51 protein-coding genes (1 of these 51 running past the window's edge) are annotated in these 55,043 nt (G+C 67.0%); 30 read left to right on the top strand and 21 right to left on the bottom strand.

The window, feature by feature from the left end:
* The first annotated feature begins 1 nt into the window (after window position 1).
* On the top strand, window positions 2-556 hold the full coding sequence (locus AWC18_RS16805) for an Rv1078 family RDD domain-containing protein (protein WP_085139452.1): 555 nt from the start codon (window positions 2-4) through the stop codon (window positions 554-556).
* Entirely contained in the window at window positions 553-1,713 is a 1,161-nt protein-coding gene (locus AWC18_RS16800; RefSeq protein ID WP_085139451.1) for a cystathionine gamma-synthase, read from the top strand. The genes AWC18_RS16805 and AWC18_RS16800 overlap by 4 nt, the downstream gene beginning before the upstream one ends.
* 24 nt (window positions 1,714-1,737) lie before the next feature.
* Here AWC18_RS16800 and greA read toward each other — a convergent pair whose 3' ends face one another.
* Both greA and AWC18_RS16790 read right to left on the bottom strand, forming a co-directional pair.
* Window positions 1,738-2,232, bottom strand: a complete 495-nt coding sequence (gene greA / locus AWC18_RS16795) for a transcription elongation factor GreA (RefSeq protein ID WP_064999500.1) — start codon at window positions 2,230-2,232, stop codon at window positions 1,738-1,740.
* 133 nt (window positions 2,233-2,365) lie between these two features.
* A complete protein-coding gene (locus AWC18_RS16790; protein WP_064999501.1) occupies window positions 2,366-2,788 on the bottom strand; it encodes a DUF4307 domain-containing protein in 423 nt (140 codons plus the stop codon).
* Between the two features lie 156 nt (window positions 2,789-2,944).
* Here AWC18_RS16790 and mca point away from each other — a divergent pair, with 156 nt between their 5' ends.
* The 4 genes from mca (at window position 2,945) to AWC18_RS16770 (ending at window position 6,704) form a co-directional block, all read left to right on the top strand.
* The gene (gene mca, locus AWC18_RS16785; protein ID WP_064999502.1) at window positions 2,945-3,817 is read left to right on the top strand and encodes a mycothiol conjugate amidase Mca; all 873 of its coding nucleotides are present in this window, start codon (window positions 2,945-2,947) and stop codon (window positions 3,815-3,817) included.
* A gap of 26 nt (window positions 3,818-3,843) precedes the next feature.
* A complete protein-coding gene (locus tag AWC18_RS16780; protein WP_420093353.1) occupies window positions 3,844-4,119 on the top strand; it encodes a hypothetical protein in 276 nt (91 codons plus the stop codon).
* Between the two features lie 130 nt (window positions 4,120-4,249).
* Window positions 4,250-6,310, top strand: a complete 2,061-nt coding sequence (locus tag AWC18_RS16775; RefSeq protein ID WP_064999504.1) for a thioredoxin domain-containing protein — start codon at window positions 4,250-4,252, stop codon at window positions 6,308-6,310.
* Between the two features lie 10 nt (window positions 6,311-6,320).
* A complete protein-coding gene (locus tag AWC18_RS16770) occupies window positions 6,321-6,704 on the top strand; it encodes a nuclear transport factor 2 family protein (protein ID WP_064999505.1) in 384 nt (127 codons plus the stop codon).
* Between the two features lie 15 nt (window positions 6,705-6,719).
* Here AWC18_RS16770 and trhA read toward each other — a convergent pair whose 3' ends face one another.
* Complete coding sequence (gene trhA / locus AWC18_RS16765) at window positions 6,720-7,433, bottom strand: PAQR family membrane homeostasis protein TrhA (protein WP_064999506.1); 714 nt, start codon at window positions 7,431-7,433, stop codon at window positions 6,720-6,722.
* Between the two features lie 75 nt (window positions 7,434-7,508).
* Between trhA and AWC18_RS16760 the strand changes: the two genes are divergently transcribed.
* Together AWC18_RS16760 and AWC18_RS22245 are read left to right on the top strand one after the other, a co-directional pair.
* Window positions 7,509-8,309 (top strand): (2Z,6E)-farnesyl diphosphate synthase, encoded by an 801-nt coding sequence (locus AWC18_RS16760; protein WP_109560120.1) that lies wholly within the window; start codon window positions 7,509-7,511, stop codon window positions 8,307-8,309.
* 115 nt (window positions 8,310-8,424) lie between these two features.
* Window positions 8,425-9,009, top strand: coding sequence for a DUF732 domain-containing protein (locus tag AWC18_RS22245; RefSeq protein WP_064999507.1), 585 nt, complete (start codon window positions 8,425-8,427; stop codon window positions 9,007-9,009).
* Between the two features lie 48 nt (window positions 9,010-9,057).
* Here AWC18_RS22245 and coaA read toward each other — a convergent pair whose 3' ends face one another.
* Window positions 9,058-9,996, bottom strand: coding sequence for a type I pantothenate kinase (gene coaA / locus AWC18_RS16750; protein WP_064999528.1), 939 nt, complete (start codon window positions 9,994-9,996; stop codon window positions 9,058-9,060).
* A gap of 45 nt (window positions 9,997-10,041) precedes the next feature.
* Here coaA and AWC18_RS16745 point away from each other — a divergent pair, with 45 nt between their 5' ends.
* The 5 genes from AWC18_RS16745 to AWC18_RS16725 all read left to right on the top strand — a co-directional run bounded on the left by AWC18_RS16745 (window position 10,042) and on the right by AWC18_RS16725 (window position 15,978).
* Window positions 10,042-11,265, top strand: a complete 1,224-nt coding sequence (locus AWC18_RS16745; protein WP_085139450.1) for a DUF885 domain-containing protein — start codon at window positions 10,042-10,044, stop codon at window positions 11,263-11,265.
* Window positions 11,266-11,420: 155 nt separating this feature from the next.
* The gene (gene glyA, locus AWC18_RS16740) at window positions 11,421-12,695 is read left to right on the top strand and encodes a serine hydroxymethyltransferase (protein ID WP_076047962.1); all 1,275 of its coding nucleotides are present in this window, start codon (window positions 11,421-11,423) and stop codon (window positions 12,693-12,695) included.
* A gap of 85 nt (window positions 12,696-12,780) precedes the next feature.
* Window positions 12,781-13,608 (top strand): acyl-ACP desaturase, encoded by an 828-nt coding sequence (locus AWC18_RS16735; protein ID WP_064999509.1) that lies wholly within the window; start codon window positions 12,781-12,783, stop codon window positions 13,606-13,608.
* Between the two features lie 193 nt (window positions 13,609-13,801).
* Window positions 13,802-15,109 carry an RNA 5'-3' helicase PhoH2 gene (gene phoH2, locus AWC18_RS16730; RefSeq protein WP_085139449.1) on the top strand — a complete coding sequence of 436 codons (1,308 nt, stop codon included), beginning with the start codon at window positions 13,802-13,804 and terminating at the stop codon, window positions 15,107-15,109.
* A gap of 53 nt (window positions 15,110-15,162) precedes the next feature.
* Window positions 15,163-15,978 (top strand): polysaccharide deacetylase family protein, encoded by an 816-nt coding sequence (locus AWC18_RS16725; protein WP_085139448.1) that lies wholly within the window; start codon window positions 15,163-15,165, stop codon window positions 15,976-15,978.
* A gap of 8 nt (window positions 15,979-15,986) precedes the next feature.
* Here the strand turns inward: AWC18_RS16725 and AWC18_RS16720 are convergent, their stop codons facing one another.
* Window positions 15,987-16,667: a PAS and ANTAR domain-containing protein gene (locus AWC18_RS16720; RefSeq protein ID WP_064999512.1), complete on the bottom strand. Its 681-nt coding sequence runs from the start codon at window positions 16,665-16,667 to the stop codon at window positions 15,987-15,989.
* 132 nt (window positions 16,668-16,799) lie between these two features.
* Here AWC18_RS16720 and AWC18_RS16715 point away from each other — a divergent pair, with 132 nt between their 5' ends.
* Complete coding sequence (locus AWC18_RS16715; RefSeq protein ID WP_085139447.1) at window positions 16,800-17,753, top strand: oxygenase MpaB family protein; 954 nt, start codon at window positions 16,800-16,802, stop codon at window positions 17,751-17,753.
* A 7-nt stretch (window positions 17,754-17,760) separates the two neighbouring features.
* Window positions 17,761-18,348, top strand: coding sequence for a TetR/AcrR family transcriptional regulator (locus AWC18_RS16710; RefSeq protein ID WP_085139446.1), 588 nt, complete (start codon window positions 17,761-17,763; stop codon window positions 18,346-18,348).
* On the opposite strand, the gene AWC18_RS16705 is transcribed toward AWC18_RS16710, so the two are convergent.
* Genes AWC18_RS16705 through glpX form a run of 3 tightly spaced genes read right to left on the bottom strand, consistent with a single transcriptional unit; the run spans window position 18,305 to window position 22,118 of the window.
* Window positions 18,305-19,654, bottom strand: coding sequence for an MFS transporter (locus AWC18_RS16705; RefSeq protein ID WP_064999515.1), 1,350 nt, complete (start codon window positions 19,652-19,654; stop codon window positions 18,305-18,307). The genes AWC18_RS16710 and AWC18_RS16705 overlap by 44 nt on opposite strands.
* 15 nt (window positions 19,655-19,669) lie before the next feature.
* A complete protein-coding gene (locus tag AWC18_RS16700) occupies window positions 19,670-21,064 on the bottom strand; it encodes a class II fumarate hydratase (RefSeq protein ID WP_064999516.1) in 1,395 nt (464 codons plus the stop codon).
* A gap of 22 nt (window positions 21,065-21,086) precedes the next feature.
* Window positions 21,087-22,118 (bottom strand): class II fructose-bisphosphatase, encoded by a 1,032-nt coding sequence (glpX, locus tag AWC18_RS16695; RefSeq protein WP_208858386.1) that lies wholly within the window; start codon window positions 22,116-22,118, stop codon window positions 21,087-21,089.
* Window positions 22,119-22,183: 65 nt separating this feature from the next.
* Here glpX and AWC18_RS16690 point away from each other — a divergent pair, with 65 nt between their 5' ends.
* Window positions 22,184-22,813 carry a DUF4245 domain-containing protein gene (locus AWC18_RS16690; protein ID WP_064999517.1) on the top strand — a complete coding sequence of 210 codons (630 nt, stop codon included), beginning with the start codon at window positions 22,184-22,186 and terminating at the stop codon, window positions 22,811-22,813.
* 29 nt (window positions 22,814-22,842) lie between these two features.
* Here AWC18_RS16690 and AWC18_RS16685 read toward each other — a convergent pair whose 3' ends face one another.
* Together AWC18_RS16685 and AWC18_RS16680 are read right to left on the bottom strand one after the other, a co-directional pair.
* Entirely contained in the window at window positions 22,843-23,931 is a 1,089-nt protein-coding gene (locus tag AWC18_RS16685; RefSeq protein ID WP_085139445.1) for an AI-2E family transporter, read from the bottom strand.
* A complete protein-coding gene (locus AWC18_RS16680) occupies window positions 23,928-24,977 on the bottom strand; it encodes an NAD-dependent epimerase/dehydratase family protein (RefSeq protein ID WP_085139444.1) in 1,050 nt (349 codons plus the stop codon). Before AWC18_RS16680 ends, AWC18_RS16685 begins: the two co-directional genes overlap by 4 nt.
* A 177-nt stretch (window positions 24,978-25,154) precedes the next feature.
* On the opposite strand from AWC18_RS16680, the gene AWC18_RS16675 reads away from it, so the two are divergent.
* Both AWC18_RS16675 and AWC18_RS16670 read left to right on the top strand, forming a co-directional pair.
* Window positions 25,155-28,316 carry an AAA family ATPase gene (locus AWC18_RS16675; protein WP_085139443.1) on the top strand — a complete coding sequence of 1,054 codons (3,162 nt, stop codon included), beginning with the start codon at window positions 25,155-25,157 and terminating at the stop codon, window positions 28,314-28,316.
* Window positions 28,317-28,321: 5 nt separating this feature from the next.
* Window positions 28,322-30,940, top strand: coding sequence for a helix-turn-helix transcriptional regulator (locus tag AWC18_RS16670; RefSeq protein WP_085139442.1), 2,619 nt, complete (start codon window positions 28,322-28,324; stop codon window positions 30,938-30,940).
* Between the two features lie 6 nt (window positions 30,941-30,946).
* Here the strand turns inward: AWC18_RS16670 and AWC18_RS16665 are convergent, their stop codons facing one another.
* Window positions 30,947-31,210 carry a hypothetical protein gene (locus AWC18_RS16665; RefSeq protein WP_085139441.1) on the bottom strand — a complete coding sequence of 88 codons (264 nt, stop codon included), beginning with the start codon at window positions 31,208-31,210 and terminating at the stop codon, window positions 30,947-30,949.
* A gap of 54 nt (window positions 31,211-31,264) precedes the next feature.
* Window positions 31,265-32,266 carry an acyltransferase gene (locus AWC18_RS16660; RefSeq protein WP_085139440.1) on the bottom strand — a complete coding sequence of 334 codons (1,002 nt, stop codon included), beginning with the start codon at window positions 32,264-32,266 and terminating at the stop codon, window positions 31,265-31,267.
* A gap of 216 nt (window positions 32,267-32,482) precedes the next feature.
* Here AWC18_RS16660 and AWC18_RS16655 point away from each other — a divergent pair, with 216 nt between their 5' ends.
* The 5 genes from AWC18_RS16655 to AWC18_RS16635 all read left to right on the top strand — a co-directional run bounded on the left by AWC18_RS16655 (window position 32,483) and on the right by AWC18_RS16635 (window position 38,607).
* Window positions 32,483-32,674, top strand: coding sequence for a hypothetical protein (locus AWC18_RS16655; RefSeq protein ID WP_064999523.1), 192 nt, complete (start codon window positions 32,483-32,485; stop codon window positions 32,672-32,674).
* Window positions 32,671-33,438, top strand: coding sequence for an ABC transporter ATP-binding protein (locus AWC18_RS16650; protein WP_234806558.1), 768 nt, complete (start codon window positions 32,671-32,673; stop codon window positions 33,436-33,438). Before AWC18_RS16655 ends, AWC18_RS16650 begins: the two co-directional genes overlap by 4 nt.
* Window positions 33,438-36,020 (top strand): ABC transporter permease, encoded by a 2,583-nt coding sequence (locus AWC18_RS16645; RefSeq protein WP_064999524.1) that lies wholly within the window; start codon window positions 33,438-33,440, stop codon window positions 36,018-36,020. Before AWC18_RS16650 ends, AWC18_RS16645 begins: the two co-directional genes overlap by 1 nt.
* Window positions 36,021-36,210: 190 nt before the next feature.
* Window positions 36,211-37,035, top strand: a complete 825-nt coding sequence (locus tag AWC18_RS16640) for a hypothetical protein (RefSeq protein WP_131810697.1) — start codon at window positions 36,211-36,213, stop codon at window positions 37,033-37,035.
* A 42-nt stretch (window positions 37,036-37,077) separates the two neighbouring features.
* Complete coding sequence (locus AWC18_RS16635) at window positions 37,078-38,607, top strand: PE-PPE domain-containing protein (protein WP_085139439.1); 1,530 nt, start codon at window positions 37,078-37,080, stop codon at window positions 38,605-38,607.
* A gap of 18 nt (window positions 38,608-38,625) precedes the next feature.
* On the opposite strand, the gene AWC18_RS16630 is transcribed toward AWC18_RS16635, so the two are convergent.
* The 5 genes from AWC18_RS16630 to AWC18_RS16610 form a co-directional block, all read right to left on the bottom strand.
* Window positions 38,626-41,790 (bottom strand): adenylate/guanylate cyclase domain-containing protein, encoded by a 3,165-nt coding sequence (locus AWC18_RS16630; RefSeq protein WP_337333733.1) that lies wholly within the window; start codon window positions 41,788-41,790, stop codon window positions 38,626-38,628.
* A 111-nt stretch (window positions 41,791-41,901) separates the two neighbouring features.
* Complete coding sequence (locus AWC18_RS16625; RefSeq protein ID WP_085139438.1) at window positions 41,902-43,011, bottom strand: 3-beta-hydroxysteroid dehydrogenase; 1,110 nt, start codon at window positions 43,009-43,011, stop codon at window positions 41,902-41,904.
* Window positions 43,012-43,065: 54 nt separating this feature from the next.
* The gene (locus AWC18_RS16620; protein ID WP_085139437.1) at window positions 43,066-43,308 is read right to left on the bottom strand and encodes an exodeoxyribonuclease VII small subunit; all 243 of its coding nucleotides are present in this window, start codon (window positions 43,306-43,308) and stop codon (window positions 43,066-43,068) included.
* Window positions 43,298-44,539, bottom strand: a complete 1,242-nt coding sequence (gene xseA, locus AWC18_RS16615) for an exodeoxyribonuclease VII large subunit (RefSeq protein ID WP_085139436.1) — start codon at window positions 44,537-44,539, stop codon at window positions 43,298-43,300. Before xseA ends, AWC18_RS16620 begins: the two co-directional genes overlap by 11 nt.
* Window positions 44,536-45,138, bottom strand: coding sequence for a lipid droplet-associated protein (locus AWC18_RS16610; protein WP_085139435.1), 603 nt, complete (start codon window positions 45,136-45,138; stop codon window positions 44,536-44,538). Before AWC18_RS16610 ends, xseA begins: the two co-directional genes overlap by 4 nt.
* Before the next feature lie 96 nt (window positions 45,139-45,234).
* On the opposite strand from AWC18_RS16610, the gene AWC18_RS16605 reads away from it, so the two are divergent.
* Window positions 45,235-46,251, top strand: a complete 1,017-nt coding sequence (locus AWC18_RS16605; protein WP_085139464.1) for a 4-hydroxy-3-methylbut-2-enyl diphosphate reductase — start codon at window positions 45,235-45,237, stop codon at window positions 46,249-46,251.
* Window positions 46,252-46,295: 44 nt separating this feature from the next.
* On the opposite strand, the gene AWC18_RS16600 is transcribed toward AWC18_RS16605, so the two are convergent.
* Entirely contained in the window at window positions 46,296-48,026 is a 1,731-nt protein-coding gene (locus AWC18_RS16600) for a SulP family inorganic anion transporter (RefSeq protein ID WP_085139434.1), read from the bottom strand.
* 677 nt (window positions 48,027-48,703) lie between these two features.
* Complete coding sequence (locus AWC18_RS16595; RefSeq protein WP_133055004.1) at window positions 48,704-49,849, bottom strand: DUF6542 domain-containing protein; 1,146 nt, start codon at window positions 49,847-49,849, stop codon at window positions 48,704-48,706.
* Between the two features lie 71 nt (window positions 49,850-49,920).
* Here AWC18_RS16595 and ychF point away from each other — a divergent pair, with 71 nt between their 5' ends.
* The 4 genes from ychF to AWC18_RS21830 all read left to right on the top strand — a co-directional run bounded on the left by ychF (window position 49,921) and on the right by AWC18_RS21830 (window position 53,181).
* Window positions 49,921-50,994, top strand: a complete 1,074-nt coding sequence (gene ychF / locus AWC18_RS16590) for a redox-regulated ATPase YchF (RefSeq protein WP_064998899.1) — start codon at window positions 49,921-49,923, stop codon at window positions 50,992-50,994.
* A gap of 223 nt (window positions 50,995-51,217) precedes the next feature.
* Complete coding sequence (locus tag AWC18_RS16585; protein ID WP_109470429.1) at window positions 51,218-52,225, top strand: alpha/beta fold hydrolase; 1,008 nt, start codon at window positions 51,218-51,220, stop codon at window positions 52,223-52,225.
* Window positions 52,226-52,399: 174 nt separating this feature from the next.
* Window positions 52,400-52,741, top strand: a complete 342-nt coding sequence (locus AWC18_RS16580; protein WP_085139432.1) for a hypothetical protein — start codon at window positions 52,400-52,402, stop codon at window positions 52,739-52,741.
* 128 nt (window positions 52,742-52,869) lie between these two features.
* Window positions 52,870-53,181: a hypothetical protein gene (locus AWC18_RS21830; RefSeq protein WP_064998902.1), complete on the top strand. Its 312-nt coding sequence runs from the start codon at window positions 52,870-52,872 to the stop codon at window positions 53,179-53,181.
* On the opposite strand, the gene arr is transcribed toward AWC18_RS21830, so the two are convergent.
* Window positions 53,118-53,528 carry an NAD(+)--rifampin ADP-ribosyltransferase gene (gene arr, locus AWC18_RS16570; RefSeq protein WP_076047259.1) on the bottom strand — a complete coding sequence of 137 codons (411 nt, stop codon included), beginning with the start codon at window positions 53,526-53,528 and terminating at the stop codon, window positions 53,118-53,120. The two genes, AWC18_RS21830 and arr, sit on opposite strands and share 64 nt — an antisense overlap.
* 51 nt (window positions 53,529-53,579) lie before the next feature.
* On the opposite strand from arr, the gene AWC18_RS16565 reads away from it, so the two are divergent.
* Entirely contained in the window at window positions 53,580-54,032 is a 453-nt protein-coding gene (locus AWC18_RS16565) for an acetyltransferase (protein WP_337333731.1), read from the top strand.
* An 84-nt stretch (window positions 54,033-54,116) separates the two neighbouring features.
* Here the strand turns inward: AWC18_RS16565 and AWC18_RS16560 are convergent, their stop codons facing one another.
* Window positions 54,117-54,467, bottom strand: coding sequence for a Fe-S protein (locus AWC18_RS16560; RefSeq protein ID WP_085139430.1), 351 nt, complete (start codon window positions 54,465-54,467; stop codon window positions 54,117-54,119).
* A 102-nt stretch (window positions 54,468-54,569) separates the two neighbouring features.
* Here AWC18_RS16560 and AWC18_RS16555 point away from each other — a divergent pair, with 102 nt between their 5' ends.
* Window positions 54,570-55,043 carry the 5' portion of an OsmC family protein gene (locus tag AWC18_RS16555; RefSeq protein ID WP_085139429.1) on the top strand. It continues 39 nt past the right edge of the window, so 474 of the gene's 513 nt are visible here — the first part of the coding sequence; it begins with the start codon at window positions 54,570-54,572; its stop codon lies beyond the right edge, outside the window.

The following is a 55,043-nucleotide window of genomic DNA, read 5'->3' as shown; positions in this document are numbered from 1 at the left end:
ATTGCCGCCCCCGCCGCCTGGGAATTACCCGCCGCCCCCTCCGGGCTACGGCGCATACCAGGGCGCGGGCGGCAACCCGGTGGGCCAGTTGCCGCAAGACGCCTACACCCCCTGGCTGACTCGCGTCGGCGCGTACTTCATCGACTTCTTTCCAGTCCTGCTGCTCTACGGCATTCCGTCGATGATCGCCGGAACCACCGCCGACAAGGAGTGCATCACCAGCCCCGAAGGATTCGCCTGCACCGTCACACCGTCGGCCACCGGGTCGACACTGATGTTCCTCGGCTGGCTGGCCGCACTCGCCTACGGGATCTGGAACTTCGGCTATCGGCAGGGCACCACCGGCTCGAGCATCGGGAAGTCGGTGCTGAAGTTCAAGGTGGTCTCCGAAACCACCGGCCAGCCCATCGGATTCGGGATGTCGGTGGTGCGCCAGTTGGCACACATCATCGACAGCGCGATCTTGGGCATCGGCTACCTGTTCCCACTGTGGGACGCCAAACGCCAGACGATCGCTGACAAGATCATGACCACCGTCTGCCTGCCGATCCATTGAGTCAGAAGCAGCCGCACAGCGATACCGGCCTGTCCACCACGGCGATCCACGCCGGGTTCCGCCCGGATCCGGCGACCGGGGCCGTCAACGTACCGATCTACGCCAGCAGCACCTTCGCCCAAGACGGCGTCGGCTGGCTGCGTGGCGGATTTGAGTACGCGCGCACCGGCAATCCGACCCGGGCCGCCCTGGAGACCGCGCTGGCCGCGGTGGAGCGTGGCCGATTCGGCCGGGCATTCGGTTCGGGGATGGCCGCCACGGACTGCGCGTTGCGGTCGATACTGCGCCCCGGCGACCACCTGATCATTCCCGACGACGCCTACGGGGGCACGTTCCGGCTGATCGACAAGGTCTTCACGCAGTGGGGTGTGGCGCACACCCCGGTGGCGCTGTCGGACCTGGATGCGGTCCGCGGGGCGGTAACCAGCAAAACCAAGCTGATCTGGGTGGAGACCCCGACCAACCCGCTGCTGTCGATCGCCGACATCGCGGGGATCGCGGCCATCGGCAAAGAAACCGGCGCAAAGGTCCTGGTGGACAACACCTTCGCCTCGCCCGCGCTGCAACAGCCGCTGACACTGGGCGCCGACGTGGTGTTGCATTCGACCACCAAGTACATCGGTGGCCACTCCGACGTGGTGGGCGGTGCGCTGGTCACCGACGATGAGGAACTCGACGCGGCATTCGCGTTCCTGCAGAACGGTGCCGGGGCCGTGCCCGGCCCCTTCGACACCTACCTGACCTACCGAGGCCTGAAGACCTTGGTGCTGCGGATGCAGCGGCACAGCGAGAACGCCACCGCGGTCGCCGAATTCCTCAACGGCCATCCGGCCGTGAGCCGGGTGCTCTACCCGGGGCTGCCCGAGCACCCCGGCCACCATGTCGCCGCGGCGCAGATGCGCGGGTTCGGCGGCATGGTGTCGGTTCGGATGCGTGGTGGCCGAGCCGCCGCCGAGAAGCTGTGCGCCGGAACCGAGATCTTCATCCTGGCCGAGTCGCTGGGCGGAGTGGAGTCGCTGATCGAGCTACCCGGCGCGATGACGCATGCGTCGACGGCGGGTTCGCAACTCGAGGTTCCCGACGACTTGGTACGCCTGTCGGTGGGTATCGAGGACATCGACGACCTGATCGCCGATCTCAAGCAGGCGCTGGACTAGACGCGGTCGAGCCCTGCCACGGGCTCAGGAGTGGTAGGGCTCCGCGCTGACCAGGGTCACCTTGACGGTCTTGCCGCTGGGCACCGTGTAGCTGCGCTCCTCGCCCACCTTGGCGCCCAGCAGGGCGTGGCCGAGCGGTGAGTTCGGCGAATACACCTCGAGCTTGTCGACGTTGACGCCCTCCTGGCGGGTGGCGATCAGGAAGGTCTCGGTGTCGGACTTGTCGCCGTCGTAATAGACCGTGACCACCGAGCCCGGCAAGGCCACGCCGGACTGCGTCGGAGCCTCGCCGACCTTGGCGTTGTTGAGCAACTCCTGCAGTTGTCGGATGCGGGCCTCCTGCTGGCCCTGCTCCTCACGTGCGGCGTGGTAGCCGCCGTTCTCGCGCAGGTCGCCTTCTTCGCGACGGTCGTTGATCTCCGCGGCGATCACCGGACGGTTCGCGATCAACTGGTCGAGCTCGGCCTTGAGCCGGTCGTGTGACTCCTGCGTCAACCAGGTCACCTGGGTGTCCGTCATCTCACTGCGCTCCTTGTGTCGTCGGATCCGGCGCCGTTCGGCAGCGGGCGACGTCGTTGTGATGCGGCCTGTTAATGCAGCAATACACGGTCCCAACTGGAACCGTGTATCCGTACAGGATAGCACCGCGGCATCATGCCGATTTTAGATAAGAGGGGATGTCGTTGCCGCAACCATAGACGTCGCCCATGACAGGTGGCTGTGAGGATTTCACGGTTGTCGTGACCTGCACGGTGGCCGACTCCGACGGGGGAATCAGCACTTCACGCCGCCCAGTCTCGCTGCCGTCCAGGGATCGCACTCGAACGATGCAGGCCGCCGGGCGAGACGGGTCGGATCGAGTCACGCTGAACTTAACCGAGACCGTCTGATCGTCGAGCACTTCGAAGCCGTACAGCTCGCCCTTGACCTCCGCGGTGGCAAAACGCTGGTAACCCACCACCGCGAGGGCCGCGACGGTGGCGATCGCCAGTGCGGCCAGTGCGATCGCCAATAACCGGCGGGGCAGGGCGCTGCCCTGGGTATTCCCGTATCGGGCCGGCTTGGGGGTGGTCATCGTCAGGTGTGTCCCATGGGTCGACGGTGGAGTAGACAGCGATTACCGCACCCGCCGCAGGTGGTGTAACGATGGGGGCCGGAAACCATCTGGAACTATAGGCGTCCGGTCCGGGGTTTCGGCAGGAGGAACCGGGAGGGAACGGGGAATGTGCGCATGAGTGGACTGCGGTTGATGGCGGTGCATGCCCACCCCGACGACGAGTCCAGCAAGGGCGCGGCAACACTGGCTCGCTACACCGCCGAGGGGCACCGGGTGATGGTGGTGACGCTGACCGGCGGCGAGCGCGGCGACATCCTCAACCCCGCGATGGACCTCCCCGATGTGCACGGTCGCATCGCTGAGATCCGGCGCGACGAGATGGCCAAGGCCGCCGAGATCCTCGGGGTCGAACATCACTGGCTGGGTTTCATCGACTCCGGCCTGCCCAAGGGAGACCCGCTGCCGCCACTGCCCGACGACTGCTTTGCGCTGGTGCCGCTGGAGGTGTCGACTGAAGCCCTAGTGCGCGCGGTGCGCGAGTTCCGTCCGCATGTGATGACCACCTACGACGAGAACGGCGGTTACCCGCACCCCGATCACATCCGGTGCCACCAGGTGTCGGTGGCCGCGTTCGAGGCCGCCGGCGACTACCGCCGCTACCCGGATGCCGGCGAGCCCTGGACCGTCTCCAAGCTCTATTACAACCACGGGTTCCTGCGGCAACGGATGCAACTGCTCCAAGACGAGTTCGCCCGCAACGGCACGGTCGGGCCGTTCGCCAAATGGCTGGAGCACTGGCAACCCGACCATGACGTGTTCGCCGCCCGGGTGACCACCCGCGTCGAATGCGCCGACTACTTCAGCCAGCGTGACGACGCGCTGCGCGCGCACGCCACCCAGATCGACCCCAACGGCGACTTCTTCGCCGCGCCGATCGAGTGGCAGCAGCGACTCTGGCCGACCGAGGAGTTCGAGCTGGCTCGGTCCCGGGTGCCGGTTACGCTGCCGGAGACGGACCTGTTCGCCGGGATCGAGGACAACGGATGAACCACGCTGTGCTGACTGTGTTGTGGATGGCGGCCGACAACATCGTGGCCGACGGCGTGCCACGCGATACCGGGCCGGATTTCGGCAAGGCCAGCCCGTTCGGCCTGTTGGTCATTGTGCTGCTGATGCTCGGCACGTTCGCGCTGGTGCGGTCGATGAACCGGCAGCTGAAGAAACTGCCGGAATCGTTCGACCCGGACCACCCTGCCGCGGACCAAGCCGCCGACGAGGGCACCGTCGGCCCCGTTCCGTCCGGCGATCTCCCCGATGACGGGCCGGGATCAGCGCGGAAACAGCCATAGCGGCTCTGACATCTTCCTAACGCAGGATTCGCAGCCGCCCCTTCGGCTTTCGTCCTGGTTGTTGTGGCCCACCCGGGTCAGTGGTAGCTCTTAAGTGCCGGCCGGCGTCGATCAGGATTAGCGTGGATGGATGGCCAACCGTCTCGCAGCGTCCGCCAGCCCCTACCTGCGTCAACACGCCGACAACCCGGTGGATTGGTGGGAGTGGACGCCTGAGGCGCTGGCCCAGGCCGCGCAACGCGACGTGCCCATCCTGCTGTCGGTCGGCTACGCGGCCTGCCATTGGTGTCATGTGATGGCGCACGGCTCGTTCGAGGACGCTGAGGTGGCGGCGGCGATGAACGCAGGCTTCGTGTGCATCAAGGTCGACCGGGAGGAGCGCCCGGACATCGACGCGATCTACATGACCGCCACCCAGGCCCTGACCGGGCGTGGCGGCTGGCCGATGACCTGCTTCCTGACTCCGGATGGCCGGCCGTTCTACTGTGGCACGTACTACCCCAAAGATGCCTTCCTGAACCTGCTTTCGGCGATCACTGCCACCTGGAACGAACGCCGCGGCGAAGTCGAGGAGGCATCGGACAACATCGCCGCCGAGTTGCGCTCGATGGCGGCCGGGCCGCCGGGGGAGGGGCCGCCGGTCGACGCGATGCTGTGCGACGCCGCGGTGGCCGCGGTGCTGCGTGACGAGGACACTGCGCACGGCGGATTCGGCGGTGCGCCGAAGTTCCCGCCGTCGGCGCTGCTGGAAACGCTGCTCCGTCACCACGAACGGACGGGGGACCGGTCGGCGCTTCAGGCGGTGCAGCGTGCCGGCGCGGCAATGGCCCGCGGCGGAATCTATGACCAGCTCGCCGGCGGATTCGCCCGCTACAGCGTCGACAACGCCTGGGTGGTACCGCATTTCGAGAAGATGCTGTACGACAACGCATTGCTGTTGCGGGCCTACGCGCACTGGGCCCGGCGCACCGGTGATCCGCTGGCCACGCGGGTGACCGCTGAGACGGCCCGATTCCTGCTGACGGATCTGTCCGGCGACGGGATGTTCATCTCGTCGCTGGACGCCGACGCCGACGGGCAGGAGGGCTTGACCTACGTGTGGACCCCCGAACAGCTGACCGCGGTTCTCGGCGCCGAGGACGGCGCTTGGGCCGCAGAGGTTTTCGGGGTGACGGCGGAGGGCACATTCGAGACCGGCGGTTCAGCGAGGCTCGACGAAGGAGAGGGGAAGCTGGGGCCGCCGAATGGCTCAGGCAGTTCGGTGCTGCAGCTTCCGGTCGATCCCGATCCGCAGCGCCTTGAGCGGGTGCGCCGGCTGCTGCTGGATGCTCGTCGGTCCCGGCCGCAGCCCGGGCGCGACGCCAAAGTGGTGACAGCCTGGAACGGCATGGCGATCACCGCGTTGGCCGAAGCTGCTGTGGCACTGGGGGATCCGAGCCTGACCGCCGCGGCCCAAGAGTGTGCCGGCAAGCTGCTCGAGATGCACCTGATCGACGGTCGGCTACGGCGGGCCAGCCTGGTCGGCCGGGTGTCCGACAGCGCAGCGATCCTGGAGGACTACGGTGCGCTGGCCACCGGACTGCTCAGCCTGTATCAGCTCAACGGTGAGCAGCGCCTGCTCGATGCCGCCACCGATCTGCTCGACACCGCGCTGGCCCACTTCGCCGATCCGAACACCCCGGGGCGCTGGTTCGACACCGCCGACGACGCCGAAGCCCTGATGTTGCGCCCCAGCGACCCGACGGACGGTGCCACCCCGTCGGGCGCGGCGCTGATCACCGAGGCGCTGCTGACCGCGGCCCATCTGGCCCCCGCGGACCGCGGCGAGCGCTACCGCCAGGCGGCCACCGACGCACTGGCCGCGCACGCCGTGCTGCTGGAGCGGGCGCCGCGCGCGGTCGGGCACTGGCTCGGTATCGCCGAGGCCTACGTGCGCGGTCCGCTGCAGATCGCCGTGGCCTGCACCGGCCCGGATTCTGAGCTGTTGGCGCAGGCGCGCCGGCTGGCTCCCGGCGGGACGATCGTGGTCGGCGGGGCGGCGGATTCGTCTGAGCTGCTGCGCGGACGAGACCTGGTCAACGGCGCCGACGCGGCCTATGTCTGCCGGGGCCCGGTGTGCGACTTGCCGGTGGGCAGCGCGGCGGGGTTGGCCGCCGCCCTGGAAGTGCCCGCGAATCCGACCTCCGTGTAACGTGCGGCACATGACGAGTGCACCGGACAAGTCCCAGGCCATCACCGAGACCGTCCACCGCTACATCGAGCTGGTCGGCGGCGGCGACGCCGACGCGCTGGTTGAGCTGTACGCGGCCGACGCCACCGTGGAGGACCCGGTGGGCGGTGGGGTGCACATCGGCCACCAGGCCATTCGCAACTTCTACTCGGCCATCACCGGTCTGGAACGCAAGTCGGAGCTGGTGACGCTGCGGGTCGCCGGAAACGAGGCGGCGTTCCACTTCGCGCTGACCATCACCAACGGTGACCACCGGATGCGCATCGAGCCCATCGACGTGATGGTGTTCGACGGCGACGGCAAGATCTCCGGCATGAAGGCCTACTGGTCGGCGGAGAACATCACCCACCTGTAGGCCCCGGCCAGACAGCTAGTACAGCGCCGCGAACCAGATCGCGATGTACTGGCAGACCGCGGCCAAAGCGGTGCAGGCGTGGAAGAACTCGTGGTAGCCGAACGTCTCGGGCCAGGGGTCGGGCCACTTCAGCGCGTACATGATCGCGCCGATGCTGTAGAGCGCGCCGCCCACGGCCAGCAGCACCATCGCCGCCACGCCGGCGTTATGCATGATCGTGGCGATGAAAAACGCCGACACCCAGCCCAGCATCAGGTAGAGCGGTACGCCGACCCACTTCGGTGCCGTCGGCCAGCACAGTTTCAGCACCGCGCCGGCCAGCGCCCCGCCCCACACGATCGTCATCACCAGCCGCTCCTGGGCGCCGTGGTCCATCGCCAACAGCGCGAACGGCGTGTAGGTGCCCGCGATGAAGATGAAGATCATCGCGTGGTCGAGCCGCTTCATGCGGATCCTGGCGGCGACTGTCTTCCACGTGATCCGGTGATAGGTCGCGCTGACCGCGAACATGCCGACCACCGAGATGGAGTAGGCCACCGACGCCAATCCGGCCTCGAGCCCGGCCAGCGGCCAGGTCACAGCGACTAGGGCGATCCCGGCGATCAGGGCCACGATGGCCGACACGAAATGAATCCAGCCGCGCGCCCGCGGCTTGGTGTGCGGTGCGGTCGCGCCGGCCTGCGGACCGGGTGGATTCGGCTCGGCGATGATGTCGGTGTGGGTGCTCATGGACCTTCCTGAACTCCATGCGGATCCCGGACTGATTCCCGTCACTGCTTGAAGATCACAGTAGTCTGGGTTTTCGTGGCAATCATCCCGGCGCGCATGAAAGAGCCGCTGTACCGGATCTACGAACTGCGTCTCCGGCAGGGCCTGGCGGCGTCGCGGTCGAATCTGCCCCGCCACATCGCCGTTCTCTGCGACGGTAACCGGCGATGGGCGCGCGATGCCGGCTACGAGGACGTCAGCTACGGCTACCGGATGGGCGCGGCCAAGATCGCCGAGATGCTGCGCTGGTGCGCTGACGCGGGCATCGAGATGGCCACCGTCTACCTGCTGTCCACGGAGAACCTGCAGCGCGACCCCGCCGAACTGGCCGCGCTCATCGAGATCATCACCGACGTGGTGGAGGAGATCTGCGCGCCGGCGAACCGGTGGACCGTGCGCACCGTGGGGGACCTGACTCTGCTGGGCGAGGAGCCGGCTCGCCGTCTGCGGGAGGCCGTCGAAAGTACCGCGACCACGGACGGCGGGGCCTCACGCCTGCACGTCAACGTCGCGGTCGGCTACGGCGGCAGGCAGGAGATCGTCGACGCCGTGCGCAGCCTGCTCGGCAAGCACCTGGCCAACGGCGCCACGGCTGAGGAACTCGTCGACGCGGTGACCGTCGAGGGGATCTCGGAGAACCTTTACACGTCGGGCCAGCCCGACCCGGACCTGGTGATCCGCACCTCCGGGGAGCAGCGGCTGTCGGGCTTCCTGTTGTGGCAGAGCGCCTACTCGGAGATGTGGTTCACCGAGGCGCACTGGCCGGCGTTTCGCCGGGTCGACTTCCTGCGGGCGTTGCGCGACTACAGCGTGCGGCACCGCAGATTCGGTCGGTAGCGCGGTCTGCGCGGCGTGCTGCGCGCTGACGCATCACCGCGGGTTGCGCTGCCTGAGTTGACTTGCCGCCCACTAATCGTGTCGCCACGGGTGTCACCGTCTACAGTTTTCTCCCATGAAGTGGCGGCTGGCGGCGATGACGCTGATTCCCGGAACTCTGATCTACGCCGCTGCGCCGGCGCAGGCCGACGAGGCGAGTTACCTCAGCTACCTTGATTCGCACGGCTTCAAGTACGGGAACAGTCCCGGGCTGAGCACCTCGTCCGGGGCGGTGCAGTTCGGCAAGATCATCTGCGAGAACCTGCAGAAGGGTCGCCCGGCCAAGGACCGGTTCGGCGCCAAGGTCGCCGACGGTGTCACCAAGGTCATGATCGACGGGGCGCAGAAAGAACTGTGCCCGGACACCTTGACTCCCGCTGCCAACCCATCGACGCCGGCGGCACCGCCACCGGGTGATGGCGCGCCGGCGCCTGAGGCTCCGCCCCCGGGTTTCCCGCCTCCGCCGGAATTCCCTCCGCCCCCGGGTTTCCCGCCGCCTCCGCAATTCCCGCCGCCGCCGGAATTCCCGCCGCCGGCCTTCCCGGGGCTGCCGGGCTTCGGGCCGCCGCCCGAGCCCGCACCCGCGGCGGGGTTGCCCCCGCCGGGCGAGCCCGTGCCTCCGCCGGGACAGCCCCAGCCGGGCACCGCGACGCAGCCATAGCGCCCGGCGGATGGCGGCGACCCGCTGCTTGCGATCGCCGGCAACAACCTAGAGCTTGCGCAGCCGCAGCCTGTTGATGGAGTGATCGGCGTCCTTGCGCAGCACCAGGGTCGCTCGCGGCCGGGTGGGCAGGATGTTCTCGATCAGGTTGGGCCGGTTGATCGAGCGCCAGATGTCGCGCGCGGCAGCCACCGCCTGCTGATCATTGAGGGCTGCGTAGTGGTGGAAATGCGAGTCGGGGTTGGCGAACGAGGTGGAGCGCATCGCCAGGAACCGCGCGACGTACCAGTGCTCGATGTCTTCGACCCGGGCGTCGACGTAGAGCGAGAAGTCGAACAGGTCCGAGACCATCAGCGTCGGTCCGGTCTGCAGAACGTTGAGGCCTTCGAGGATCAAGATGTCGGGGTGGCGGACCACCTGCTTGGCGCTGGGAACGATGTCGTAGCTCAGGTGTGAGTACACCGGCGCGCACACGTAGTCGGCGCCGGATTTCACCGAGGTGACAAACCGCATCAGCGCGCGGCGGTTGTAGCTTTCCGGAAACCCTTTGCGGTGCATCAGGTTCCTGCGCGCCAACTCCTGGTTGGGGTAGAGGAACCCGTCGGTGGTGACCAGATCCACCCGGGGGTGGTGATCCCAGCGGGCCAGCAGTGCCTGCAGCACACGGGCTGTGGTCGACTTCCCGACCGCCACACTGCCGGCCACCCCGATGATGAACGGCACCGGCCGGTCGGGGCTCTGATCGTTCTCGCCGAGGAACTCCGCTGTCGCGGCGAACAGCTGCTGGCGGGCGGCGACCTGCAGGTGCAACAGACGCGCGAGGGGTAGATAGACCTCTTCGACCTCCAACAGGTCGACCTGCTCACCGAGGCCGCGCAGGGCGACAACTTCTTCTTCGGTGAGTGGCATTGGCGTCGACATACGCAATGTCCGCCACTGACGTCGGTCGAACTCCACGTATGGACTCGGCTCGCTAAGCCGCCGCATGACCATACAGTCTTGCAGGAACCGCTGCGGTTAGCCTGATCGGGTATGGAGCACGCCGCATTGATCCGCGAATACCTGTTGCTCGGTCTGCGCTTCGACCGCATCGAGCAGGGGTATGTCGACGCCTTCACCGGCGACCCCGAGCTGCAGCGACTGGTCGCCGACGAGCCCACACCCAACCCGTCGGACCTGGCCCGTCAGGCCGAGAAACTGGTCGCGGCGCTGCCCGGCGGCCTCGATCCGGCGCGCGCTGAGTACCTGCGGGTACATCTGCGGGCGCTGGCGTGCGCCGGGCGCAAGTTCGCCGGCGAGCAGGTCGGTTTTGTCGATGAGGTGCGCGACTACTTCGACGTCGAGATCGTCAAGGGCGACCCCGACCGGTATCGCCAGGCACACGCCCGCCTCGACGAGGCGCTGGGCGGGTCCGGTCCGTTGGCCGAGCGCATGGCCGAGCACCGGAGGGCCGAAGAGATTCCGCCGGAGCGCCTGGAGGCGGCCATCCACGCGTTCTCCTCGGCGCTGCGGGACCGGGTGCGGGCACATTTCCCGCTGCCGGAGACCGAAACCATCACCTACGAGGTGGTCACCGACAAACCGTGGTCGGGGTTCAACTACTACCGCGGCGGCTACCAGTCCACCGTGGCGGTCAACGCCGACCTCAAACAGTTGATGTCGAATCTGCCGCGCTTGGTGGCCCACGAGTCCTACCCGGGACATCACACCGAGCACTGCCGCAAGGAGGCCGGGCTGGTGGAAAAGCTCGGCCAGGCCGAGCAGACCATCTTCCTGGTCAATACGCCGCAATGCCTGATGGCTGAGGGACTGGCTGACTTGGCGCTGTATGCCGCCGTCGGTCCGGGCTGGGGCGCCTGGGCGGCCGAGATCTACGCCGACTTGGGCTTGCCGTTCGACGGTGCGCGGGCCGAAGCGGTGTCCGAGGCCGCCGCGGCGCTGGCAGACGTCCGCCAAGATGCGGCGCTGATGCTGCACGACGAGCACCGCGACGCCGACGAGGTGGTCGACTACCTGCGGCGCTGGCTGCTGGTCCCCGAGGACCGGGCCCGCCAGAGCCTGCGGTTCCTGTCCTCGCCGCTGTGGCGGGCCTACACCTCGACCTATGTGGAGGGCTACCGGCTGCTGCGCGGGTGGCTCGACGCCGCACCGCCCGGGGTGAGTCTCACCGAGCGGTTCCGTCGGCTGCTCGACGAGCCGCTGACGCCGTCGAGCCTGCGGGCGGAGCTGACGCCCGCGACCCGGCCGGTGGGGTGAGTGTGCGGTTTTACACACCGGACCTCGTGATTTGCGGATAAATCCGCACAGTCGGCGCCGAGACAGCGATCGCTGGCCTGCGGCAATCGGGTGAAGTTCCGCGTGCCAGACTGGAGGGCGTGACTGCTGCACCGAACACCCGCCCCGCATCCACCCTGTCGACTCCACTGGCCGAGCTCGACCCCGACATCGCCGAGCTGCTCGGCAAGGAGCTGGGGCGACAGCGCGACACGCTGGAGATGATCGCCTCGGAGAACTTCGTGCCGCGGGCGGTGTTGCAGGCGCAGGGCAGTGTGCTGACCAACAAGTACGCCGAGGGCCTGCCCGGCCGGCGCTACTACGGCGGGTGCGAGCACGTCGACGTGGTGGAGAACATCGCGCGTGACCGTGCCAAGGAGCTGTTCGGCGCCGACTTCGCCAACGTCCAGCCGCACTCGGGTGCACAGGCCAACGCCGCGGTGCTGCAGGCACTGCTGGAGCCCGGCGACCGCCTTCTTGGCCTGGACTTGGCCAACGGGGGACACCTGACCCACGGGATGCGGCTGAACTTCTCCGGCAAGCTCTACGAGAACGCCTTCTACGGCGTGGACGCAGTCACCCACCGCGTGGACATGGACGTCGTCCGGGCACAGGCGCTGGAGTTCAAGCCGAAGGTGATCATCGCCGGCTGGTCGGCCTACCCGCGCATCCTCGACTTCGCCGCGTTCCGCTCGATCGCCGACGAGGTCGGCGCGACGCTGTGGGTGGACATGGCGCACTTCGCCGGTCTGGTGGCCGCCGGGCTGCACCCGTCGCCGGTGCCGCACGCCCAGGTGGTGTCGACCACGGTGCACAAGACGCTCGGGGGGCCGCGGTCCGGTCTGATCGTCGGCAAGAAGGAGTTCGCCAAGCAGATCAACTCGGCGGTCTTCCCGGGTCAGCAGGGCGGTCCGCTGATGCACGTGATCGCCGCCAAAGCCGTCGCGCTCAAGATCGCCGGCACACCCGAGTTCGCTGAGCGTCAGCAGCGGGTGCTGTCCGGCGCGAAGATCATCGCCGAGCGGCTGTTGGCCGCCGACGTGGCCAAGGCCGGTGTCTCGGTGGTCAGCGGAGGCACGGACGTGCACCTGGTGCTCGTCGACCTGCGGGACTCGCCGCTGGACGGCCAGATGGCCGAGGACCTGCTGCACGAGGTCGGCATCACGGTCAACCGCAACGCCGTCCCGAACGACCCGCGGCCGCCGATGGTCACCTCGGGGCTTCGGGTGGGCACCCCGGCGCTGGCTGCCCGTGGTTTCGGCGACGCCGAGTTCACAGAGGTCGCCGATGTCATCGCCACGGCACTGGCGGCCGGGTCGGCCGCTGACGTGCCGGCGCTGCGGGCCCGGGTCGCCAAGCTGGCGCAGGACTTCCCGCTGTACGACGGTCTGGAGGACTGGAAGCTCGCCTGACCGCAGCGGGCCGCCCCGCCAGGGGCGCGAAACACGCCGCCCCCGAGTTGACAAGATAGTGTGAATTCGGGTTACAGTTACTTTCATGGCTGAACGTCCCGTTGCTAATGCACTGATCCTGGAACTGGAACCCGTGGTCGGCGCCAACTTGGCCCGGCACATCGACACGGTGGACCCGTGGTACGCGCACGACTTCGTGCCGTTCGAGCAGGGCCAGAACTTCGCGTTTCTCGGCGGCAAGGACTGGGACCCGTCACAGGTCACGCTGCCCAAGGTGATCACCGACGCCCTTGAGATCCTGCTCGTCGAGAAGGACAGCCTGGCCGGCTACCACCGCGAGTTCGTCGAGCACTTCATCCTCGAAGACAAGTGGGGCCGCTGGATCGGCCGCTGGACCGCTGAGGAGCACCTGCACGCCATCGCGCTGCGGGAGTACCTCATCGTGACCCGGGAAATCGACCCCGACGAGAACGAGCGTGTCCGCATGGAGCACGTGCAGAAGGGCTACCGCGCCGACCACTACAGCCAGGTCGAGACGCTGGTGTTCATGGCCTTCTACGAGCGCGCCTGCGCCGAGTTCTCCCGCAACCTGGCCGACCAGATCGATGAGCCGGTGCTCAAGGCGCTGATCGCTCGGATCGCCGGCGACGAGGAACGGCACGAGGAGTTCTTCTCGAACCTGGTCGCGCACTGCCTGGATTACGTGCACGACGAGACGGTGGCCGCGATCGCCGCCCGGGCCGCCGAGCTCAAGATCGTCGGCGCCGACATCGATGCCTACGCCGACCGGCAGGCCGGACTCGCCGAAGCGGGCATCTTCGGACCCGACCAGTTGCGCCGGGTGATCTCCGACCGAATCAGCGCCTGGGGCTTGGCCGCCAACCCCGATCTGAAGTCGTTCGTCATCGGCTGAGAACTCCGGCGCGCCTGCACAGCGCGCACGCGCCGACGGGGGTACCGTCGCAATCGATGGCCTGCCAAAACGCTTCGCCGTCTCATCGGCACAACCGGTCGTGTTTGCGACAGGACCGGCCCCGGTCCTGTGCCGTGCACCCCGTCGAACTGTTCGCGCGGGGTCGCGCGTGCCCTCACCGCTGGAGCGCTTAGTGCCTGAAATCCGGACGTACGTGCTCGACACCTCCGTACTGCTGTCGGACCCGTGGGCTTGCACCCGGTTCGCCGAACACGAGGTTGTCGTCCCACTGGTGGTAATCAGCGAGTTGGAGGCCAAGCGCCACCACCACGAGCTCGGCTGGTTCGCCCGCCAGGCGCTGCGCATCTTCGACGACATGCGACTAGAGCACGGACGGCTTGACCAGCCCATTCCCGTTGGGACACAGGGCGGCACGTTGCACGTCGAGCTCAATCACAGTGATCCCGCGGTGCTGCCGACCGGGTTCCGCACCGACAGCAACGACTCCCGGATTCTGACCTGCGCGGCCAACCTGGCGGCTGAGGGCCGACGGGTCACTTTGGTGAGCAAGGACATTCCGCTGCGAGTCAAGGCGGCCGCGCTGGGCCTGGCCGCCGACGAGTACCACGCCCAGGACGTGGTGGTCTCCGGCTGGACCGGAATGGATGAGGTCGACGCGTCTGTCGAGGACATCGACGCGCTGTTCGACGAAGGCGAGATCGACCTGGCTGTCGCTCGGGACCTGCCGTGCCACACCGGAATCCGGCTTCTGGCCGGCAGCTCGCATGCGTTGGGGCGGGTCAACGCCGCCAAGCGGGTGCAGCTGGTCCGCGGCGACCGGGAGGCGTTCGGTCTGCGCGGGCGCTCCGCCGAGCAGCGGGTGGCGCTGGATCTGCTGCTCGACGAATCGGTGGGCATCGTCTCGCTGGGCGGTAAGGCGGGCACCGGTAAGTCCGCGCTGGCGCTGTGCGCCGGTCTGGAGGCGGTCTTGGAGCGGCGCATCCAGCGCAAAGTGGTGGTGTTCCGCCCGCTCTACGCCGTCGGCGGTCAGGAACTGGGCTACCTGCCGGGCAGTGAGAGCGACAAGATGGGGCCCTGGGCCCAAGCCGTGTTCGACACCCTGGAAGGGCTGGCCAGCCCAGCGGTGCTCGAGGAGGTGCTGTCACGCGGCATGCTCGAGGTCCTGCCGCTGACGCACATCCGCGGCCGCTCGCTGCACGACTCGTTCGTGATCGTCGACGAAGCGCAATCGCTGGAGCGCAACGTGCTGCTCACGGTGCTTTCGCGGCTGGGCACCGGGTCGCGGGTGGTGCTCACCCACGACGTCGCGCAGCGCGACAACCTGCGGGTCGGCCGGCACGACGGTATCGCCGCGGTGATCGAGAAGCTCAAGGGCCACCCGCTGTTCGCGCACATCACCCTGCTGCGCAGCGAACGCTCGCCGATCGCCGCGCTGGTCACCGAGATGCTCGAGGAGATCAGCGGACCCGACCTGGGGTGAGCCCCCGGTAGGCTGCCGGGGTGGCAAAACCCTGGCATGTCGGCATTGTTGCGATGGCCGTTGCGGTGCTCGGCGCCTGCACCAGCCATGTTCACGAGGCGTCGGCCGAGCCGGTGGACTGCGCCGTGGTCAAGTGTGTGGCGCTGACCTTCGACGACGGTCCCTCGCCCTACACCGACCGGTTGTTGGGGATCTTGAACGATGCGGGCGCCCGCTCCACGTTCTTCCTGATCGGCAACAAGGTGGCAGCCGACCCGGCGGCCACGAAACGGATCGCCGACGCCGGTATGGAGATCGGCAGCCATACCTGGGAACACCCGAACATGACCACCATCCCGGCAGCCGACGTGCCCGCGCAGTTCGCCAAAGCCACCGACGCGATCCGCTCGGCCACCGGCGTCACGCCGACGCTGTGGCGCCCACCCGGCGGGCTCACCGACGCGGCGGTCAACGCGCGGGCCGCCGAGGCCGGACAGGCCGCAATCCTGTGGGACGTCATCCCGTTCGACTGGATCAACGACGCCGACACCAACGCCACCCGCTACATGCTGATGACCCAGATCAAGCCCGGGTCGGTGGTGTTGTTCCACGACACCTACTCGTCCACGGTGGACCTGGTCTACCAGTTCCTGCCGGTGCTCAAAGCCAATGGATACCACGTGGTTACGGTCAGCCAGTTGCTGGGCCCGCGCGCCCCGGGCAGCGTGTACGGCAGCCGGGAGAACGGCCCGCCGGTCAACGACCTGCATGACATCGCACCCGCCGATATCCCAGGGCTGCCGGCGACGCCGTCGCCGCCGCCGATGCCGAATCTTCCGATCACCGACATTCCCGGGGCGAATTCCGGGGGACCCAACAACGGAGCGTGAACGCGGCGCTACGTCCCGGCTGAAGACGCGAGGGACATCAGCGCGTTGTCGTACTCGTGTCTTTCGGGCAGTACCGGAGCGCTGAGGGCGCGAAACCGCGCGACCAGCAGTTCAGCCAAGCTCTGGAGCTTGGTATTCGTTCGCTGGGAAAGCCAGCGCAACAACTCGAATGACGCGGTGTCTTCGAGTCCATAGACCACGGCGAGCATGCCTTTGGCCTGCTCGATGACAGCGCGCCGATCCACGATGGTGTCAACATCTGCTGAAATGCGGTCCTGGTAGGCGGATTCGGCGGGGCTGACGTCGATGTAGAACCCCTCGGTGCCGATCACGGTGCCCTGATCGTCACGGATCGGGTTGCCGACCACCGTGATCTGGTGCGTGCGGCCTGCGGTGTCGATCATGCGGTGACGGGTGCTGAAGGCCGCCTTTGTGCGGCGGGTGTCGTCCAGTGCGACGATGACGTGATCGACGTCCTCGGGGTGCTTGTGCGACAACACCTGCGCGGTGGTGGGGTTAGGCATATCGCCGGGTTCGTACCCGTGCATCTGCTGCACTTCCGATGACCATTCCCAGCGTTCTTCTTCGATGAAGAACCGAAATCGGCCGACGGTCTGCGCCTGGCCGCCCGTGAGTGCTCGGTCGGGTTCGGAGTCCTGCTCCGTACCGCCTAAACCGTCCGGCTGCATACGTCGAAGAATAATTCGCGTGGCCCAGCGGGGCGACACATTGTGGCCGTGACAACGTTTGTCGCGGCGGAATCGTTGACACTTTGACACAAAAAACTATTCTTTGTGTCAGGCGAGCCGAGGAGGCCACAGATGACGGCAGTGACCAGCAATGTCACCAGCATCGCTCCGGCCCCTCGGGTCCGGCCCGCAGTGATGGCCCAGTTCCGCAGGCACTCCGGCAGCGTGCTGTCGGGCCTGTTCGGCGCCGCCGCCTTTGACGAGGTGGCCCTGGTGCCGGTGGCCGCCGCAGTCGACAAGACCGGGCGCTTCGAACGCAACTTCACCGACCGCGCCATCCGCAGCGGATTCTCTGCGCTGCTCGCCATCTGGGGAGACGCCGAGGACCGGGCAGCCGAAGGCGAACGCCTCAAGCGGATGCACCGCGAAGTGCACGGTAAGGGCAAGGGGGACTTCGCCGATGTGCGCTACAGCGCGCTGAACCCGCGGCTGTGGAACTGGATCGCCGTCAGCGGCATGTTCGTGACCCTCAATTCGTTCACCCCGGTCACCGGCATCAGATGGAATGACGCCGAACGCGAGGCGGCCTACCAGCAATTGGTGCAGGCGTTCAGCGCTCTCGAACTGCCCGGCAAGTCCGGCAAGTTCCCCGCCACCTACGCCGAGGCGGTCGCCTACTACGACGAGATGGTGCAGACGGATCTGGCGGCCAACCCGTTCTTGGACCGGGTCACCGCCGGCCTGGGCAAGTTGCCGCTGCCGTCGGCAGTGCCCGCCCCGGTGCGGGCCGCGGCCGGTCCGCTGTGGTCGGTGCTGAGCGCGGGTGCCGGCCGCGTGGTGAAGATCTGTTCGTTCGGGATCATGCATCCCGGGGTTCGGGAACTGACCGGATTCCGCTGGCAGCAGCACCACGACGTCGAATTCAACTTCTATACCCAGCTGCTGCAGATGGCGTGGCGGGTGTTGCCTGATCGCGTGGTGCTGGTGCCGCTGGCCTACAACCGCCTGGAGTACGAGAAGCTGGTGAAGATGCACCGCTCAGTCGCGCTGGATTCCTTTGCGCCGCCCGGCTGTCCGATGGGATGACACGGCGATGACGTCGCGACGCAGTACCGCGAGCCCCGCCGAGCAGGAGGCGGCCATCCTCAAGGCCGCCGCCGAAGAAGTCGGGCTGGTCGGGGTGGCCCGCGCCAGCCTTGATGTCATCGCCCACCAGGCGGGGGTCAGCCGCAGCACCCTGTACCGGCGCTTCCCGACTCGGGACGCACTGATCACCGAGCTGGGGCGCCGGGCCTTCGACAATGCGATGGTTCAGCTGCGCACCGTCGCGGTGGACTCCGGGCCGAAAAACGCTGCTGTTGCGGCGTTTCGCGCAGGGTTAAGGCTGCTCACCACCGATCCGGTGGTGCGAAAGCTACTCCGGCTTGACGCCGGTGTGCCGATGATGGCCGGGATGTACCAGGAAGCCGAAGTCTTTCTGGAGAGCGCGTCGAGCGCCATGGCCAAGGCGCTGCGCGCAGCCGGGGCCCAGATGCCCGACGCGGACTTGGTGGCTGCCGCCGAATTGCATGTGCGCCTGGCTGCTTCGATCGCCCAGGTGTCGACGTCGGTGCTCGACCCGACTGACGATGAGGCGGTCAGTGCCTACGCGGAAAAGTATCTGGCGCCGCTGGTCTGGTAGGCGCAGGAGCCGAACCGAGGAAGATCACCGCGGCGGCTGAGGCCAGCGAGAACGCCCCGACCACCCACAGTGCGGCGTGGGCGTCGCCGGTCAGGCCCGTCAGCCAACCCGTCACGTAGGGCCCACCGAAGCCGCTGACGTTGCCCAGTGAGTTGATCAATGCGATGCCGCCGGCCGCCGCAGTCCCGGTGAGGAACGTCGAGGGCAGCGCCCAGAAGACCGGCAGGGCACACATGATCGAGCACGTCGTCAACGTGATCGCGACCATCGCCAGATAGGGGTTGGACATGTACAGCGCCAGCGGGATACACACCCCGCCGACGATCGCCGGGATCGCCACATGCCAGACGTGCTCCCCGGTCCGATCGGCGTGGCGAGCCCAGGGCACCATCACGACTGCGGCGATGGCGTAGGGGATGGCGGTCACCAGGCCGCGCCCGATGATGCTCAGGTGGCTGCCGTACTGCTGCTGGAATCCCGCGACGATGGTCGGCAGGAAGAACCCAACGGCGTACAGCCCGTAGACAATACCGAAGTAGACGAACGCCAGGGCCAGGATCCGGGGGTGGCTCAGTGCCTTGCGCAGCGGCCAGTGTTGATCGGCCTCGGCCGCCGTGCGCTCCTGGGCCAAGGTGGTCTCCAGCCACTGCCGCTGGTCCGCGTCGAGCCAGTCGGCCTGAGCCGGGCGATCGGTCAGGTAGAGCCAGCAGACGAACCCCAGCGCCATAGCGGGAAGCCCCTCGACCAGGAACATGAACCGCCACCCGGCCAGGCCGAAAATGCCATGGCCCCACTCGATGATGAGCGCGGACAGGGTGGATCCGATGGCCGTCGACACCGGCACCGACACCATGAACAGCGAGACGGCCCGCGATCGGTGCTGCTGCGGGAACCAGAACGTCAGGTAGAGAATGATGCCCGGGAAGAAGCCGGCTTCGGCCACCCCCAGCAGGAAGCGCAGCGCGACGAGCGTAGCCGCGTTGGGTACGAAAGCGATTGCGGTGCTGACGATTCCCCAGGTCAGCATGATGCGGGCCAGCCACCGTCGACCGCCGAAGCGGTGCAGCGCGATGTTGCTGGGTATCTCCAGCAGCAGGTAGCCGAAGAAGAAGATCCCCGACGCGAACCCGAACATGGTGGCGGTCAGGCCCAGATCGGCGTTCATCCCGTTGGGCCCGGCGAAGCTGATGTTGACCCGGTCCAGGTAGTTGACCACGAACAGCAACCCCAGAAACGGGAGCAGCCGCCGAGAGACTTTCGCCAGGGTCGCCCGGCCCAGCGCGGCCGCGGCGGGGTCAGCGTTCATCCGCGGCCGGGTGAACTAGTCCTTCACCTTGGCCATGGCCAGCACGTCGAGGCGCTTGTCCAGTTCTGCCTCCGACAGCTTCTCGCCGATCAGGCCGCGGTCGATCACGGTCTGGCGAATGGTCTTGCGCTCCTTGAGGGCCTGCTTGGCCACCGCGGCGGCCTCCTCGTAGCCGATCGCGGAGTTCAGCGGCGTCACGATCGACGGACTGGACTCGGCCAGCTCGCGCAGGTGCTCCTCGTTGGCGACCAGCCCCACGATGCAGCGTTCGGCGAACAGGCGCGAGACGTTGGACAGCAGCGTGAAGGACTCCAGCATGTTGCGGGCCATCATCGGGATGTAGACGTTGAGCTCGAAGGCGCCGTTTCCGCCGCCCCAGGCGATCGCCGCGTCGTTACCGATCACCTGCGCCGCCACCTGCGTGACCGCCTCGGGCAGAACGGGGTTCACCTTGCCCGGCATGATCGAGCTGCCCGGCTGCAGGTCGGGAAGCTGAATCTCGGCCAGTCCGGTCAGCGGCCCCGAGCCCATCCAGCGGATGTCGTTGGCGATCTTGGTCAGCGACACCGCGATGGTGCGCAGCGCTCCGGATGCCTCGACCAGGCCGTCGCGAGCCGCCTGGGCCTCGAACGAGTTGGTCGCAGTGCGCAGTTCGGTGATCCCGGTCTCGGCGACCAGCACCTCGACCACCTTGGCGCCGAAGCCGTCGGGCGCGTTCAGGCCGGTGCCGACCGCGGTGCCGCCGATGGCCAGCTCGCCCAGGCGGGGCAGGGTGGCCTGCACGCGCTCGATGCCGGCGGCGATCTGGCGGGCGTAGCCGGAGAACTCCTGGCCCAGGGTGACCGGGACGGCGTCCATCAGGTGGGTGCGGCCCGACTTCACCACGGTGCGCCACTGCGTGGCCTTGGCTGCCAGCGCGTCGTGCAGCACCTGCAGCGACGGAATCAGGTGGCGCACTGCGGCTTCGGTGGCCGCAATGTGAGTGGCGGTCGGGAAGGTGTCGTTGGACGACTGCGACATGTTGACGTCGTCATTGGGGTGCACCGTGACACCGTTGGCGGCGGCGATCGAGGCGATCACCTCGTTGGTGTTCATGTTCGAGCTGGTGCCCGAGCCGGTCTGGAACACGTCGATGGGGAACTGGTCGTCGTGCTTACCGTCGGCGATCTCGGCAGCGGCGGCCTTGATGGCGGCGGCCTTCTCCGGGGCCAGCAGACCCAGGTCGGCGTTCACCTGCGCGCAGGCGCTCTTGAGCAGGCCCAGCGCCCGGATCTGGGTGCGCTCCAGGCCCCGCCCAGAGATCGGGAAGTTCTCCACCGCGCGCTGGGTCTGCGCGCGCCACAACGCGGTCACCGGCACCCGGACCTCGCCCATGGTGTCGTGTTCGATGCGGTATTCGATCTCGCTCATAGTCTTGGATCCTCGCTTGACGTCAGGGCAGGGGGTAGGCGGCGTGGGAGTCGCCGGTGAAGTCAACGGCCGAGTACTCGTTGAGCTTCGACAGCCGGTGGTAGGCCTCGATCATCCGGACGGTGCCGGACTTGGAGCGCATCACGATCGACTGGGTGGTGCAGCCGCCGGGGTAGTAGCGAACCCCCTTGAGCAGGTCGCCGTCGGTGACGCCGGTGGCGCAGAAGAAGACGTTCTCGCCGGAGACCAGATCCTCGGTGGTCAGCACCGCGTCCAGGTCGTAGCCGACGTCGATGGCCTTCTGCCGCTCGGCGTCATCGGTGGGGGCGAGCTGGGCCTGGATCGCTCCGCCCATGCAGCGGATCGCGGCGGCGGCAATGATGCCCTCGGGGGTGCCGCCGATCCCGGCGAGCATGTCGGTGCCCGAGTCGGGCCGGCACGCCGAGATGGCGCCGGCCACGTCGCCGTCGGTGATCAACCGGATGCGGGCGCCGGTGGCGCGTGCGTCGGCGATCAGCTGGGCGTGGCGGGGACGGTCCAGGATGCACACCGTCATGTCCCGGGCGGTCAGGCCCTTGACCTTGGCGACCGCGGCGATGTTGTCGGCGATCGGCTTGGTGATGTCCAAGACGTCAGCGGCCTCGGGGCCGACGGCGATCTTGTTCATGTAGAACACCGCCGACGGGTCGAACATGGCGCCGCGCTCGGCCACCGCCAGCACCGAGATGGCGTTGGGCATGCCCTTGCTCATCAGCGTGGTGCCGTCGACCGGGTCCACGGCGAAATCGCACTCGGGGCCATCGCCGTTGCCCACCTCTTCGCCGTTGTAGAGCATCGGCGCGTGGTCCTTCTCGCCCTCGCCGATCACCACCACGCCGCGCATCGACACGGTGTTCACCAGTTCACGCATCGCGTCGACGGCCGCGCCGTCGCCGCCTTCCTTGTCGCCGCGGCCCACCCAGCGGCCCGATGCCATGGCACCGGCCTCGGTCACCCGCACCAGCTCCAAGGCCAGGTTGCGGTCTGGGGCTTCGCGTCGCGTGGGTCCCGTCATGCCAGTCACGGGTGTTCATTCTCCCAGAGCCGGATCCGCACTGTTGAGCTGGGATACTGGCTTCCGTGACCAACGAGCCCCAGCCGGCGCCCAAGCCCGCCAAACCACGCATCTTGCAGGACTGGCGCGACATGTTCTGGTCGATCGTGCCGCTGGTCCTGGCCTGCCTTGCACTGGCCGGGCTGGCCGGGACGTGCGCGTTTCGGCCGGGCGGGATCACCGCCGGGCCGGTCCCGTCCTATGACGCCGCCGCAGCGTTGAAGGCCGATGCGCAGACGCTGGGTTTCCCGGTCCGGCTGCCGCAGCTGCCCGAGGGCTGGCAGCCCAACTCCGGCACCCGCGGCAGCATCACCGACGGGCGCGGCGACGCCAAGGGGCAGCGGCTGCGTGCGGTCACCTCGCGGGTGGGCTACATCAGCCCGACCGGGATGTACGTCAGCGTGACGCAGAGCAACGCCGACGAGGTCCCCCTGGTGGCCTCCATCAGCCCCGGTCTGCATCCGACCGGGACCGAAGACGTCGAGGGCACCCGCTGGGTGGTGTACCAGGGCGACGGCGACCCCGTGTGGACCACCCGCTTGGCCGGAAAGACCGGCCCGGCCCAGGTGGCGATCTCCGGCGCGGGCGGTCCCGAGCTGTTCCGGACGCTGGCGGCGGCCGTTCAGTCGCAGCCGCCGCTGCCGGCGACCCGCTAGTGGGTCGCCCGGCTGCGAAGCGCGTGCTCTCAGCTGTCGGCTAACAGTTCTTCGCTGGTCTCCTCGGTGGAGAAAGCCGCCAGGTAGACGTCGATGGTGGTGACGATGATGATCATCAGCACCGGACCGATCACGATGCCCCAGAAGCCGAACATGGCGATGCCGGCGAAGACGGCCAGCAGCATCAGGGCGGAATTGAGCCGGGCGTCGCGCGGCACCAGCACCGGGCGCAGGAAGTTGTCGATGTTGGTCACCACGATCAGGTGGAACAACACGACGAACAGCCCGCCGACGACATTGCCGAACAATGCCATGCCGATGCCGAACGGCATGGTCACGATGCCCCCGCCGAGCGGGATGACCGACAGTGCGGTCAGCAGGATCGCGAAGATGAAGAACGCCTGGTGGAATCCGCCGATGTAGATGGAGGCGGCTCCGGCGACGCCCTGGCAGAACGCGATGACGAACTGTCCGCCGACGGTGCCGCGCACCATCGAGCCCATCTTGGCCAGGTACAGATCGGTGACCTCGCTCCCCAGCGGGTTGAGCCGCCGGATGAGGGTGAGCAGCTCCTCGCGGTTGGTCAGCAGCGCCAGGAAGACGTACAAGAAGATGATCGCGGAGGTGACCGCGCCGACCACCCCGCCGACGGCGCCCTGCAGCACGTGCAGCAGCAGTTCGCCGCCCTTCTGGGCCACATTCACCATCGCCTCACGCAGCGATTCCATGGTCAGCTCGACGTGCACGAACGGCAGTTTGGCCAGCGCGCCGTTGATGAACTTCAGCACCTTGTCGCCCAGTGCGGTGGGGTCGGTGGCCTGCACCCATTCGGCTACCTCGCTGACGGTGCGCGAGATCTGCGCGACCGCGAAGAAGACCGATACCCCGACCGGGACGATGACGGCGACCAGAGCCGCCAATAGGGTTCCGGCGGCCGCCAGCCCGGTGGACACTTTCCGGTTGAGCAGCCGGAACAACGGGGTGAACAGGTAAGCGCCGACGGCGGCCACCACGATCAGCACAAAGTAGGTGCGCAGGAAATAGGCGCCGAACATCAGCGCGATCACGGTGAAGACGGCCAGCGCCCGTCGCTGGGCGGGCGTGAATTCGTGGTTCATGGGCGTGGGTCACTCCATTTGTCGGTGATGGCCTGCCACGGATCGGCGTAGCGTCGGCCGCTGCGGTGGTAGGGCGCGCGGGTCCGCAGCACGGCGCGGACCAGGGGAGCGACCGGCCGCAGCAGGTGCCGCTGTGCACCGGCTCGGGCGGCCGTCTCGGCCAGCATGTCCGGCCAGGAGTGGTGCTGAAAGCCCAGTACTTCCTGGGCGCGGCTCGAGTCCATCCAGTCGGTGTTGAACCAGCCCTGGTCGCGGTCGGGATCGCCGGGCAGCCCGGCGGGCAGGCCGTTGACCAGTCCCAACGCGGCGGCCATGGCCGGCGCGACGTCGCCCTGGAGTTGCCGATGCGAGTCGTCGCCGCCGATCAACAGGGTTTCCCCGACCACGGGTGCGGTGGTCGCGGCGACGAACGCCGAGGCGACGTCGCGCACGTCGACGGTCTGCAGCCTGCCGTCGGTGGGCAGTAACTGCTCGAAATACAGGTTGTCGAGCTTCATGTAGGGGCCCGGATCGACGGTGACTACACCGCCGAGTCGCAGGATCACCCAGTCCAGCGTGGAATTGCGCACCAGTTGCTCGGCCTGCAGTTTCTGGTCGCCGTAGACGTCGGCGGGATTGGTCGGAGTGTCAGCGGTCAGCACGCCCGAGACGGTGTGCGGGTTGCGGGACCCGTACACCGCGATGCTGGATGCCTGCACAAATCGGGGTGGTTCGGATTGGGCGGCGGCCGCCGTCAGCAGGTGCCCGGTGGCCTCGACATTGACCCGACGGGCCAGGTCTCGGCGCAGGTAGATGAACGGCGGGATCACCGCGGCCAGGTGGATGATCGCCGCGGGCCGGACAGCGCCCACCAGCGCCTCGACGGCCGCCGGATCGGTGAGATCGGCGTAGCGCACCTGCACCGAGGCCGGCAGTGCTGCGACGGCCTTGCGGTTGGCCGGGATATCGAGATCGGTAGCGATCACGGCGCGACCGTCGGCGGCCAACTGCCGCACCACCGCCGATCCGACCAGGCCGAATGCGCCGGTGACGAGAACCGTATTCACAGGTCAATCCTTAGCCAAAAAAGTCGTCGCGGGACGCCCGTTCGGCGCACGCTCCCTGCACACCTTAAAGACGTGTCCCGGTGCGCTGTGACCTCTCTTTGGAAAAAAACATCGCTGCAACAAGAAATGCATATTCTTTTTCGATCGGACCCAGATCCAGGATCGGCGGCGCAGCGGATGACAGCGGCGACCATCTGCCCCACATGCGGCAGTCATTGCCTGGCTGAGGCGCGGTTTTGTCACCACTGCGGCTCACCGGTCACCGCGACGGCGGCCCCCGCGGAGTACAAGCAGGTGACGGTCCTGTTCGCCGATGTGGTCCATTCGATGGACATCGCGGCAGCAGTGGGTGCCGAGCGACTGCGGGAGATCATGGCAGCGCTGTTCGGTCGGTGCGCTGCGGTGGTGCAGCGCTACGGCGGGATGGTGGAGAAGTTCATCGGTGACGCCGTCATGGCGGTGTTCGGCGCCCCGGCGGCATTGGAGGACCACGCGCTGCGGGGATGTCTGGCTGCGCTGGACATCCAGCAGCAGGTTGGCGAGCTGGCCCTTGAGGTGGACCGCATTGACGGGATCGCACTGGCGCTGCGGGTGGGGCTGAACTCCGGCCAGGTCGTCGCCGGAGACCTCGGCTCCACGGCGCTGAGTTATGCCGCTATCGGTGAGCAGGTCGGGCTGGCGCAGCGGATGGAATCGGTGGCGCCGCCGAACGGGGTGATGCTCAGCGAATCGACTGCGCGGCTGGTTGAACACGTTGCGGTGTTGGGAGAGCCCGAGCTGGTTCACATCAAAGGAGCGGCCGAGCGGGTGGCCGTGCGGCGGCTTCTGGTGGTGTCGCCGGAGCGGCGACATACCCGCCGGCAGGACACGACGCTGGTGGGTCGATCGTGGGAGATGAGCGCGCTGCGCGGCATGCTGGATCAATCCGTCGGTGGGACCGGCTGTGTGGTGGGTGTCGTCGGGCCTCCCGGAATCGGCAAGAGTCGCATCGCGCGTGAGGTCAGCGCGCTGGCACAAGGGCGTGGTGTCGAGGTATTCACCGCCTACTGTGAATCGCACGCACGAGAGGTTCCCTTCTCCACCGCGACTTCGCTGCTGCGCACCGCGCTCGGATTGGACAACCTCGACGACGAATCAGCTCGAGCGCGAGTCGAGGAACGCGCCCCCGACGCACCCTCCGAAGACGTCCTGCTGTTGCAGGACCTGCTCGGCATCCGCCAGGCCGGGGTTGAGTTGCCTGCCATTGATCCCGATGCCCGGCGGCGCCGGGTGACCCGGCTGGTCAAATCCGTCTCGTTGGCACGTAGTACCCCGGCGGTCTATGTCGTGGAAGATGCGCACTGGATCGATGAGGTCAGCGATGTGTTGCTCGCAGAGCTTCTCGGGGTGACCCGCCAAACCCCGTCGTTGGTTTTGGTCACCTACCGGCCGGAGTACGACGGGGCGCTGACCCGGACAGTGGGATCGCAGACGATCAATCTCGGGCCCCTGAATGCATCGCAGACCGCCATGCTTGCGGCCGAATTGATCGGCACCCACAGCTCGGCTGCGACGCTGTGCGGGCAGGTTGCCGAACGTGCTGCCGGGAATCCGCTGTTCGCAGAGGAGATGGTGCGCGATCTGGCGGAGCGGGGAGTGTTGACCGGTCCTCGCGGCGACTACACCTGTGTGGTCGATGATGCCGAGCTCATCGTGCCGGCAACCGTGCAGGCCACCATCGCCTCCCGCATCGACCGGCTCGATTCGGGGGTGAAACGAACGCTGCATGCCGCTTCGGTGATCGGGCTCCGGTTCGGTGCCGAGCAATTGGCATTGCTGGACCCCGACGCGCAGCTCGCCCCGCTGCTCGGTGCGGAGCTCATTGATCAGGTGCGGCTCAGCCCACAGGCCGAGTATGCGTTCCACCATCCGCTGATCCGAATAGTGGCCTACGAATCACAACTGAAGTCTCGGCGCGCGGCACTGCATCGGCAACTCGCCGCGGCGATCGAGCGACACCACCCCGATGCGCACGACGAGAACGCAGCGCTGATCGCAGAGCATCTCGAAGCCGCTGAGGATCTGTCGGCTGCCTTCGCCTGGCACATGCGTGCCGGGGCGTGGGCACAGCACCGTGACATCCGTGCCGCCAGGGTGAACTGGGAACGGGCCCGCGCGGTAGCCGATCGACTGCCCATCAACGATCCCGGCCGCTCCACGATGCGAATCGGTCCGCGAACCCTGTTGTGCGGCAGCGTTTGGCGAGTCGGGGGGAGCATCGCCGACACCGGTTTCGATGAACTTCGTGAGCTCTGTACTGCTTCAGGCGACTCGGTATCTCTGGCTATCGGGATGGCCGGCCTCCTGAACGCCATGACATTTCACTCCCGTTATCAGGAAGTCCCGCGACTCGCAGCGGAATTCGTTGAGCTTCTCGAGTCAATCGGCGACCCGGATCTCTCGGTGGGGCTGCTGTTCGCCGCGCTCTGGGCCAAACTGGAGCCCGCTGATGCGGGGGCGGGCTCTCGGCTGGCTCAACGGCTCATCGACCTTGCTGATGGGGATCTGGAGAAGGGCAACCTGCTGATCGGCTCACCCCTGACAGCTGCGATTGGGGCTCGGGCGGCGTTCGGCATGGTGCTGGGACGTCCGGGCTGGGAAGACGACCTTGACTCAGCACTCGAGTTGGCTCGAGCATTCGACCCCACCACCCGGGCGCTCACGGGGATGTTCCAATGTCTGATGGTCTCGCAGGGTGCGGTCCCGGCCGAAGCCGCGATGCGAAACAGTGCCGACACGCTGGAAGTGGCCGAACAGTCGGGCGACGAATTCGCCTTGGCCGCAGCCCGCCTCGCCCGGGGTATCGCTCTCGTCCGTCACGACGATTCCGATCGCGATGAGGGGTTGGAGCTGTTGGCGTTGGCCAGAGATGCCGCTTCAAGTCAGCGATTCATCGCCAGTCTTGCGCACGTAGCCGAGACGGAGACCGCGTTGCAGATGGCGCAGGCGGGTGATATCGACGGGGCGATCGGACTGCTGCGTGCGGCGGTGCGCACGCTGTCCGACAGTGGTGTTGTCCTCTGGTATGTCCCGGCGGCGATCCGGCTGGTGGACCTGCTGCTGGAACGCAACTCCGACGGCGACCGTGACGAGGCCCAGGCTGTGCTCGATGGTTTCGTGGAGACGGTGAGCGGGTCCGAGTTGGGCCTGTTCGAGACCTGGTTGCTGCACGGCCGGGCGTTGCTGGCGCGTGCCAGGGGAGACCAGGACGCATACCGCGACGAAGTAGAGCGTTACCGGGCGAAGTCGAAGACGTGTGGGTTTGCGGGGCACGTGGTGATGGCGGAGGCGATGCGATGAGCCGAATGTGCCTGGCGTGGCCGTTGGCCGGCCGCGCTGCGGAGATGCAGACGCTCCAAGAGGCCATCTCGAGTCCCGAGATCTCGGGGGTAGTCGTCTGCGGCGCGGCGGGCGTCGGGAAAAGCCGGATCTGCCGTGAGGCGCTGTCCGTGGCCGAATCGCAGCGACGCGAAATTCGCTGGGCGGTCTGTACAACTTCAGCACATAGCGTTCCGCTGGCGACCTTCGCTGCGTGGGCCCCGTCGGGTGTCACCGACATGGTTCAACTGCTTCGTGGTGTGATCGAGGCACTGACGGCCGGCCCATCCGGTGAGGCGGTGGTGGCAGTTGACGACGTGCACCTGATCGATGATCTGTCGGCATTCGTGGTGCATCAGATCGTGCAACGAGGCCTGGCGAAGGTGATTCTGTCGGTGCGTGACGGCGAATCGATCCCCGCCGTCGTCCAGGAGATTTGGACGGCAGGCCGCTTCGAGCGGCTTGGGCTGCAGCCATTGTCGCTGGACGACACCGCCGGGCTGCTGGCCTCGGCTTTGGGCGGTCCGGTGGATCTCGAGGCGGGTCAACGGCTATGGAAGCTCACGCTCGGCAACGTCTTGTATCTGCGCAACATCGTGGAACATGAGGTGGCCGAGGGGCGAATCGTACGAGAGAACGGTTTGTGGCGCTGGATCGGAGATCCGATCATCCCACCCAGCCTTGCCGAATTCATCGAACCTCGGATCGGATCCCTGCCCGGGCCGGTCAGCGATGTGATCGACGTGCTGGCAGTCGGCGAGCCGATCGACTTGGCGCCGCTGACGCGAATCACCAGTGCGGCCGCTGTGGAAGAGGCCGAGACGCGCGGCCTGATCGTGCTGGAGCCCGCCATGGGTGGTGTCGAGGTGCGGCTGGCGCATCCGCTGTACGGCGAGGTCTGCCGCAGCCGGGCGGCGACTACTCGGTTGCGAAGGTTGCGCGGACTGGTCGCTGCCGAACTCGCCGCTGCCGAGGACCCTGATGACGTCGCGGCGGTGGTGCGTCGCGCGACCCTGACGGTCGAGTCGGACCTCCCGCCAGACCCCGATCTGTTCGCCAGGGCTGCTCAGGGCGCGGTCTGGCTGGCAGATCTGGCCCTCGCCGATCGTCTTGCGCAGGCGGCCATCCGAGCCGGTGCCGGCCCGGAACCGAGTTTCGTTTCCGCGCATGCGCTGTCGTGGCTGGGACGTGGCGAGCAGGCCGAAACGATGCTGGCCCACGTCGATGAAGGGAAATTGACCGACCGGGACCGCGCCCGGCTGGCCTTCTTGCGGGCCAGCAACATGCTCTGGGCGCTTGGAGAGCCGCATCGTGCCAAAGAGCTCATGGATGCGGCGTCGCGCACCGTCTCGGCGCAGGGCCGAAGCTATATCGATGCCTTTCTGGCGGTGTACTGGTTCGCGACCGACGAGCTGGAGTCGGCGCGGCAGGCCTGCGAGCATCTCGATCTGGACGATCTGCCACCGGTGGTCGGGGCCGAGATCGCATGGGTGCTCAGCACCATCTCCGCGGATGCAGGACGCCTGTCGGAGGCTGTGGCCGCAGCCGACACCGGGTACACGGTCGCGGCTCGGTCATTGGACGCCCCGCACATGCTGTTCAACATCGCCGACTCGCACGTGAGCGCATTGGTTTTGGCGGGCCGGTGCGGTGACGCCCTCACGGTTGCCGAGGGGGTACGTCGGCAGGCAGCCGACCTGCCGGGAGCGGCCCAGTTGCTCGGTGCCGCCATAGCGGGCCGCGCGGCTTTGGCTGCCGGCCGCCTCGACATCGCCCTGCCGCTGCTGGAACAGGCCGCAATGGGGTTTTCCGACAGTGGACACCTCTCGGGTTGGGGATACCGCTATCTCATCCCACGCGTGGCCGCGCTGGCCATGGCTGGTCACGCCGGCGAGGCCGACGTCGCGTTCGATGCACTGGACCGGTTGCAGCGTCCGTTTCGTTCACTGGACTATGAGCGGAGTCTGGCCCGCGCCTGGGTGGCTGCAGGCCAAGGCGCTGTCACTGAGGCGATCGCCCTGGCGCTGTCGGCGTCTGAACGCGTTCGGGCCAAAGGTCAGTTCGCCGCCGAAGTGATGTGCCTTCAGACTGCGACACAGTTAGGCGACAGTTCCGGCGCATCACGCCTGCGCGAGTTGGAGGCCATCGTCGAGGGCCTGCGGGTCGGGATTGCCGCCCGATTCGCCACCGCACTACACAGTGGCGACGACGCGGAATTGGCTGCAGTGGCGGACGATTTCGAGCGAAGTGGCGACCTCGTGGCCGCCATCGATGCCCTCGCCCAGGCCGCACTGGCCTGCCGTCGCCAAGACCTGCGGGGCACCGCTTTGGGGTATTGCGCGCGTGCGGGCGCCCTGGCCGAACACTGCGGTGGGGCGAGCACACCGGCACTGCGGCAGGCCGCCGAACCTCTGCCGCTGACCGATCGTGAAACAGAGATCGTGATGCTGATCGGTGAGGGACTGTCCAACCGCGCGGTCGCCGAGCGACTGACTCTTTCGATTCGCACCGTGGAGAGCCACATCTATCGGGCAATGATGAAAACAGGCACCAGTAACCGTGACGAACTCGCCGCCCTGCGGCCCCGGAACCGGTTGGGCTCCTGACTCCGGTCAGCCGTGAACATCACGGTTCACTCGCGGAAGGACCTCGCCGATGCGCCGGAACCGGTGCAGGTATTCCCGCACCGCGGGTCTTGATAGGGCGTCGAACTCTTTGGGCGGCAGTGACATCTGAAACACCAGACCGTGACGTTCGGCCCCTTCCATCAGGGCGCCGAGCCCCGCGACGGGCACTCTCATCAACGGGGTGAAGTACGACGGCCAGGTGTCTTCGAAGTGGACGCGATAGACACCGAAGCCGCTCCAGTTCGTCATCAGCGGATTCCACCGGGCCGGATCGAAGGCCGTGGATACGCAGCGAGCGCCTCGCTATGCGCCGGCTGCGTCCAACAACTGTTGGTTGATGCGCATATCGCAGTGTTCCTCGCCAAAGTGGTCGACACTATGGCGGATGCGTTCGGCGATCGATCCGGCAGTCTCCCCGCGTCGCAGGTCCAGGTTGAGTGTCGTGAGGATGTTGCCGACAAGCATCTGATCAAGACCACAACGCTTCCGCGCGTTCACGGCGATCGCGAGACGACGACGATCCACCGCGGGATCCGCATTCATCAGCGATTCGGACATATGCGCGCACACAACGTCGTTGGCAGACAAACGCATGCGGTTACCGTAGGCGTCGCGCATGCGGGCGATCTCGTCGTCACTGAAGTAGAGATTCAGAGTGCGCTGCGTCCGGGCATCCTTTGCCATGTACACCGCGCTGCGGGCAAATTCGGCGAACCGGAGGCAACGTACCCCGGGCTCCCGAGCGCCGTCAGGAGGCAGATGCTCGTCGAGGTAGGCGGCGCGATCTTCCACGATCAACGGCTCCGCGACCGGCTGGCCTGCGGCCGCAGCGACCCACGCGTTCATGAAGTGCATCGCCGTCTGCATGTCGCCGATAGCGTGGTGCCAGGAGAAGCCGATCGCCGTCGCCTCCTTTGCGAGCTGGGTGACACGCACTTTGCACAACGGACCTCGTCCCCATCGCGCGGTGGGGCCGCTCACCGGGTCGACGAGCCAGTCGCCGGTGTCGGTGGATGCCGAACGGATCGCTTCAGTCAGCGTGCGGTCAGAGGACGCGACAGTGAAGGGCACCCCCTGGCCTGCGCATCGGATCCGCATCCTGCCGTGCCCTGAGGCCATCCGTCCAGCGAAGAGTGGAAGGGTCGTCAGGGCCTGTGCAAAGGCGCTGGAGAGCGCGCGCGCGTCTAGCTGCCTTTGGAAGAAGAAGACAATGTGGACCGCGAGGTTTGCGACGATGACATCGCCTACATTGCAGCGAATTTCGAACCGCTGCGGGCGCAGTGGCTGGATCAATTGGGTCGACATGTTGGCCTGGTTCCCCTGTTCATTGTTCCGCGGGCGCCATGTGGGGGCGATGTGCTGTCGCGCCCGAGGGAATCGTCGCTCGGGTGTCGTACAACGAGCTCAGTAGCGCGGTACTGCAAACCGCATCAAATTGCAGTGGTCCGCTACTGCATTCGCCGTGTTGGGACCGAGCCACGATTTCAACATCTAACGCGCAGAAGAAAGAAGGCGCTGATCATGTCCACGTTGTCCGCGGCACACGCCCATCCGCTGCTGGTGCCGCACTTGAAGCAGGTCGAGATAGTCGTGGTCGACACCGTGCGGGCGATGATCCACCGCACGGCACTGCCGGAACGGACTCACTATCTACCACCGAGGAGCCACCTTCTCGAGGACGCTGCCATGGCCAGAGAGATGCGCCACCTGTGACGGCGCAACCCGCGCAGGTCAGGGGACAGGGAGCTTCCGGCCGGCACCGCCTTCGCGGTGCCCCGAGGCCCGCGGCGCTGCGGCTCAAGGGGGTAGCCAAGCACTACCAACTGGGCGGCGAGCAGGTCAACGTCCTTGTCGAGTTCGACTTCGGAGTCAGCGCCGGAGAATTCGTTGTCGTGACCGGCCCGTCGGGGGCCGGAAAGTCGACGCTGTTGCATGTCGCCGGCGGGTTGGACGCACCGGACACCGGCACGGTCACCGTGGCCGGCCACGATGTGTGGGCGATGAACGCGCGGGCCCGCGCCGAGTTCCGGCGACGCAACCTCGGATTCGTCTTCCAGTTCTTCAACCTGGTACCGGTGCTGACCGCCATCGAGAACGTGTCGTTGCCGCTGGTGCTCGACGGGGTCCCGGCCCGGTCAGCGGATGCACGCGCCGAGGAACTACTGCACCGGGTCGGACTCGCCGATAGGGCCCGACACCGGCCCGCCGAACTCTCGGGCGGACAGATGCAGCGGGTCGCGGTGGCGCGTGCGCTGGCGGCCAGGCCATCGATCATCCTCGCCGACGAGCCGACCGGGAACCTCGACCGGCGCTCGTCGATGGAGATCGTCGAGCTGCTGCGCTCGCTGTCTGATGAAGACGACACCGCGGTAGTGGTGGTGACCCACGACCGGGCCGTGGCGCGCTACGCCTCGCGCGAAGTCCACTTGATCGACGGGCGCGCCTACGCGGTCGCCGGCGAAGCCGGCGCGCGCTGATGATGCGGCGCCTTTCGGCCGGCTGGCTGTCATTTCGGCGCATCCACCTCGCCGCGCTGGCCGCCGACTGGCGCCGGACGTTGCTCAGCGTGATCGGCGTCGCGGTGGGCGTGATGGTGGTACTCGGGGTCTTGGTGCTCAAGTCAGAGTTGGTCCGTCCGTTTGACGCATTCGGTCCGTCCCTGGCTCAGGCCGCCGATCGCGGGGTGGTGGAGGTCGCGCCGAACGTCAACGGCCGTTTACCGATTGACACGGTGGACCGCCTGCGCACCGAAGTTGCCGGAGCGCAGGCGGTGATCCCGATCGTGGCCAACCTGACGCCCGTGGACCTCACCGGAGGCAACAGCACACCTCCCACCGAGGCGGCTTCGGGCTTCTTCCTTCTCGGCGGGTCGTGTCAGATCGAGCTGCTGGTCGGGCCGTTCAACTGCGAGCAACGAGCCCATGAGGAGCCCGCAGCGGGCCCCGGTGTGCCACTCCAGATCCCGGCGGTGATCGCCCAGCGGCATCACCTGCAGCTCGGCGCCGAGCTGCGCATCCCCGGTCTGCCCCCCGGCTCGGCTCACGTGGGGTGGACATTTCCGGAGTTCGACCGCGTCGCGGGAATCAACGGCGGCTACGTCCTGATGGCGCCCTCCGGGGAGATCGCCGCTGAACTGCTCTCGGCCCGCGGCTACGTCACCGCCGCGTTCGTAGTGCCAAGGCCCGAGGCTGACGTTGCCGCCGACATCGACCGTGTCATAGCCGGTGTCGCAACCGCAGGCCCACCCCGGCCGCACCTGCCGGCCATGTTCGCCAGCGCCACACAGAGCCTCGACCTGACTGCGCTGTGCGGCGTGCTGATCGGCTTCCTCATTGCGATGAATACCATTCTGCTTGCGGTAGAGGATCGGCGGGCGGTGCTGGGGACTGTCGGTGCGATCGGCGCCAAGCCGGTTGGCTTGTTTGGCGGCATGCTGGGCGAAGGCGCCGTGGTGGGCCTTCTTGGGGGACTGGCGGGGGTGCCAGGCGGCTTTCTACTCGGGAGCTATCTGGTAGACCGGTTCGCGCGGTCCATGTTGTCCGGCTCGGGTGGCACCGTGGCAGCGCACTTCTCCCCGAGCCTGATCGTGGTCGGCGCGGTTGCCGGGGCGATCTGCGGACTGCTGGCGATGATCGGTCCGGCGACCCGGTTGGTCCGGGAAGGTCCGTTGGCGTCAATGGCGAGTGCCGGCGGGGTGCAGCGCGTCCGGACCATCCCGATCTGGCCGCTGCTGGTCGGGACGGCGGCGCTGTCGGGCGCCGTCGCGGTGATGGTGATCTATGAACACGGATCGCTGCCCACCAATGCGGGTATCAACGCAATGTCGGTGTGGCAGTTCGGGGTTGCGATGATGACGGTGTGGCTTGCCCCGCGCGGTGCCGGACTGCTGATAGAGCTGCTGACTGTCGCCCGCCCCGACGTCGGCCGTCTACTGGGAGCCGACGTCCGACGCTATGCGCTGTTGTTCGCCGTTTCCGCGGCGATCCTGGCCACCGGCACCAGTTTGGCGATCGCAGCGCAGAGCCTGCAGTTGCTCGGCACCGAGCAGGTCGCTGCGCAGAAGGCTCAGCGCTTGCCCGACTCCCTGCTGGTCTCCGCCCAATCGATCCTCGATCAGCGCGACGGCCACCTCCCCGATGCCACCTTCGCGCTGGTGGCCGACGCGGCCCGCGGGCACAGCGTGTCGTCGCGATGGAAGGCGATGATCTCGTCGGGCACCTCGTCACGCCTCGTTGTCGGCGTCACGCCCGGTGACTGGTACAGCCGGGGGCTGTATCAGCCGACCGGTGACGCCGACACGTTCTGGCAGCAGTTACGGGACGGGCAGATCGGACTGAGCGAGGTCGCCGCAAGCCGGCTCGGCGTGGCCCCAGGCGAGATGGTCGAGTTGCCCACCGTGGCGGGTTCGAAGCAATACCGGTTGGCCGGGATCGTCCGACCGCGGATGATCCATGACGCCGCGGTGGGCGATATCGTTGTGGCCCCGGACTCCGTGGCGCGCTCGGACTGGGCGGCAGTGCGCGATCAAGTCGCCGTGCGCTATCCGACCGCCGCCGACGCGACCGCCCATCGTGCTGATTTCCTGCGACTGGGCGCCGGACTATTTGTGTACGACAACCAGCAGTGGCGTTCTGCCGCCACCGCCGGACTCACTCGATTCCTGGAGCCCTTCACGGTTTCGGCATACGTGGTGATGGCCGCGGCCGGACTGAGTGTGCTCAACGTCTTCGTGCTGGGGCTGGTGCAGCGCAAGCGGGAACGGGCCGTGTTGCGGGCGATCGGTACCCGACCCGGGCAGGAGCAGGCTGTCGTCGTCGCCAACGCTGGGCTGCTGGGTCTGCTGGTGACGGTGCTCGGGGGGCTAGGGGGAGTGGGCCTCACCTATCTCTGGTCGCTGGGGTCACCGGTGTTCTACGGCATCAAGATTGACGGGGACGTGCTGGGTCTGCCGCTGCGAACCGGGGCGGCCGCGGTGACTGTGCTGATGTTGGCCGCGGCGCTCTATCCGACGGTCCATGCGCGCCGATTGGAGACGGTCGAGGTACTGCGAACCGCCTGACCGTGGTGCATCCGCCGGGGTTGGTGCCGGACAGCTCAACTGCCAGTAGTACTGCGTCGCTACGGAACGGGATTGCAGTAGTGCACTACTGAGGTCACCGTGCTGATTGCGAGTGACAGTTCTATCACCGAAGTTTCGAGACGATAGCCATCGGCGAGGAGCCGCTGGCTGGCCCGTGAAGGAGATGGTGGTGCAGCTTTCGCTTCGTCCCTGTGTCACTGTCGGTGTCACCGTCATCGCCGCCGGCCTGATTCATGTCACTCCGCCGGCCGCACCCGACATCGGCCAGCCGACCGTGGCACTGGCCGCCGCCTGGGACGTCATCGATGTGGTCGGCCCGATCGATACGGCGGCGGGCAGCCTCGGCGGTGTCGTCGATGTGCCTGTGCCGAGCCCTGCCTACGTCGACACCCCCTCATACCTAGATCCGGGGTTCTGGCAGTACTGGTGGACTTCGCTGTGGACCACCAACCCCATCGACTCGTGGTTCATGCTGATCAACGCTCTGGTGGAGATTCCGATTATCGGTCCCGTATTCAGTGTCGTCGGGTTGCTCTCGTTTGTGCTGTGGTTCTTCGGGCCGCATCCCGCGGTTGCCGACGACTTGGTTACCGGCTTGGAAAATCCCTATGACTCGGCGACCCCGGATGTCAGCGATCCTGTCCTGCTCACCGGAGCGGCATCAGCGCTAGGAGACAGCCCGGACATTGACGACGTTCTCACGGCCGTGGTCGGTGTGGCAGCAATGTCCGAACCTGCTGCCATGCTGGATGATCCGAGCACAATCGTGGATCTCGCTGCCCTGATATCGATCGTCGATCCCGACGCTACGGCGGACTTGGGCGTGTTGGACCGGGCCGAAGTTGTGGAGCCGTCCGTTTTGCCGAGCCTGGGCGGCCTCCCGGAACTGGACGAGGTTATCCCGGTGCTCGACATCAGCGCGGGAGCAGATGCGGACCACGTTTTCGATGACGGCGGGATCATCGATGCACTGGTGAGCGCCCTGGTCTTCTGACGGAGATTTCAGCCGTAACTCCATGGATAGGGGAATCAGATCATGTCTATTCTGACTGTCCGGCAAGCCCATTCGATAGGGCTCACCGTGGGCATCGCATGTGCCGGTATCGCGGGCATTCCGGCGGCGGCGGCGGAAGTGCCGTTGTCCGAAGCCGGCTTTATTCAGTTCACCGCGGGCGGTACGGCATTGGTCTACGACGGTAGTGGTAGCCCAGTACCGGACGCCCGATATCTGGATGCGGTCAACGCGTTGTACCTGCAGCCCAACGGCTTCACCGGCGCCATGGAGCCCGGGTTCGTGCCCGATGGGCTCTACCCGATCACCGGTATCCGAACCCTGGGATTCGGCACGTCGGCGGTTCAAGGCCAGTCGATGATGTTCGCCAACATTCAGAGTCACCTCGCCACCGGTGAGTTCAGTTCCGAGAACCCCCTCGTGGTTGTGGGCTATTCGCAGACGTCCACCGTCGCTTCGATGGTCATGTCGCAGTTGCAGGAGGCAGGCGTGCCCAGCGATGTGGTGCGGTTCGTGCTACTGGGCGATCCCAGCAATCCCAACGGCGGGATGCTGACCACGTTTGACCTTCCATCGGGTAACACCGGGGCCCTGAGCGCGCTGGACGTTCCCATCGGGCCACCCACCCCGTCGAATCTGTATGCCACCGATGTCTACACCATCGAATACGACGCCGCCGCAGACTTCCCGCACTACCCACTGAACCTGCTGTCAGTGCTCAATGCGCTGGTGGGCAACTTCACGGAACACTTCATCTACGCGGACATCACTCCCGAGCAGGTCGCCGACGCCATTCTCCTACCGGGTTCGGCGACACTTACCGGCGAAGGACTGACCGACTACTACATGATTCCGAATCCGGATCTGCCGCTGCTGATGCCGCTGTTGTTGATACCGTGGGTCGGACAGCCGCTCTACAACCTGCTGGAGCCGGTCACCCGGATCCTGGTGAACCTGGGCTATGGCAGCATCACCGAGGGCTGGAATCAGGGACCGGCCAATGTCGCCACCACCTTCGGGTTGTTCCCGCAGATCGATCTGGGCCAACTTGCTGCGGCCCTGGGCAGCGGCGTGCAGCAGGGATTCACCGATGCACTCGACGCTCTTGCGAATCCGGTCAGTTACGAAGAGCAGCTCGCCCCGTTGATGCCATTCGCAAATGCCTTCTACACGCATGGTTTCATCGACCAGGAGCCGACGTCGTTCGATGATGTGCTGGAAGGATTGCTGAGGATCGGTGGCTTCCCGGTTTCGGAGGTGACCTGGAGTTCACCGCCGTCAGAGATCATCGACATGCTCAGCAACACACTGGCCTACGACTATTCGGCGTTGGTGCCGGCTGCCGATGCCATCAATGCGCTGCTGACGAGCCTTCCCGCGTATGCGGCGAACATCTTGTTCGACCAGCTGGGTGCCGGGGATCTGCTGGAAGCCATCGGCCTTCCGGTAGCCGCCTATGGCGGTCTGGTCCCCCTCGACGCCCTGAACGGCGTAGCCCCAGCGCTGTTCGCGGTCTTAGGGACGGTGGACAATCTCTTTGAGCTGTTCTTCTGACCCGCGCCCGCGTCTCACTCACGCGGAAAACATTGCCCCGGCCCAGTCGATATGGCTTTGAAAGCCGAGCGATTCCGCCAAGTCACGGTACCGCGCAGCCATGTCGGTGAAGGCGTCCTCATCCCCGCGGGCCCGGCACAGCAGTGCGTTGAGACGCAGAAGCGTGACCTGATACATCGCGGGGCGTTGATCAGGCCACAGGTCTGCGAGTCGCTGGATCGCCCGTTCGGCTTCGGCCAGATCGCCTTCGGTGCCGCGTTCCAGCAGTGTTGCCACCAAGACCCCGGTGGCCCACAACCCGTAGAAGAGGTTGCCGACCCGGCACAGGTCGTTTACCGCTAGGCGCATCGCCACGATGGCAGCGTCGCGGTCGCCATTGCGGGCTGTCTCCTGTGCGGCCCACACATCGGTGACCGGGATGAGAAACAGCGCGCGTTTGCGCAGCCAAATGTCGCGGCACTGCAGGATCAGTTCGAGCCCGCGGTGACGGTCGGCCGCGCCGTCTCGACTGAGCAGCACCACACCTAAGGCGTAGCCGGCCAAGCCCAGTGCACGATCGCTGCTGGCTCGATGCGCGGACTGCACTGCCTCCTCGCACACGCGTTCAGCGCTGGCGCTGGGCCGAAGCGCCCCGTATTGCATCGCGAAACCGTAGGTCCAGGCGACGGTGCTGGCGAGGGTTTCGGCGTTGCTTCGGCGGGCCATTTCGACGGCGTCGTTCAAGTCGCGGTACCAGTCCGGACGGCCCAGCCACCACCGGGCAGTGCCCCGCCACGCCAGCGCGATCGCCAACGGGGATCCGACGCCGAAGTTGGCGCCTTTGGCCGGGTCTCCCTCAGCCAGGTCGATGATGGTCTGCGACCATCGCGCGATCGCTTCGAATTCTCCGACGCACAGCCAGTTGACGAACCCCATGAAAGCCAATCCCATAGTGGGAGAGCGATCGCCGATGGACTCGAACAGGGCCATCTGCTGGGAGGCCAACTGCGCACCTTCACGTGAGCGGCCTGCGTAGAGCAGCTCGGTGGCGAGCGCCGTCATCCCGATGGCCAAGGACACTTCGTCCCCGGTGGCCTCGCACAATGCGCGCAGCTCTTCGAATCGGCTTCGACTCTCCTGGACCTCGCGGGCCTGCCAGTCGGTGGCGCACAACATGGTTCGCGGGGTGATGCGCAGCGATAACTGGTCGGGCGAGTCGGCAGGCAACGCATCGGCGATCCGGCGTGCCCGCTCCCAGCTGCCGCGCGCGGCGACCAGATCACGGTTGGTGGACCAGGCGCCGGCGCGCATGTGCCAGGCATACGCCGCGTGCAGATCACCGGCTGCCTGAAGATGTTCGGCGATCAACGCCGCGTTGTCGTCCACGCAGCCGGGTGCGCCCTCTTCGATGGCGGCGGCCACCTTGCGGTGCCAGTCGGCCCGATCAGATCTGAGTTGGGATTCGTAGACCACCGCGCGGATCAAGGGGTGCCGAAACGCGTACACGGCGTGTGGGCCCAGGCGCACCTGATCGATCAGCTCAGCTTCCAGCAGTTCGCCGAAGTCCGCGTCGACACCCAATGTGGGCAGCAGTTGGGCATCGAAGCGTGCCCCGATGACCGAGGCCGCCCTCAATGTGCGCTTGGCGTGGCTGCTGAGCCTGTCGATGCGGGCCTCGATGGCCGCCTGCACCGTGGCGGGCACCGCGACGTCGGCGGCTCTGGCATGGCAGACGTAGTTGCCGTGCTCGCCTGTCAATGTCCCGCGCTGGGCCAACTCGCGCACCATCTCCTCGGCGAAGAACGGATTTCCGGCTGCTCGCCGAGCGATGATCGCGGCCAGTTCGGTGACCGAGGGGTGCGGCCCCAAGAGCTGACCGATCAGTGACGTGATGTCCGAATCGTCCAGCGGGGCAAGCGCTATGCGCTGGGCGGTGGGACGCCGCGTCAGCGCGCCCCGGTACTCGGGACGATGGGTGATCAACACCATTGACGGGGTGCGGGGGATCACCGCGAGAAAACTCGCGATCAGCGACTCGCTGACGGTGTCCACCCAGTGGGCGTCCTCGATGATGAACAGCGTGGGCTCGGTGCGGGCCCAGGACGCGACGTTGATCAGCGCGGTCAGCCTGCTGCGGCGGGTGTCGGGATCCCACTGGGGTAACTCCACGTGGGGGTCGGCGATGCCCAGCAGATCGTCGAGCAGCAGCATGTCCTGGGGATCGGCATGTCGAACGTGCTCTCGGACCCGCGTGCGGGCTTCCTCGCCGCTCATATCGGTAACGCCGATGCTGGCCCGCAGCAGTGTGGACACGGCGTGGAACGGCAGCTCGCTGGCGTGTGACTCGCAGAAGGTCCACACCACCTCGAGTCCGCGAGCGGCCGCTGCCGCGGCGGCCTCCCGAGCCATCCGGCTCTTGCCGATGCCGGGCGGTCCCACAACGGTGGCCACTGCGCCGTGCCCCCCGATCGCACGATCGAGGATCGCCTCCACAACGGCCAACTCCCCGTGCCTGCCGATCAGACGCGACTCCGAGCGCCGGATGACGCGGTGCCGGTCGGCCATACCCCTCAGCCGGCGTGCGGGCACGGGTTCTGCGGTGCCCTTGATCTGAACCGACTCCACCGCACCCAACGCGGCTTGGCCCTCGACGAGCCGTGCTGTCGAAGCGCTGAGCATGATTCCGCCGGGCGGCGCAACAGACTCCATCCGCTGGGCCATGCCCACCTGCTCGCCCACGGCGGCATAGCCGAACTGTCCCGAGCCGATACCGCCCGCGATCACCTCCCCGGAGTTCAGCCCGACCCGCAGCCGCAGCTCGACGCCGTCACGCTCACCGACGTCGACGGCCAGGCCGGCGGCTTCCTGTTGAATCTCCAAGGCAGCCAGACAGGCCCGGACGGCGTGGTCTTCCAGGGCGATCGGGGCTCCGAACACCGCCATGATCCCGTCGCCGGTCCACTGCGTGATCGTGCTGCCGTAACGGCGCATCACGGCCGCGCAGCGGTCGGCGAGGGCGGCCATGATCTCGCGTAGACGCTCCGTGCCGACCGTCGTGGCGATCTCCATCGAATGCACCACGTCGGCGAACAGCACCGTCACCTGTTTGTATTCGGCCGGTGTCGCGGCCGGTGCAACCGCCGTTCCGCACTCGTTGCAGAACCTGAAGGTTGCGGGCAGGCCAGTGCCGCATGAACTGCACACCAGGGTTGGCAGTTCCGACAGCGGCCCAACGCCGTTCACTCCGCTATCGTGACACCGCACACCCGCCGCTGGATACGGCGTTTGCCGAGAAACTTTGGCGCTGACTCCGGACTACTCGGGATGCGGCTCGGCGACCACAGTCGCCAGGTGCGGATGTGCCTCGGCCTTGACCCGCTCGAAGAGCTCCTTGTAGTAGGGCAGGCAGTCAGCCATGGCCTGCTCGGTGGTGAACAACGGCCGGTAGCCGAGGTCGCAGCCGGCCTTGGCGATCGAGAAGTAATTGTTGAGGTAAAGCCGTTCCACCGCACCGGGTTCCAGCAGCGGCTCGGGCAGGCCGAAGCGGAAGTGCAGCCACTGCCAGGCGAACATCACGTCGCGCACCATTCGCCCCGAGACCCGCAGCCGGGGCCAATGCTCACCACACGCCTCCACGACCGGGCGGGCGAATTCGAACATGTTGATCGGTTCGCCGTCGTTGATGAAGTAGGCCTGGCCGGGCGCCGATCCGCCGGGCACCAAGTGCTGCGCGGCCAGGATGAAGCCGTGAATCAGGTTGTGCACGTAGGAGTTGTCGAGCTTGGCGTGCTTGCTGCCGATGAGGACTTTGACGTGGCCGGCGACCACGCTTTCGAACAGCTTGCGGAACATGGTCTGGTCGCCGTCGCCCCAGATGCCCGATGGCCGGATCGCACAGGTCAGCATGCCGTTGATGCCGTTCTCGCCCAGCACGAACTTCTCGGCCACCACTTTGGTCTCGGTGTAGAGGTCGTTGAACTTGGTGGTGTAGGCCATGGTCTCGTCGCCGCCCGAGATGGCTTTGCCGCCCATCACGACACTGTTGGAGGCGGTGTAGACGAACCGCTTCACCCCGGCCCGCTGTCCGGCCTGCACCAGGTTCTTGGTGCCGTCGACGTTGACCGCGAAGCTGCGCCGGCGGATCTCGTCGGTGACCTTCGCGCCGCCCTGCAGATCGATGATGGCTGCGGTGTGGAACACGGTGTCGATATCGGCGACCGCCGCGGCCACGGTCTGCGGGTCACAGATGTCGCCTTCGACCTTCTCCAAGTTGGGGTGGTCGGGAAGGCTCGACGGCGCGCGGTCGAAGGACCGCACCTGGTAGCCGCGCTCCAGCAGCGTCTTGACGAAATTGGTTCCGACGAAGCCGGAACCTCCGGTGACCAATACCCGGCCGAGTTCAGTGGTCAGTGCAGGATCACCCATTGGGCGAGCATAACTGAACGTGTTTCAATTCTGGGCGCGCTCCGGAGAGGTAAGTCACACCCGGTCGTCGTCGCCGGGCTCGGAGTCCAGCGCTTCCTGGACTCGGCGTCGGGCGCCGGCCAGGTGTTCTTCGCACCGCTTGGCCAGCTGTTCGCCCCTTTCCCACAGGCTCAGCGATGCGTCCAAATCCATCCCGCCCTGCTCCAGCCGCTGCACCACGGCGATCAGCTCGTCGCGGCATTGTTCGTAGCCGAGCTCACTAACGGGTGTCACCGGATCGGCTTGTTCAGCTGCCATCGACACACCCCTCACTCGTCGCCGCGACGGCCCCGTCGGCCACCCGGATTCGCAACCGGGTGCCGGCCGCCGCATCCTCGACCGACCGCAGTACGTGCGGCCCCGTTGCGCCGACAGTCTGGACCACCGCGTAGCCACGCGCCAATGTCGCCGCCGGGCCCAGGGTAGCCAGCCGTGCCGCCAGGTGCTCGACCCGTTCGCTCTGCACGTCGACCAGCCGGGTGACCTCTCGGCGCACCGCTGCCAGGGCACGCTGTATCTCTTCGCTGCGCCTGGTCAGCGCGTGCAGCGGGTCGGCCAGCACGGGGCGGCTGCGCAGCTGGGTGAGCAGGCGTTCCTCGCGTACCACCCAGTGGCGTACGGCTTGCGCGCTGCGCCGGCGCAGATCGTCGACCAGCGCCTGTTCGGCGGCGGCATCGGGAACGATCCGCTTCGCCGCGTCTGTGGGGGTGGCGGCGCGCAGGTCAGCGACCAAGTCGCACAGCGGGCTGTCGGGTTCGTGACCGATCGCACTGACCACCGGGGTGCGGCACGCCGCGATCGCCCGGCACAGGGTTTCGTCGGAGAACGGCAGCAGGTCCTCGACGCTGCCGCCGCCGCGGGCCAGCACGATCACCTCCACGGCCGGGTCGGCGTCCAGGGCGCGCAATGCCTCGACGATCTGGGCGACGGCGGTGGGGCCCTGCACGGCGGTGTTGCGCACCGCGAAGCGCACCGCCGGCCACCGGGTGCCGGCCACCGACATGACATCGCGCTCGGCGGCGCTGGCGCGCCCGGTGATCAGCCCAATGGTGCCCGGCAGGAAGGGGAGTGGCCGTTTGAGCCGCGGATCGAACAATCCCTCGGCGTCCAGCAGCCGGCGCAGCCGTTCGATGCGGGCCAACAGTTCACCGATGCCGACGGCGCGGATCTCGCTCAGACGCAGCGAGAAGCTGCCCCGGGCGGTGTAGAAGTTGGGTTTGCCGCAGACCACCACCTGGGTGCCTTCGGTCAGCTTGACCGGCGCTGAAGCCACCAGTTCCGGGGTGCACGTCACCGTCAGGGACATGTCGGCGGCGGGGTCGCGCAGGACCATGAAGACGGTTCGCACGCCCGGGCGCAGATTGATCTGGGTGAGCTGCCCTTCCACCCACACCGAACCAAGCCGGTCGATCCACCCCTTGACCCGGATGGCAACCGCGCGGACCGGGAATGGGGTTTCGGCGGATTCGCCCGGGCCGGGGGAGGTCACTTCGCGGTGGTGCGGGCGATCCTGTTGGCCAGCAGCGTCTGGAACGGTGCGCGGGCCTTGGTGGCCTCTTCGTAGGCGAGCAGGGTTTCCAGCTCGTCGACGCTGAGCGACGCCAGCCGGGCGCGCAGCTGGGCCAGGGTCAGCGAGCCGTAGTCGAGTTCGTCGACCAGGTCCGGGGTGGGCACCGCAGAGTCCGCGGCACCGTTACGGCCGGTCGGGGCGTCGTCATCGACGGATGCGCTCGGTGGGGTGGCCCCGTCTTCGCTGAACGAATACAGGGCGAACCGCCCCTCGGTGCGTGCGCCGTCGGCGTCGTCGTCGAAGGTCGCGGTACCGCCGTCGAAGCTGTCCTCGACATCCTCGTCGAAGGTTGCCCACTCCGGCTGTTCGTCCTTCGGCGGGAACAGTGATTCGAGGGTGCTGTCGCCTTTGTTGACCAGCTCGGCGACGCCCTGCTGCCAGCGCATCACGGCGTGTGCGGCCTGGCTGGCCAGGGTCATCGGGTAGGTCAGGATGGTTTGCGGCAGCTTCAGGGTCTCCTCGACCGCGACGGTGGCCGCGCCGACCAGAAGCCGGACTCCAAAGGGTGCAGTTGCCATGGCCCTTAGCCTGCCTTACCTGACTGTCATCTCCAAGTATTGACCGGCATGGCGCGAGCTGGCGGTCTCGCGTCGGCAGACCGTACGCTGGTTGCCATGCCGCCGACCCTCCCTGTGGAGACCTCCGCCAGCCCGGGGGCGCCGGTCCCTGCCACCCATACCGGCAAGCGGGTGCTGCTGGCGGAGCCGCGCGGGTACTGCGCGGGCGTGGACCGGGCGGTCGAGACCGTCGAGCGGGCGCTGGAGAAGCACGGCGCTCCGGTGTATGTGCGGCACGAGATCGTGCACAACAAGCATGTGGTGGACACCCTGACCAGCAAGGGTGCGGTCTTCGTGGACGAGACCGACGAGGTCCCCGAAGGTGCGATGGTGGTGTTCTCCGCGCACGGCGTGGCACCGACCGTGCACGAATCGGCCAACGACCGCAGACTGCGGGTCATCGACGCGACCTGCCCACTGGTGACCAAGGTGCACAACGAGGCCAAGCGATTCGCCCGCGACGGCTACGACATCCTGCTGATCGGCCACGCCGGCCACGAAGAGGTCGTCGGGATCATCGGCGAAGCCCCCAACGACGTGCAGCTGGTCGACGGACTCGACGCGGTGGACACGGTGCAGGTGCGCGACGAGAACAAGGTCGTGTGGCTGTCGCAGACCACGCTCAGCGTCGACGAGACGATGCAGACGGTGGTCAAGCTGCGTGAGCGGTTCCCGAACCTGCAGGACCCGCCCAGCGACGACATCTGCTACGCCACCCAGAACCGTCAGACCGCGGTCAAAGCGATGGCCCCGGAGTGCGAGCTGGTGATCGTGGTGGGCTCGCGGAACTCCTCGAACTCCTGCCGGCTGGTCGAGGTGGCGCTGGGCGCTGGTGCCGGTGCCGCCCACCTGGTCGACTACGCCGAAGACATCGACCCCGCGTGGCTGTCTCCCGAAACCGGGGCGGTGCAGACCATCGGCGTCACCTCGGGTGCGTCGGTGCCGGAGATCCTGGTCCGCGGTGTGCTGGAGCGCTTGGCCGAATACGGCTACGGCGCGGTGTTCCCGGTGGCCACCGCCAACGAGACCCTGGTGTTCGCCCTGCCCCGCGAGATCCGGTCCAATCGCCGCTAGCGCGGATCATCGCCGGCGCGGCGTCGAGTTGCGCTAGGTGGTCGTCAATCCGTTGCTTGGGGGCGCTCCAACGCATCGAGGCTGGCCAGGGCAATCCGCGTACTCGTCTGGTGATTGGACAGGGGCCGCATGCGGTCCCACCCCTCGATCACCAGCGTCGGCCTGTCGTCCCGGCCGCTGAACTCCTCGAGGAAATACCGAAGGGTCTCACTGGTCGTGTGATCGACGAGCGGCACGCGCCAGCTCAAGTGCAGTCGCACCGTCTCGGTACCCTGCGGAAACCGCCCCAACTCCCGAATCATGTGGAACAGGTTGAAACACACCAGCGAACCGTCCAGGTACAGGTGGTAGGTGCCCGCATCGAAATCCCGGTGCGACACGGGGTTGCGGAAGAGTCCGAGCAACCGGCTGACAAGACTCGGGTTGGCCGAATCCGCGCGGTTGCCCGCAGTGTGCCACAGACTCTCCAACCACAGATTCAGCACCAATTTCACGGCGACGCCGGCGAGAAGGCCGACGAGCAGGTCGGTCGTCAACGTCACGAGCAGGGTAATCGCGAAGATGACGAACTGCTCGGTGCCGACCCGTGCGACATTGAGCCACACCGCGGGTTTGCACAGCTTGTAGCCGATGAACACCAGGACGGCGGCCAACACCGCCAACGGGACCATGTTGATCAGGTCGTTGAACAGCAGCACGAATATCAGCAGGAAACAGGCGTTGTAGAAGTTGGCCCACTGGGTCCGGCCACCGCCCAGGATATTGGCGGTGCTCTTGATCATGCCGGGGATGATGGTCAATCCACCGAGCGCGCTGGAGGCGACGTTGGATGCGCCCATGGCCTGCAGGGTCTTATCCGGGTCCGAGCGGCGGCGGAAGGGGTCGATCCTGTCCACGGCCGCGATGGTGGCCAGGGACTCGGCGCCGTCGATCAAGACCAGGGTGATCACCAGGTAGGCCAGCGACAGCCATAGCTCGGGATGGGCGAACACGGTGCCGAACTGGGGCATAACGACCCCGTCCATCACCGAATTGGGGACGTCGATCAGGTACTGCCTGTCCAACTTGAGGATGAATACGCTGGCGAGCGTGCCGAGGAAGAACACCCAGACGGGAGGCGGCAGCACCTTCAGCATTCGCCCGGGTAGCGCCGTCAGCACGAAGAGTCCCGCCAGGCAACTGATCCCCAGGACGAAGACCTGAGGGTGCATCGACCCGACATGGCGGGGGACTTCGGCCAGGATCTCCCAGAATTCGTGAGCCTCGAAGTGCACACCCATGAACAGTGGGATCTGCTTGGCGATGATCATCAGGCCGATCGCCGCCAGCATGCCGTGAATGGCCGCAGCCGGGAAGATGGCGCTCAGACGGGCCACCTTCAACTTGGCAAGGATCAACTGCACGATCCCCGCAAAGGCGATCGCAACCAGAACCAGGGGATATCCCGCCGCAAGCAATTCGGATTTCGAGGCACCCTCGCCCAGGCGGATCTGTCCCAGCGTGATCATGCCGGAGAACAGGACCGGCGCCAGTCCCGCCGCCGGGCCGCTGATGGTCACATACGAGCCACCCAAGAACGGCAGGACAAAACCGGCGATGATCGCCGACACGATCCCGCAGATCGGCGGAGCGCCCGAGGTGATGGCGATTCCCATCGAGAACGGCAGCGAGATCATGGCCACCGTGAAGCCCGACCGGAGGTCATAGCGCCAGTGCTTGAGACCGGCCAGGCCGTTGCGCGGCTTTTCGGTCGGAACGATCAGGTTCTGGGACATGGGTCAGATCTCCGGCGGCGACTAATGGGGGTAAAGCGCTGCCGTATTACGCGCGGCGCCGAGCCGACTTTAGGACGGGTGGATGGCGAATATCGGGGCGGGGCGGAAAAGCCCCAAGAATGGTCATTAACGCGGAATTTGCCGCTGAAACGGCCGTACCGGAGCCGGCGCTACCGTCATCGTGGCGGGCGCGGTGGACCGTGTGCCGAATGCATACGGTGACCTGCGAATATACTGCCAGTTTGCCCCAGGTCAACCCCGTGGTTGCCGACCGTCGGCGCCGGTGCGAGTGCTCTCATTCCGGGCGGGGATGCGACGCCCGTAACAATGTCGTGTGCACAGGAAGTTGGCAGCTAGATTCACAGTAAATGAGCAGATTTGGTGCCCGAACAGCGGAATAGGCCATTATCAAAGGGGTCGAGATAGCTGCACGGAACCAGTTTCAGGTGGTGTCGACGACTCACCCCGGACCAGCAGGAGCTTGGTCCTACCAGCACCTCAGCCGGCCTCGCCTCCTGGAATGGCCTGGCCCGCTGTCGCCGAGGGGCCCGCTGCCGCCGAGGGGGGCCCGCTGCTGCCGAGCCGGAATTACGCTGCACGACACGCGCTGGGCGCGTCGCGCGATTCCGGCTCGACACGGGCGCACGGAACGGCACCCCGCTACCGGGATGCGTGGTCTAGATGTCGAACTCCCAGGAGTCGGCTTCCTCGCTTGGTTGACGCGTGCTGCCACGGGGTGGCGCGTCGGCTGTGTCGCCGGACCTGCGGTAGCGCACCTGCGAAACGGGGTGCCGGGTGCCGGTGCCATTACCGCGACCCTCGCCGCCCGTAGGCCGGCGTCGGGGCATCGATTCGGCTGGGTCGGCGGGGCGGTAGCTGCGCCCACGCGGATCCCGGTTGGCTCTCGGATCTGCGGTGCGTGCCGAGTCGTGGGGCGGGCGCGGGCGCCGTCGCGGCTGGTCTTGCCAGTCGGGCGCCGGGCGCCGCCGGGGTTGACGCTCATCGCGCGCCTCGGGGGCTGGCCGCCGCCGCAGGGGCTCGTCGCGGCCGTCGGCTGCCGGCCGGCGGCGCGGACGCGGCTGCTCCGCGGCGCGGCCGTCCATGTCTGGCCGGACGTGCCGCGAACGCGTGGGCGTCGAGCCGTTCGCGCCACGGCGCTCGGAGGAGCCGGAACGCGTGCGGGAACCCGCACCCGTGCGCGCGTTCCGCCGGGATTCTGCACCGGGGCGGCGGGGACGCTGCCCCGGACGTTCCTTGCGGGCAGCGGGCTGTTCGATGGCGTGCGCGGGGTTGCGGGTCAGCGCCGAGGTGAGCATGGCGCCGACTCGATCGCTGAGCGTGCCCCGCTTCGGGGTGTCGTCGTCCTCGGTGGCGCGCTTCGCGGGGCCGTCCAGCATCCCGAGATACCAGCGGACCATCCCGATCAACAGCACGGCCGCGGCGGTGAACAGCATCAGCGGGAAACGTTCGATCAGGGGATATCCGCAGTTGATGATGATGGCCTTGAGGCCGGGGAAGCCCCCACCTCGCAGCATCCAGTATGCGCTGGGCACGGTGGCGAACAGGATCAACGGCGGCTGGACCACCGTCGTGAACACCGCCGACTGCTGCACCATGAGCACCGCTGCGATACAGCCCATCGCGTAGAGGGCCGAGAAGACGATGCTCAGTTCTTTATCGCCCGAGCCGGCGTCGAACGCCACTCCGACCGCGGTCGCGACCACCGCGACTGCCACGGCGCTCCACCACGGCAAACCGGCGATGCTCGGCAAAATCGAACGGTGGTCAGCGGCCACTGCCGACTTCTCCCGCGCTACTGCCACACACTGACGGTACCGGCTGTCAACGGCGGGGGCGCACGGCGGCACGCCCCCGGGCTTAGACTTGGCTTCCCGTGAGCCTGAGTCTGGGAATTGTGGGGTTGCCCAACGTCGGTAAGTCGACCCTGTTCAACGCGCTGACACACAACGATGTGTTGGCCGCCAACTACCCGTTCGCGACGATCGAGCCGAACGAGGGTGTGGTGCCGCTGCCCGACCCCCGGCTGACCAAACTGGCGGAGATCTTCGGGTCCGAGCGGATCCTGCCCGCGCCGGTGACATTCGTCGACATCGCCGGCATCGTCAAGGGCGCGTCCGAGGGCGCCGGTCTGGGCAACAAGTTCCTGGCCAACATCCGCGAGTGCGACGCCATCTGCCAGGTGGTGCGCGTCTTCGCCGACGACGACGTGGTGCACGTCGACGGCAAGGTGGACCCCGAGGCCGACATCGAGGTGATCGCCACCGAGCTGATCCTGGCCGACATGCAGACCCTGGAAAAGGCCATCCCGCGGCTGGAGAAGGAAGCCCGCAACAACAAGGACCGCAAGCCCGTGCACGAGGCTGCGGTGGCCGCCGCGGCGATCCTCGACAGCGGCAAGACCCTGTTCGCCGCCGGGGTGGACCCCGCTCCGCTGCGCGAGCTGAACCTGCTGACCACCAAGCCGTTCCTGTATGTGTTCAACGCCGACGAGTCGGTGCTCACCGATGCCGCGCGGGTCGCCGAGCTGCGGGAGCTGGTGGCCCCGGCCGACGCGGTGTTCCTCGACGCCAAGATCGAAGCCGAACTCGCCGAGCTCGACGACGAGTCGGCGATGGAGCTGCTGGAGTCGATCGGCCAAAGTGAGCGCGGCCTGGATGCGCTGGCGCGCGCGGGTTTTCACACACTGAAGTTGCAGACCTATCTGACCGCCGGGCCCAAGGAGGCCCGGGCCTGGACCATCCATCAGGGCGACACCGCCCCCAAGGCGGCCGGGGTGATTCACACCGACTTCGAGAAGGGCTTCATCAAGGCCGAGGTGGTCTCCTACGACGACCTGGTCGAGGCCGGTTCGATGGCAGCCGCCAAGGCCGCCGGCAAGGTGCGCATGGAGGGCAAGGACTACGTCATGGCCGATGGCGACGTGGTGGAGTTCCGGTTCAACGTGTAGTTGCTGACGCGTCGCCTTTTCCGATGGTTGAGGCCAGCGGAACCGGCACCGAGTTTGCCGGGCGGTTTGCGTAGGCACGATGTTGCCGCGATGTTGCTTCCCCGGTGTTGCGGCAGCATCCCAGGTGACGGGAACGGGTCGCGCGTTAAATCATTGAAACATCGGGTGCGCAACGGGCCGGTACGCGGTTAGCTGTAGGTAACTGCGCATGAGGGAGCACCGGATGGCTGCGCGTAAGCCGCGACTGCGGCCGGTCTCGGATGATCCGGCCCGAGTCGAATACCGAACCGTGCACGGATACCGCCGGGCATATCGGGTGGCCGGGGACGGGCCACCGTTGTTGTTGATCCACGGGATCGGAGACAATTCGTCGACCTGGGAGCCGCTGATCCCACTGCTGGCGCAGAAGTACACGGTAATCGCCCCGGATCTGCTCGGTCACGGACTCTCGGATCAGCCGCGCGCCGACTATTCCGTGGCCGCGTTCGCCAACGGTATGCGAGATCTGCTGTCGGTCTTGAGTTTCGACCGGGTGACGGTCATCGGGCACTCCTTGGGTGGCGGGGTGGCCATGCAGTTCTGCTACCAGTACCCGCAGATGGTTGATCGGCTGGTGTTGGTGGCTGCCGGCGGTGTGACGCGCGACGTCAACCCCGCGTTGCGGCTGGCGTCGCTGCCGGCCGCACCGCAAGTGCTGGCCGCGCTGTCGGTGCCGGGGTTCGAGACGGCGCTTCGGATGGCTCGGTGGCAGGTCGACAAGGTGAGCCTGCCGCCGCTTCTGGCCGATCTTCCTGAGATCCTGCGGGTGCTCGGTGATCTGCGTTCACCGAACAAGCGGGCGGCGTTCGTGCGGACGCTGCGCGCCGTGGTGGATTGGCGCGGGCAGATGGTCACCATGCTCGACCGCAGTTATCTCACCGAACGACTCCCGATCATGATCGTCTGGGGGACCCACGATCTGGTGCTGCCGTATGCGCACGCCAAGCTCGCGCACGCCGCCATGCCGCATTCGCGGCTGGAAACCTTCGTCGATTCCGGTCATTTCCCGTTCCGTGACGACCCGCTACGGTTCGCCGACCTGGTCGACGACTTCATAACCAACACGGTGCCGCTGGATTTCGACCTGGAACGGTGGCGCCGACTGCTCACCGACGGAGCGCCGGACTCAGCGGTGAAAGATCCCGATGAGGAGTTGCTGCGCGCGTTGACAGACGGCCGCAGCGCCACCTGACCCGTGGGTATGGCCTGGAAACGGGTAGCGCCGGCCTGACAGATTCACTTCAACATGGCGTGCGAAGAGTTCGCCCATGGAGGCTGAAAGCGCCTGTCGGACTTCCATCTAATCTATTTGGCAGCGCCGTCACCAGGCGCCCTTACACAGGAGCGTGACAACAGGAGAGTGACTATGGGGTCAATTCGGATCTTGGGTGTGGCCGCAGTCATCGCGGGCATCTCGGCGTTGGGCACCGGCCCGGCATCCGCTGACGGACTTTCCGGGACATATTCGGGTGTGGTGACCAACGCCGGCGGCTCGACTACGACGCAGACGTACATATTCACGCCGTGCGGCGAGGGGTGTCTGCGCTTGGAGGTGCCCGGCGGAGCAACTCGCGACCTGCACCAGGAAGGTGGCGTGTGGACCCGCACATTCCAGGGCGATTGTTCGGAGACGTTCGACCCGGCGACCCTCAGCGGGACTTATCGGTGCCTTGGTGAGTTCCAGATCCAGTTGACCAAGGTGGACTGACCTCTGATCCAGCTGCCCGGTCGTGGACCGTGCATGATCACCCCGCGGGTAGGCCACCGGCCGAGAAGTCGCCTACGTGTGTCTCGCCGGTGACCTCACCGCGACGGCGATGGGGCAGGCTCATCGTCATGTCGGTGGTTGAGGCGATCTATCTGGTCGCGGCTGTGCTGTGGATTGTTGTGGTGGTGGCCGCGGCGTGCGTCGGAGGCCACTACCTGGTCAAGCTTCGGACCAGGCGACGCCAGGTGGCCGGGCTTTTCGACACGGTGCGGCTGTCAATCGAGCGTGCCATCGTCCCGTATCGGGCCGTGGCCGCCGGCGGCGCGGCCGCACTTCAGCGGGTGGTTGCTGCAAGCGGCGCCCTCGCGAGCGTCGCTCAGTTGATGATCTCGTCGAGCCCGTCGGCGCGCAGCGCGGCCAGCCGATCGCGCCATTCCTGAAGTACCTCGGGAGGCAGTCGCGGCCAATCGATGATCTCTTCGACGACGCGTAACGGTGCACTGCTGCGGTAGGAACGGGTCGGGTTGCCGGGGAACTTCTTGTCGGTGACGTTGGGGTCGTTCTCGAACTCCCCGGTCGGTTCCACGCGGTACACCCGCGGCTCCCCGTCGCCGGCGGCGAGCTCGGCCGCCAGCCCGGCCCCGCTGACCAAAGCGGTGAAGTAGATGTGGTTCATCACGATCTCGGGGCGGTAGTTGGAGCGAAAGCCCGCGGTCAGCAGATCCCCAACCGCCAGTTCGGCCTTGGTGCCATGGAAGAACGGGCCTTCGTCGTCGATCACGGTCATCGGATCCAGGGTATCGACGGGCGGCAGACCAAGGCCGGTAGCCTGACCTCGGTGCGCATTCGTGACTGCACCGGCCAGGCCGAATATCCCCGGCTGGTGGCGATCTGGCGCAGTGCCGTCGAGGCGACACACGACTTTCTCACCGCAGCCGACCGCGACGCCATCGAGAGTCAGCTGGCCGATGCGTACTTTCCGGGGGTTCGTCTCACCGTCGCCGAGATCGACGGGGAGCCGGTGGGTTTCGCCGGCACGGCAGGCGAGGCGCTCGAGATGTTGTTTGTCCATGCCCAGGTGCACGGCCGCGGCGTCGGAAGCGCGCTTGCCGAACACGCGATCGCCGAGCAGGGAATCCGCTTGGTCGACGTCAACGAGCAGAACCAACAGGCGATCGCGTTCTACGTTCGGCGCGGCTTCGTCGTCACCGGCCGCAGCGAGTGCGACGACGCGGGTCGGCCATACCCGTTGCTGCACATGGCGGTAGCGCCTGCCCCGGTTGAGTCGTGACCGTCGCCTGGATGCGGTCGCGACCAGGTATCGGTTTCACCGCCGATTGGGATCAGTCAGATTGAATACCTGAACGGCACTCGGCTACCAGATGACGGCGAGCCCGGCGGCCGTCAGAGACAGGACGCCCGCGGCGTAGAACAGCGCCCGAGGGGCGTCGCCGGACTTGCGCTGCCGGGACCGGCCGATGCCCAGCACGGCGCCCAAAGCGATCAGGATCACCAGCTTGGTCTCGATCTTGGGGTAGTTGAGCACCACGCCGGCGGGCCAGGGTGCGGCCAGCGCCAGGCCGGTGAGCAGCGAAAGCACCACGCCGTAGTCCATCACCGGGGTGAGCTGGAAGCGGCGTGCCGCGGCTTCGGCGATCAATGCGCCGAAGGTCACCGCGAAGCCGACGATGTGCAGCAGAACTATTACGTGCCGTAGTACCTCCACGACGCTCAGGCTAGCCCCTGGCGGCGGCAAATGGTATTCCTTCGGCGTCTTGGGGCTTGCAGTCGTTCGCCGACCTGGCGCGCGGTCTTTACCCTTACCGCCATGACAACCTCGACATCTCAACTGGCCGCTGTCGTCGCCGCCACCAGTGACCCCGCCGCTGCCGACCCCGACGCTTCGCAGGTGGTCTTCAGCGCCTCCGCGGTCGGCCACGATGCGGTGGCCAGCACCGTCACCCTGGGGCAATACACCATCGAGGTCGACGAGCCGCCGACGCTCGGCGGTGACAACACCGCGCCCAACCCGGTCGAGTACTACCTGGGATCGCTGCTGTCCTGCCAGGTGGTTACCTGGCGGTACTGGGCCGAGAAGCTGGGCATCACCATCGACGAGATCACCGGGCGCGCCGAGGGCGACTTGGACGTTCGCGGGTTCTTCGGCCTGGACGACTCGGTACGCCCGGGCTTCAAGGAGGTGCGGGTAGTCATCACGGTGACCGGCCCGGAGACCGAGGAACGCTACCGTGAGCTGCACCAGACGGTGGAAAAGCACTGCCCGGTATTGGATTTGACCACC

The sequence above is a fragment of the Mycolicibacter nonchromogenicus genome, assembly GCF_002101775.1.
Classification (GTDB): domain Bacteria; phylum Actinomycetota; class Actinomycetes; order Mycobacteriales; family Mycobacteriaceae; genus Mycobacterium; species Mycobacterium nonchromogenicum.
Note: the sequence above shows the minus strand (reverse complement) of the source record. Positions and strands in the feature narration are given on the sequence as shown.

Excerpts from the sequence above, each read along its gene's own strand:
- AWC18_RS16665 (WP_085139441.1), bottom strand. The coding sequence starts at position 31,210 with ATGACGAACTGGAGCGGCTTCGGTGTCTATCGCGTCCACTTCGAAGAC.
- AWC18_RS16660 (WP_085139440.1), bottom strand. The coding sequence starts at position 32,266 with ATGTCGACCCAATTGATCCAGCCACTGCGCCCGCAGCGGTTCGAAATT.
- AWC18_RS16790 (WP_064999501.1), bottom strand. The coding sequence starts at position 2,788 with ATGACCACCCCCAAGCCGGCCCGATACGGGAATACCCAGGGCAGCGCC.
- AWC18_RS16675 (WP_085139443.1), top strand. The coding sequence starts at position 25,155 with ATGACAGCGGCGACCATCTGCCCCACATGCGGCAGTCATTGCCTGGCT.
- glpX (WP_208858386.1), bottom strand. The coding sequence starts at position 22,118 with ATGACGGGACCCACGCGACGCGAAGCCCCAGACCGCAACCTGGCCTTG.
- AWC18_RS16625 (WP_085139438.1), bottom strand. The coding sequence starts at position 43,011 with ATGGGTGATCCTGCACTGACCACTGAACTCGGCCGGGTATTGGTCACC.
- AWC18_RS16635 (WP_085139439.1), top strand. The coding sequence starts at position 37,078 with ATGTCTATTCTGACTGTCCGGCAAGCCCATTCGATAGGGCTCACCGTG.
- AWC18_RS16645 (WP_064999524.1), top strand. The coding sequence starts at position 33,438 with ATGATGCGGCGCCTTTCGGCCGGCTGGCTGTCATTTCGGCGCATCCAC.
- AWC18_RS16715 (WP_085139447.1), top strand. The coding sequence starts at position 16,800 with ATGACGGCAGTGACCAGCAATGTCACCAGCATCGCTCCGGCCCCTCGG.
- AWC18_RS21830 (WP_064998902.1), top strand. The coding sequence starts at position 52,870 with ATGTCGGTGGTTGAGGCGATCTATCTGGTCGCGGCTGTGCTGTGGATT.
- AWC18_RS16735 (WP_064999509.1), top strand. The coding sequence starts at position 12,781 with ATGGCTGAACGTCCCGTTGCTAATGCACTGATCCTGGAACTGGAACCC.
- AWC18_RS16580 (WP_085139432.1), top strand. The coding sequence starts at position 52,400 with ATGGGGTCAATTCGGATCTTGGGTGTGGCCGCAGTCATCGCGGGCATC.
- AWC18_RS16700 (WP_064999516.1), bottom strand. The coding sequence starts at position 21,064 with ATGAGCGAGATCGAATACCGCATCGAACACGACACCATGGGCGAGGTC.
- AWC18_RS16600 (WP_085139434.1), bottom strand. The coding sequence starts at position 48,026 with ATGTCCCAGAACCTGATCGTTCCGACCGAAAAGCCGCGCAACGGCCTG.
- AWC18_RS16605 (WP_085139464.1), top strand. The coding sequence starts at position 45,235 with ATGCCGCCGACCCTCCCTGTGGAGACCTCCGCCAGCCCGGGGGCGCCG.
- greA (WP_064999500.1), bottom strand. The coding sequence starts at position 2,232 with ATGACGGACACCCAGGTGACCTGGTTGACGCAGGAGTCACACGACCGG.
- AWC18_RS22245 (WP_064999507.1), top strand. The coding sequence starts at position 8,425 with ATGAAGTGGCGGCTGGCGGCGATGACGCTGATTCCCGGAACTCTGATC.
- arr (WP_076047259.1), bottom strand. The coding sequence starts at position 53,528 with ATGACCGTGATCGACGACGAAGGCCCGTTCTTCCATGGCACCAAGGCC.
- AWC18_RS16745 (WP_085139450.1), top strand. The coding sequence starts at position 10,042 with ATGGAGCACGCCGCATTGATCCGCGAATACCTGTTGCTCGGTCTGCGC.
- AWC18_RS16725 (WP_085139448.1), top strand. The coding sequence starts at position 15,163 with ATGGCCGTTGCGGTGCTCGGCGCCTGCACCAGCCATGTTCACGAGGCG.
- AWC18_RS16705 (WP_064999515.1), bottom strand. The coding sequence starts at position 19,654 with ATGAACGCTGACCCCGCCGCGGCCGCGCTGGGCCGGGCGACCCTGGCG.
- AWC18_RS16685 (WP_085139445.1), bottom strand. The coding sequence starts at position 23,931 with ATGAACCACGAATTCACGCCCGCCCAGCGACGGGCGCTGGCCGTCTTC.
- AWC18_RS16620 (WP_085139437.1), bottom strand. The coding sequence starts at position 43,308 with ATGGCAGCTGAACAAGCCGATCCGGTGACACCCGTTAGTGAGCTCGGC.
- AWC18_RS16655 (WP_064999523.1), top strand. The coding sequence starts at position 32,483 with ATGTCCACGTTGTCCGCGGCACACGCCCATCCGCTGCTGGTGCCGCAC.
- mca (WP_064999502.1), top strand. The coding sequence starts at position 2,945 with ATGAGTGGACTGCGGTTGATGGCGGTGCATGCCCACCCCGACGACGAG.
- trhA (WP_064999506.1), bottom strand. The coding sequence starts at position 7,433 with ATGAGCACCCACACCGACATCATCGCCGAGCCGAATCCACCCGGTCCG.
- AWC18_RS16770 (WP_064999505.1), top strand. The coding sequence starts at position 6,321 with ATGACGAGTGCACCGGACAAGTCCCAGGCCATCACCGAGACCGTCCAC.
- AWC18_RS16775 (WP_064999504.1), top strand. The coding sequence starts at position 4,250 with ATGGCCAACCGTCTCGCAGCGTCCGCCAGCCCCTACCTGCGTCAACAC.
- AWC18_RS16710 (WP_085139446.1), top strand. The coding sequence starts at position 17,761 with ATGACGTCGCGACGCAGTACCGCGAGCCCCGCCGAGCAGGAGGCGGCC.
- coaA (WP_064999528.1), bottom strand. The coding sequence starts at position 9,996 with ATGCGGCGGCTTAGCGAGCCGAGTCCATACGTGGAGTTCGACCGACGT.
- AWC18_RS16610 (WP_085139435.1), bottom strand. The coding sequence starts at position 45,138 with ATGGCAACTGCACCCTTTGGAGTCCGGCTTCTGGTCGGCGCGGCCACC.
- AWC18_RS16585 (WP_109470429.1), top strand. The coding sequence starts at position 51,218 with ATGGCTGCGCGTAAGCCGCGACTGCGGCCGGTCTCGGATGATCCGGCC.
- AWC18_RS16780 (WP_420093353.1), top strand. The coding sequence starts at position 3,844 with ATGGCGGCCGACAACATCGTGGCCGACGGCGTGCCACGCGATACCGGG.
- AWC18_RS16670 (WP_085139442.1), top strand. The coding sequence starts at position 28,322 with ATGTGCCTGGCGTGGCCGTTGGCCGGCCGCGCTGCGGAGATGCAGACG.
- AWC18_RS16720 (WP_064999512.1), bottom strand. The coding sequence starts at position 16,667 with ATGCAGCCGGACGGTTTAGGCGGTACGGAGCAGGACTCCGAACCCGAC.